This is a genomic window from Marinobacter persicus (assembly GCF_900114155.1).
GTDB lineage: Bacteria > Pseudomonadota > Gammaproteobacteria > Pseudomonadales > Oleiphilaceae > Marinobacter > Marinobacter persicus.
Genome location: NZ_FOSC01000007.1, coordinates 173,015 through 218,082, shown reverse-complemented (window position 1 = coordinate 218,082; position 45,068 = coordinate 173,015). Strand labels below are relative to the sequence as shown.

The window sequence follows — 45,068 nt, the reverse complement described above, 5'->3', positions numbered from 1 at the left end:
CCAGAGCCAGAGCCAGAGCCAGAGCCAGAGCCAGAGCCAGAGCCAGAGCCAGAGCCAGAGCCAGAGCCAGAGCCAGAGCCAGAGCCAGAGCCAGAAACGGTAGAGGTTCCGGAGCCGACAACGCAAGTGGAAAAGGGGCCCGAACAGGAAGCCGCCGGCGAAGAAGCCGACAATGAAGACAGCCAGGACGCCGTCGAGCTGAAAAATGCCGGCAATTCAGCCGACGTGGACAGCTACCTGAGCAAACTCAGCCGCCACCTGGCCCGCTATTACGAATACCCCCGCCGGGCCCGCCGCCTGGGCCAGCAGGGCACACCCGTGATTGTGTTCGAATTCAATCGGGCCGGTGAATTAATCGACCACTCCCTGCGGGACAGCTCCGGCCACGAGCTATTGGACGACGCCGCCCGGGAAATGCTCACCCAGGCCGCTCCCTTGCCTGAAGTCCCTGATGACATGCGGGGCAACACCTTCACCTACGCCTTGCCGGTGCGGTTCAGTTTGCGTTGAGACCGAAGCCGGCCAGGGCTACCATGGGCCACTTAGTCAGAGGCCAACATGCAGCACCAAAACCACCACCAACTCGGCCAACTCATGTGCCAGGCCACCCGCGACATCCTGTGGCGGCCAGTTTGTGACAGCGTTCGGGCAACCAACCCCGGCGCTGGTCTGGACTGCCGTGTGGGGTCTGGCAACGCCACCTACCACCGGTTTGATCCCCACAGTCAACAACACCGGATCACCTACGGCGTTCGGATGATCCGCGCCAAACAGGAACAGGAAACGGCTCAGTGGTGGTTATCAACCCGGGAAATCCAGAGTCGCGGCTACTTTGCCGGCGAGGTCAGCGCCTTGAACCTGCTGGCGCATACCTGTTGCCATGAGTTCGCCCATTTATTGCAGCACAACGCAGGGCATCGCCATTACCGCTCGGTACACAACCGGCACTTCTACCGCATTCTTGATGACCTGCACCAAAGCGGCCAGGCAGAGACAACGAGAGATTATCTGGCGGAGCGGGCAGAAGCCGGGCAACTTTGGCTCGGGCAAACGCCGTTCACCCTGCCAGACCCACATTCGCAGGCCCGTCAATGGCAGGTCGGCGACGAAATCACTTTCCAGGACAGGTCAACACATCGCCACGGCCGCATTCTCCGGGTGAACCGGAAAACCTGTACCGTGCAGGGGCTTGGTGCTTCAGCAGGCCATCGGTATCGCGTGCCGCTGGCCCTGCTCAGACATTGGCAAATCCCAGAATGATTCAGCTCGGCCAGACAGATGCTTCCTCCTGGCCACTATTCTTGTGCTCATACATGGCCGCATCCGCCAATGAGAAAAGCTGGTCAAGATCCTTGGCGTCATCGGGATACAGGGCCTCGCCGAGGCTCAACCCTACTTGAATATGCCTGCCGTCCGGCAAACGAATGGACTCTTCGGCCAACTCTGAAAGCCGGCGTTTTAGCGGGCCCAGATCTTCACGGGCCCAAACATCCTCCAGCAACAGAACAAACTCATCACCACCGATACGGGCCACAGTGTCCGTCTCACGGGATAACGCCTCCAGGCGTTTGGCCACGGCAATCAGCACCGCATCACCGGCAGCGTGCCCAAAGCTGTCATTAATCTGTTTGAATTTATTCAGATCCACAACCATCAACGCGAAACTGGCCCCGGAGCGTCTGGTCCGTGCCCTGGCTCTGGCTCTGGCTAAACGCTCGTGCAGAAGCTTGCGGTTGGCCAGCCCCGTCAGGCTGTCGTGATTGGCCTGCTCCTCCAGCAGTAGGGAACTCTCCCGCAGCTTAAGGTTGGCGGCCTCGAGTTCCCGGGTTCGCTCGGCCACTCGGCTTTCCAGTTGTCGTTCATTTTCACGCACAACTTCCAGCATTTCCTGCCGGTTCTCCAGGGCCTGCGCCTGGGCATGCTCCCGCGAACGCTGCAACTCGTTAATCCGATCCGCCAGCGCCAGGGACAGCAACAACATTTCCGTGACGGAGCCGATCAACATGGCATTGGTCGTCAGGGCATTCGAGGGCAGAACGCCCATGTTGTGCAACGCGATCACCAGCACACCAACAAGGAACGCAGCCCAGGCCAACACGAAGAACTGGGCACCAGGTTCACGGTGCACAAGGCTCACAGCCCCCATGAACAATGCCGAAAGGGCAAATAACAGGGACGTTACATTCACTGAGATCGCCGCAACGTGGTAAAAACCGGCGAGGGCGACAGCAAAGGTTATCCCGTAAACGACGCTGAATGTCGGCATTAACCAGCGCAATTTCAGTCTGGCCGGAACGCCGCCCAGAAAACGATGCACGAAAAGCGCTCCAAATACACCGGCCGCCGACACGCCGCCGGTCGGTGACAGATGCGTTAGCCAGGGTGTTTCCGGCCAGAGAAACTGGCCAGTAAATCCGGACAGGCCAGCCTGACCCACTGCAAGGCAAGCCATGAATCCCACGTAGGTCAGGTAAAGGCGGTCACGCAAAGAGAAAAACAGAAACAGGTTGTACACCAACAGCGCCAGCAACACCCCGTAATAAAGGCTCAGAACGGTATAGCTCTGCTGATCATTCGCCCACAGACTGTCGCCCTGCCAGAAGGTAACAGGAATGGTCAGGGTGCCTTCCGAACGCACGCCGACAAACAACTGGTACTGTTCATCGCTCTCCAGAGCCAGGGGAAATACATGGTTACGGTGTTCGACCGGTTTGGAGACAAAAGGCAGGAGATCACCGGATTCGCCTTCGAAGATCTGCTCGCCGTCACGAAAAAGATGGACTTCCACATGATCCAGCGAGGCATGACCGATTTCCAGAAACCATCGGTCCGGCAATTTGTCTGCCGTAGTGAAATCCAGTGCCAACCAGATCTGGTCGGTGGTCAGCCCGAAGTTGGTGGGCGTTCCGGCACCGGCACCCGGTGTTTCAAAGCGCCCCTGCAGGAACAGATCACGGGCTTGCGCCACCGATAAACCATCGCCGGCATTGCGATAAATGGCTACGCGCGAGGAAGCATCGAAGCGATCGTGTTCGCCGGCCAGCACCGGCGGGGCTGAACCAACCTGCGCCAAAGCCGGGGTCCAACAGATCAGCAGCACCCACAGCAGTCCCAAAGACAGCAAACGGCGGCTCAACACATTATCTCCGGCTGTTCCAGACAAACGGCTATGCCCCCCGGGTTACAAATCACGAAAACGACGGGTTTGGTTACCAACAGAAATCTGCTCATTCAAGGTCCAGAAATCATACAGCACGCCAATCAGGAACAACCCGCCGGTGCACAGATAGATAATCCCGGTTATCCACTTACCCATGTACATGCGGTGCACGCCAAACACGCCCAGAAACGTCAGCAGCACCCAGGCGATGTTGTAGCTGGTATCGCCACCGCTGAACCGCCAGTCGGCCTCACGGTCCATGGCGGGGATCAGGAAGAAATCAACGATCCAGCCAATAAGAAACAGCCCCAGGGTGAAAAACCAGATGGTACCGGTGATTGGTTTGCCGTAGTAAAAGCGGTGTGAGCCGATGAATCCGAAGATCCAGAGCAGATAGCCGATAAGTTTGCTGTGGGTGTCGGTTCTCTCAATCATGACGGACTCCGTGGGCTGGCGGTGCGTCACTCAAGCCGGAGCGGATCACCTCGCCCTTGTGCCAGAGCCGCCATTCACCCGGTTGATAGATATCCCACTGCTCATCGGTGGTCAGTGGCTCGGTGACGATCACGCTGACAATATCATCCGGCGTGGTCTGTGATTCAAAGTCCACGGTTACATCGGTGTCTTTCAGCCGGGCGGGGCCGAAAGGGGCGCGGCGGGTAATGCTGGCCATCTTGGTGGAGCAGTAAGTAAACAGCCACTCACCATTACTGAGCAACAGGTTGAATACGCCCTCGCTGGCGTAGGCCCGGGACAGTCGCACCAGGTAATTCACCACGGTTTCCAGTGGATCGTCACGGCGGCAGTGGCTGCGCAGGTGGTTCAGCATGTCGCAGAACAGCGCTTCACTATCGGTGCTGCCCACCGGCTCGTAGAAACCTTCGGTCGCCCGGAAGTTTGACAGCTGGCCGTTGTGGGCAAACACCCAATAGCGGCCCCACAGCTCACGAATGAACGGATGGGTATTGGCCAGGCAGATATCACCCACATTGGCCTGGCGAATATGGCAAATGGCCACCTCGCTTTTAATAGGGTGGGTCTGCACCACTTCGGCAATACGGGAACTGGCGCTGGCATCGGCGTCGTGGAAGCTGCGCACCCCCTTGCCCTCATAGAAGGCCACGCCCCAACCGTCCTTGTGGGGGCCGGTTTCTCCACCACGGCGGGTCAGTCCGGTAAAGCTGAAACACAGGTCGGTGGGGGTGTTGGCGCTCATCGCCAGCAATTCACACATACAACTGATGTCCTGTTCGAAGGCCAGGCTTAGCCCAGCAGGTTATCCAGCGGCTGGTCGTACCCCGGGGCAAACACCTCCAGAAAGTAGCGCACTTCCGGCAAGGCTTCCTGTTCCAGCCGATTGCGAATCTGCTGCTCGGCGGGTTCAAACTCCGGGTTGCCGGCGCGCAGTTCAGCCCGGCATTTGAGCCAGGCCGACAGCCGATCGGCTGCCTTGATCAACTGTTTTTCCGATTCGTCCAGCTGCGATTCCCGCACATAGGGCGAAAAATCTTCCCGCAACTCCTCCGGCAGCAGGGCCAGCAATTCCCCCTCGGCCTTGTGTTCGATATCGCCAAAGGCCTCGCGCATCACCTTCGAATGGTACTTGACCGGGGTCGGCATATCACCGGTGATCACCTCGGTGGCATCGTGGTACAGGGCTGCGGCGGCAATTCTGTCGGCATTAACGGTGCCCCCGTGGCGCCGGTTACGAATCAACGCCAGGGCATGGGCGATGGTGGCCACCTCCCAGGAGTGGGTAGCAACGTTCTCCTCGATGGCATTGCGCATCAGCCCCCAGCGTTTGATCCAGCGCAGACGACTGATGTAAGCAAAAAAATGACTGGCAGCTCCGGTCATGGTGTTGATGTCTTTCCGTTGTGAACAGACATCCGGTTAACGGACATCCAGGGTAAAGGGCACGATGATCTCTCCGGCCTCCGTTAATGCCCCGTCACGGGACGGATCCAGCAGGAACAGCTGGCTGGTGGGCACCTCATGGGTCTGTTCCAGAATGCGCCGCACCTCCAGTGCCCGCTGATTCGCCAACTGCCCCAGGGTTTCAGAGGGCAGTGAACGCTCACCCGCCAGGTAAGCCTGGCGGGCCTGCTCCCAGGCTGGGCCTGTGGTTTCCTCGCCATTGGCCGCCATCTGCTCTTTCAGCAGGGCCAGGCCATCGGCTTCCGGTGCCACGGCACCACGAATTTCCAGCAGCAGCTCCGGGCGGTCTTTCAAGGCATTGGCCAGGGCCGCCAGCTTGTCCGTCTCGCTACCGGCCAGTAAGGTGCCGCCGGGCTCGAAGGCCACCTGCCCAAGCTCTTCACTACTGAAACCTGCCAGATCGGCAATGGACCCCAGCATGGTGAACGGCGAGGCCGCTGCTTTGGCCAGCAGGTTTACAAAGGCACGCATCACCACCTGCCCAACGCTGAACTCGGGATTGGCCATGTCGCCCTCAATGGGCAGGTCCACTTCAATCACCCCCTGGCGATCAGTCAGCAACGCCAGGCCCAGTTTTACCGGGGCATTGACCGCCTGCTCACTGGCCACCGACCGGCCCAGCTGCATTTGATCGAGGATAACCTTGTTGGAGGCCTTCAGGCGGCTGCCGGTAATGTCGTAGTCCATGTCCAGCTGCAGTTTGCCGCTGTCCACGGCGTATCCCAGATACCGGCCGAAATAGGGCGACAGCACCGGCAATGACAGGTTATCCATGCTCAGACTCAGTTCGCTGGTGTCTTCGCCGCCGAGCGCGCCCAGGGTACCAGTGAAATCAACCGGCGCCACACCGGCCAGCCGGCCCTTGAGATTTACCCGGCCTTCCTGTGGTGGCACGTTACTGATGCCGGAAACCGAGCCATTGAGGGCATCAAAAGTCGTACTGAAGGCCGGGTCCAGAGTCCGGTCGGCGTAGGCCACGACACCGCTTTCCACCTGCAGTTCACCAATGCGGAAAATCAACGGCGGGCGCTCGTCGTTGTCGGTTCCCGCCTGCGCGGGGGCTTGTTCTTCGCTATCCGGGCTTTCTCCTTGCACCCCGGCCTTGGCAATCCGCTGGACATTGTGCAGACTATCGGCATCCCGCACGATACTGGCCACCGGCTCGCTCACCGTTACCGTGCCCACTTCCAGCCGTGCCGGATGCACGTTGTATTCAATAGGTGCCAGTCGCAGGTTCTTCCAGGCCACCAACGGGTCATTCTGTTCCGCCAGGCGTACATCCAGACCGGCCACCTGGGCGGTGCCACTGAAGGTACCGGTCATCGGATCGGTCTGGGCGTCCAGGTCCAGGTTGCCATCAAAGCCCAGCCGACCGTCACGCAGCGCCAGGTTGGCCGCTGTTTGAAGATAGGGCTCGGCCACCACCAGGGCAACATCGGAACCGGACAGGGCGGACTCAAAGGTAAAGGGCACGGGCGTCAACTGGCCATTGGCGGAAAGCCGTCCACCGCTGGCAAGAGTGGTAGTCAGCTGATAGGAAACCGGTTCTTCCAACCGATGGGACAGGCCGCTGATCGATGCGTTGATCTCGTTCAGCCGGACTTGTGCCGGCGTCTCCGGCACTTCATCGCGCCAGTCAATCCGGCTGTCTGTCAGCTCCACACCCTGGACCGACCAGCGCAAAGACGTGCCGACATCCTGCTCGCCGTTTCGGCTGGCGCCCTCTTCCTCCCGGCCGGTGTTTTCGCCGGCCCCGGGCAAAGAGGCAACCCAATCGATCACACCGTCTGAATCACGGGTAGCCCCCACCGCGAGCTGGTCAAACGCCACCAGGCCCACGCTCGCTTCCTTGCCGGTCAGGTCGAAATCAATGCCTTGCACGGCAATTTCGGCGGCGCTCAGTGCGGGCTCCCGGGCCTGCCCGCTCAACGCCATCGCCAGATCACGCACGGTTAACTGACCATCCGAGGTGGTCAGTTCCAGGCCGTTTGAGGCCGACAGCCGATAATCGGACGTCAGGGTCACCGAGCCTTCTCTTAACTGCCAGGGCATGAAGGGCTTGAGAAAATGGGCCAGGGTGTCATGGCGAATGTCCGACAGCCTTACGGAACCCCGGGAATACAGGGGTGCAACGCTCAACTCACCCTCCCACTCAATGATCTGGTCGCTGGCCTCAGCCGCCAGCGAATAGCGGCTGGTGCTGGAGTCAGCGTCTCGCGGCCAGGTGGCCAGGTCATCCAGGGACAGGTCCAGGGGCTGGAGGCGGAATTCCGCCATTTCATCCTGGGTAAAGTCCCGGAACCGCAGCTCTCCACCATTGACGGCCAGTTGTTCGAAGTACAACTTCAAGGGCTCACCCGGGTCCGAGCTCTCCGGGGTTTCGGGGCCGGAGTCCGCCGGCGGGTTGGCGGCCCGGAAATCCCGGGCATAGTTCACGGAGTAATCGTCCAGCAGATCCAGACGAATGTCCGGCTGATCCAGCGTGATTTCCTGAAAGCCGATCACGCCGGTCAGTAACTGGAAAAAGCTGACGTTTACCCGGAAGTGTTCAAAACCGACGACCGGCTCACCCTCACTGTCCACCGCCTGCAAGCCGTCCGCCTCCAGCGTCAGGGCATAGGGATTGGTGCGAATATCGGTAATTTCCGCCTGCCACCCCATGGTTTTTTCAAGCTGTTCGGGCAGGGCACGCTCCAGCCACCATGGCAGCAGTAGAAAGCCCGCCAGCGTGTAGAGCAACACCAGCAGCACCACGCCAACCAACAGATAGCGGGGCCAGCGGCGTTGGTGTACGACCGGCTGCGGCGGTGTTTGCGGATTCTGTGCCTTCTGTTCGCCCACGGGCTTCTCCCTGACAGAAATTTCAGCAATTATGGATAGTTCAAGCATAGCGCCCGGAGTGCCTGCCTGTCAGCCAGAGATAAACCGACAGACCTGACAGCAAGCGGCGAACCCGATATGCTCCGGCCACGTACAAGGAGCATCTGATTGGCCCTGAATTCACAGACGGAGAACAGCGGTTATGGACATCGGCGACATGCGTCGGGATTTTGAAAGCGAAGGCCTGGACCGGGAACACCTGCACAATGACCCGGTCCGCCAGTTTGAAACCTGGTTCGAGGACGCCCGTAAAGCCGGCATTCTTGAGCCCAACGCCATGTCACTGGCCACCGCCGGTCGTGATGGCTTGCCAGATCTGCGCACCGTGCTGCTGAAATACTTTGATGACCGTGGCTTCGTCTTCTACACCAACTACGGCAGCCGCAAGGCCCGGGAAATGGATGAAAATCCCCAGGCGGCGCTCCTGTTCCCCTGGATCGGGCTGAACCGACAGGTGCGGATTCAGGGGTCGGTCGAGAAAGTCAGCAAGGCCGAATCCCTGCGCTATTTTGCCTCCCGCCCCCGGGGCAGCCAGATCGGCGCCTGGGTGTCCGAGCAAAGCAAGGTGATTACCTCCCGGGGTTTGCTGGAGCAGAAAGTCGCCCAGATGAAGCAGAAATTCGCCGCCGGCGAGGTGCCCTTGCCGGATTTCTGGGGTGGCTACCGGGTGGTGCCCGAGCGTATCGAGTTCTGGCAGGGCCGCCCCAGCCGACTGCATGATCGCTTCGAATATGTGAGGGAAGGCGATGGCTGGACCATCCAGCGGTTGCAGCCTTGAGCGAATGGACATAACGGAACGGCGGGTCTGCGTCTGGCTGTGCCGTCAGCCGGATAGTAACGCCCCGATCGCCGCGCCCGGGTGGCTGACCCAAACCGAGCACCAGCGACTGGCCTCGCTGGCCGGCCCCAGAGTACGGGAGTTTCTGGCCAGTCGCTGGCTGATCCGCCAGGCCTTGTCGGCGGTATGTGGCGGACAACACAGGCCAGAGCAGTGCCGCCCGGTGCCCGGTCGTCCCGTAGCCTCGCAGATGCCTGCCGGCTGGCATCTATCGATTAGCCATAGCCAGGGGCTGGCTGCATGCGCGCTGTCCCGGCAACCGCTGGGCGTGGATCTGGAGCCACTCCAGCGCAGGCCCGGCTGGCAGAAAGTGACCCGGCGCTGGTTTTCAGAAACCGAACAGGCCTGGCTGCTTGAACGGGATGACCCCCAGACCTTTCTGCAAGCCTGGACCTTCAAGGAAGCCTGGCTAAAAGCCACGGGGCGGGGCATTGCCGGCAATCTGCAAACCCTGGAAGTGGCGCCCGGCTTTGAGCTGTCCGGCGATCGCCCGGATGCCTGCTGGCAGGCTGACTCACTGGCCGTCGAGGATTTCCTGGTCACCGTGGTGTACCAGACGCCGGATGCCACTCCGCACAGACCGGCATTTCATTGGCTGGCTCCGCCCCCGGAGGATTTCAATCTGTGCACGGCTGAGGACCGAACCATCGATGCCAGCCTTGCCCTCCACCGCAGCATCCAACCTGGCCATCCATCCAGACCCCTACCGGAGGCGACATGACCACCGAGCCCCAGCGCTGCCCCTGGTGCGGCACCGATCCGCTTTACGTTCACTACCACGACACCGTCTGGGGCCGGCCGGAATACGACGACCTGGCCCTGTTTGAAAAGCTGTGCCTGGACGGCCAGCAGGCGGGGTTGAGTTGGCTGACCATCCTGCGCAAACAGGAAAACTACCGGGCCGCCTATGCCGGTTTTGATCCAGAGCGCATCGTGCGGTTCACCAAAAACGATATCGAACAGCTGCTGCAAAATCCGGGGATCGTGCGTAACCGACTGAAAGTGCAGTCAGTTATCAAGAACGCCCGGGGCTATCTGGCGCTAAGGGAGCAGGGTGAAAACTTCTCTTCATTTCTCTGGCAGTTTGTCGACGGCCAGCCCATCCAGAATCACTGGCAGCGGTTCGAACAGGTGCCCACCACCACACCCGAGTCCGAGGCCATGTCCAAAGCCCTGAAAAAGGCCGGCTTCACCTTTGTCGGCCCCACCATTGTGTATGCCTTCATGCAGGCCACCGGCATGGTCAACGATCACCTGGTTTATTGTCCGGCGCACGAAGAGTGCAAAGCACTTGCCGGTTGATCCTGTCTGCTCCGTTGCTCGTAAGCTAGAGCAACATGTGCAATCAGGAGAAGCATCGTGCGCATCACACTGGAAGAGCTCAGAAGTACCGAAAATCTCTGTATAGACCTGCTGGAAATCATCTCCATTGAAGGCCAGCAATACATGGCTCGCCTGCACGGCGAGTGGGGCATGAAAATGCTGTCGGACAACAAGGGCCAGACCCGCCTGTTCCGCAGCACCTGGCAGATTCAGGACACCCTGGGCTCGATGGACATACAGGAAACCCAGGTCGTTCACCCGTCCGCCTACCACGAAATGGTGGGCATGCCGGCCACGAAGATTGAGCCCATGCGCATCCAGATCCAGAGGCAGCGGCCGTGATTGCAGTCGCTCGACTGGCCATCGTGGTTGGCCTGGCCGGGCTGATCCCGTTTCTGGCGGGTATCGCCGGGCTGTTCGTTCTGCCCTCGCGCAGTGTGGCTATCCTGGCCTGGTTCTACATCTACAGTGCCGGCATTCTCGCCTTCATGGCAGGTATCTACTGGACCATCGCCCTGCAGCTGGAAAACCGTACTTACCCGCAATCGCCCATTGTCTGCATGCTGCTGAGCCAGGCGTTTTTTGTCACGGCCGGTATCGGTTTGTTGCTGGAAACGCCCCACAAGATTGTGATCTACACCATCGCCTATCTGATGCTGTATCTGGTAGATGCCCGCTGGATGCGACATTACTGGCCGGGATGGTATCTGAAATTACGGCTGGTACTGACCCTGACCGTACTGGCCTGCCAGATTGCTGCGGGTGGCTGGTTCTACCTGGTGCACAGCGGCTGACCGGAAAGCGGGCAGTTTGAAAGGAAGGCAGTGAAAGGCCGGGCAGAATACCCGGCCTTTCCGTCTGAGACCACAGGATCAGGTGGTTTCGGAAGCCGCGACAATCGCGTATTCGTGATTGTGGGGCTCGATCAGGGCACCGTGCAGGCCGGCAATGGCCTGGTCGTAGTTGTCCTCATCGATCACGAACTGGATATCCACCTGGCGCATGCACTGATGGATGGCCAGTACACTGATTTCCTGATCGGCCAGGGCCTTCACCGAACGGGCCAGGATACCCGGCACTTTCATGTCGCTGCCGCAGGCGGAAACCAGAGCCACCTTGCGGGTGCTGACTTCGGCATTCGGGAACTCTTCCTCCAGCGCCTTCACCACACGCTTCACATGCTTGAGCGTGGTATCCACGTAGTGAGTGATGGTGTTGGCGTTGGTGTCCTTGGACATGAAGCGCACCTTGAAGCGGGTCAGCACGTCCAGAATCTTGCGGTCGGAGCCCGGTTCGCCCTGCATGTCCTGATCGAACACCTCGATGGCAAACACGCCCTTGGCGCCGGCAATGATTTCCACCTGGGGCTTCTCACTGACATAGTCGCCGGTGATCAGCGTACCGGTATGCTCCGGCTCGAAGGTGTTCATCACCCGCAGCGGAATTTCGTTCTGGCGCAGGCCCTTGCCGGCCCGGGGGTGAATGGCTTCCATACCCAGGTTGGCCAGTTGGTCGGCGATGTCGTAGTTGGTGCGGCCCAGCGGCACCACCTTGTCTTCGCCGACGATTTTCGGGTCGGCCGAGCTCAGGTGGTATTCCTTGTGAATGATGGCTTCGCGGGCATTGGTGATCACCGCCACCCGGCTGAAGGTCATTTCACTGTAGCCACGGTCAAACGTGCGCATCAGGCCTTCTTTACACTGGGCGTAGCCAGTCACGATCGGCAGTTCACGGCTCAGATCCACACTGTCGAACGCCTGCTGCAGCTTCTCGTCCAGCGGCAACAGCTCGGAATCCCGCCAGCCGGTCAGGTCGACAAACCGGGCGTTGATGCCTTCCTGCTGCAGTTTGAGCGCGGTGTTGAAGGCACTGTGGGCCTCACCAATACCGGCCAGCATTTCACGCACGGTCAGCAGGTGCTCTTCGAGCTGGAACTGGCCGTAGGAGCACAGGCGCTGCAGATCAATCAGGCAACCGCGTACACCTTCGATGCGGTCGGTAATGAACTGGTCCGCCTGCTGCTTGAGCATCGGGTCTTCGAACAGGTCACCGTTGATGTCGGTCAGGAACTTCACCAGCTTGGTGAGATCGTCACCCCAGGCCCAGTCCGATTCGGCATCGGCGAACAGGGCGTAAACGCCCGGCTCACCGGTCTTTTTGTGTTCCAGCAGTTCGTCGGTCACTCCGCCATAGGCGGACACCACAAAAATACGCTGGTAGAGGTCGCTTTTATCGCGGTTACCAACAATGATGTTGTCGCGCACGGCCTCGTAGTTGCTCATGGAGGTACCGCCGATTTTTTCGACGGTATGTTGTGCCGTAGTCATGTTTTTGCCTTTGCTGTCCTGCAGAATGAATGTCCTGTGTCAGTATAGGCGTCTTTTATGACGCCTGGCTCACACCTTCCTGCATGATTTCATCGACACTTTCCGCCAGCAGGGCTGTCCCCTTCTTCAGGTCTTCCTCGCTGGTGGTCAGCGGCATCAGACACTTGATCACCTCGTCGTTCGGACCACTGGTCTCGATGATCAGGCCTTTTTCGAACGCGCGCTTGGTGATCGGGCCGGTCAGATCGGCATTGGCGGCAGAGATACCACGCATCATGCCACGACCTTTCAGACGGAACTCGCTCGGGTATTTGTTGCAGATCGCCTGCAGACCTTCAGCCAGCACTTCAGACTTGGCTTTCACCGCATTGGCGAAAGCATCGTCTTTCCAGTAGGTCTCAACGGCAGCCCGGGCGGTTACAAACGCCATGTTGTTGCCACGGAAGGTACCGTTGTGCTCACCGGAGGCCCAGACGTCCAGCTCCGGCTTGAACAGCACCAGCGCCATCGGCAGGCCGTAACCGGACAGGGACTTGGATACAGTCACAATGTCCGGCTTGATGCCGGCAAATTCAAAGCTGAAGAAATCGCCGGTGCGACCGTTACCGGCCTGGATGTCGTCCAGAATCAACAGGATGTCGTGCTTCTTGCACAGCTCGGACAGGCCCTTGAGCCATTCGGCGCGGGCGGCGTTCAGACCACCTTCGCCCTGGATGGCCTCAACAATCACAGCAGCCGGCAGCTCAACGCCGGAGGAGCTGTCAGACAGCACCTTGTCCATGATTTTCAGGGTGTCCACGTCTTCGCCCAGGTAGCCGTCGTAGAACAGGAAATCCACGCCGGTCAGCGGCAGGCCAACGCCACCACGGTGATGTTCGTTACCAGTCGCCGCAACGGCACCGGTAGTCACGCCGTGGAAGCCGTTGGAGAAGGAGATGATGTTGGTGCGGCCTTTCACTTTACGGGCCAGCTTCATCGCCGCTTCCACACAGTTGGTACCGGTCGGGCCGGTGAACTGCATCTTGTAGTCCAGGCCACGGGGCTCAAGGATGTGCTTCTTGTAGGACTCGATAAAGTCGTGCTTGGCGGTGGTGAACAGGTCCAGGCCCTGGCTTACGCCGTCGGATTCAATGTACTCGAGCAGGGCTTTTTTCAGGGTGTCGTTGTTGTGGCCATAATTCAGAGAGCCAGCGCCGGCCAGAAAATCGAGGTATTCCTTGCCGTCTTCGGTGTACAGGTGCGCGTTCTTGGCGCGGTTAAAAATCACCGGAAAGGCACGGGAATATACACGTACTTCGGATTCGGTCGACTTGAAAAGTTCCATGGTCTTGCCTCTTAGCATATCAGGTTCGAGGTAGATGCCCGGTGAGCTTGCGGAGTTGTTTCGAGGGGTCGCAACAAGCCCACCGTGCGTTGGTTATAGCCTTGATGGCAGGCCCACCTCGGGCGGCCTGCCGGCTAGTCCAGATCACGGTTGGTCACGCCGGGGCGTGTACCGGGGCTATCAGGCGGACTTCGTGAAAGGCCCGATGCGCAGCAGAAACTCGGAGTCGTGCTGCCCGCCGAAGTGGGTCTCTTTCTCGAAGTGCTCGTGGTAGGTGAGCTCGGCGCCCATGTCACGGGCGAAGGAGCGGAACAGTGCCCAGGAAGCCTCGTTGTCTTCGGTAATGGTGGTTTCCATGTGCGTGACGTTTTTACACGCCTCACGAGCCACGATTTCCTTCAACATGCGCTTGGCCAGGCCCTGGCCACGGCCTTTCTCGTGGACCGCCACCTGCCAGACAAATACGGTTTCGGGCTGCTGGGGGGGAATATAACCGGAAATGAAGCCGACCAGATCGCCGTCCATTTCCGCCGCCACGCCGGTCTCGGCAAAGTGGCTGCACTGCAGGAGGTTGCAGTAGATGGAGTTGGGGTCCAGCGGCGGGCATTCTGCCACCAACTGGTGAAGTCTGTAGCCATCATCTTTCACGGGAACGCGAAGTTTGATGGCGGTGGTATTCGAGCCTTCAGATGTCATATTTGATTAACTCGCTGCCAAAAGATGGTTAGAAATTATATAGACCACGAAATATATTTCAAGTTGGCGCCTCGCAGCGACCCTCTGCAAGACACCAACCACACCTCAAGCATAGACAAAATCCGATAAATATCCAGCCGTTAGCCGATACGAGAGCTTCTGACTCCGTTCAGAGTGAGGCCTAAAACCTTTAGGCCTCCAAACATCGCTCTTGAACAGGCTGACACCCATAAAATAGCCTAAACTCCTCCGGTTGCCAGCGACCGACCCGCCAATCGGCGCAGCGCCAACGGCAGGAAGAAACCGGCGCTACAGATCAGAAAGCCCCAGGCATTCACCCCCAGCAACAGATCAAAGCCGGCATCCAACCGGAACTCGCCATTGGTCAGCAACGCGCTGGTATCGTTGGCCGGCACCACCAGAAACAGCACCGCGCCGACAAAAAACACGAAAACGAAAGCCTGGATTACATCGGTGAAAATCGACGAGCGCAGCCCGCCCTTCAGGCTGTAAGCCAGGGTAAAGGCGGTAAACAGCATGGCGGCGGCGTAGTATTCCCATTCGCCGGGCAGGCCGAAATAGCCACCCACCACGGCGGTGTTGCTCCACACCTCGTTGTACAACCGGATCAGAATGGCCGCCGCAAACGCCAGACTGGCCAGCCGGCCGAAGCGGGAGGTGAGAAATTCCTGCAAACTGCGGGCGCCGGTCTGGGTGCGAATCAGGTAAATCACGTAACCGGCCACCGGAATCGACAGCCAGTAACTGGCATAAGCCAAACCGCCGGTTACCCCATAGGCAGCCCCCAGGTTGGCCGCGTTGGTCACCGACTTGGCGAAAATCCAGCTGATAAAAATACTGGCCGTCAGCGACCACTGCCCCACCGGATTGCCCTGGTCATCCGCGCCCTTATAGAAGGAATTGGCATTCCGGCTCTTGGGCGACAACACATACATCACCACGCCGTAGACCAGCAGAAATCCCCAAAACAAAAACCCTTCCGAAAAGCTCATAGGTATCCAATGTCCTTACTATCCAGGGTGCGAATCGCACGGCGTCTTCCGCGGTCTGTGGGGTGGTGCAAGATTTCCCGCCGGAAAAAGATGTCTGAGCGCAGCGAGTTATTTTTCCAAGGGAAATCTTGCACCACCCCACAGGCCGCCAAACGAAGTAACCAGTCCTGCGAGAACAGCGTAATCCTAGGGAGCAGAACAACTCGCCCCGAACCGGTAACAGGCAAAACACCGGTGATGGCGCAGCATGATGCGCTCGTCCATGCTTTCGGCCAGGGTGCCGCCCAGATCGTACTGCGGGTCGTCATCCACCAGGGTGCAGGCATACACCCGAACCTGATCGCCCTTCTTCACCAGCATGCGGGTGTAAGTGCACATGAAGTGGGACCGGGATTCCCTGGTGGGGTACTTCTCCATGCAGGTTTCGGTGATCTCTGGGCTGCCGTCTTCCGAGCCGGGGGTGCCCAGGTCCGGGAAGGCGGTGAAGGACAGATCCTCGGGAATGCTCCAGTCCCGGAAAATGGCCCGGAAGGCCGCTTCCACATCCTGCGGGTTTTCACCCGGATCGGTCTGCCGGGCGATGGACACCTGGAAGCCCTGGTTGATCAGCCAGCGAATGCCGTCCAGTGCCTGCTCGAAACTGCCCTCGCCCCGGTCCTTGTCATGCCGGGCGCGGTCCGGGAAATCCAGGCTCACACGGAAGTGGATCGGGTAGGGATTATCCAGCAATGGCAGCACCTGGTGCTCACGCTTGTGCAGCGGTTCGGTGGCATTGGTGAGCACGAAGCAGGGCCGGTGCTGGCTGGCGTAATCCAGGATGTTCACGAAATCCCGGATCACGAACGGCTCGCCACCAGTGAAGGAGAACTGCTCCACCCCCATGTCCAGGGCCTCGTGGATAAACGGTTTTACATCACTGAGCTTCATGCCGGGAATGCGGCCATCGCCCGGGTGGGAGCCTTCCAGGCAGAAGGGACAGGCGAGGTTGCAGGCGGTGCCGGTGTGAATCCACAGCTCCCTGAGCTTATCCGCGTCAATGTAGCCGCGCCGGTCGCCGTTGCGGGTGTGGGTCCAGCTGTCCCGGGCCCGGGGTTCGAGCACTTCAACAGCAGGGATTCGGCGCTTTGCAGTTCTTTCTTCAGTCAGGGGCATGCAAGCTCCTTGATGATTGCCATTATCTGAAACTCTGACACAGGCTTGACCTGTTTGTTACAGGTTCCCTGAATTCAGCCCCTTACCCGGAGTTCGGCATACCGTTCTTACCCCGGCGCCAGCCGTGGAATTTCTCCAGCAGTTTCAATACCGTGCCGGGGGCGTGGGCTTTTTTCCACTCGCCGGCGGCAAATTTGGCCGACTCGTTCCAGGTCGGGTAGGGGTGGATGGTCCCGAGAATCTTGTTCAGCCCCAGGCCGTGTTTCATGGCGAGGGTGAATTCCGCCAGGATTTCACCGGCGTGGGCACCGACCACCACGGCACCCAGAATCCTGTCCTTTCCGGGCGGCGTCAGCACTTTGATAAAGCCCTGCCCTTCGCTCTCGGTAATGGCTCGGTCCAGATCGTCCAGACCGTATCGGGTCACCTCGTAGGCGATGCCTTGTTCCTTCGCCTCCGTTTCACTGAGCCCCACCCGCGCCACTTCCGGCGAGGTGAAAGTCACCCAGGGCATCACCCGGTAATCCACCCGGAAGCGCCTGAACTGGCCAAACAGGCCATTCACCGCCGCGTACCAGGCCTGGTGGGCCGCCGCGTGGGTAAACTGGTAGGGCCCGGCCACATCGCCACAGGCAAACACGTTCGGGTAGCGAAGGCTCATGTCCGCCTCCACCGGCACCGTGCCGTTGGGCAGTGTTTCGACACCGATCTCATCCAGCCCCAGGTTTTCGGTATTGGCCGCGCGGCCCACGGCCACCAGGACTTCGTCAAAGGGAATACGTACCTGCGTGCCGTTATGATCACAGTAAGCCACCTTCTCGCCCTCTTCGACACGGAACTCCGTCGCCTCGTGATTCAACCGGACATCGATGCCATCGGCCTCGAACTGTTGGAGAATCAACGCAGACACGTCGGTATCCTCTTTGGCCAGCAAGCACTCGCCGCGTTCCACCTGGGTCACCTGGCTGCCCAGCCGGGCAAAGGCATGGGCCAGCTCCGAGCCGATCGGGCCGCCGCCCAGCACCAGCAGGCGCTGCGGCTGCTCCTCCAGTTGCCACAGGTTCTCCGAGGTCAGCGGCTGCATGTCCTCAAGCCCCGGGATAGGCGGCAGCGCCGGCTTGCCACCGGTGGCCACCACGATGCTGCGGGCCGTCAGGCGTTGAGTGCCGCCATCGTTCAGGCGCACCTGTATTTCCCAGGGCGAGACAAAACTCGCCTCGCCGGCAATGCATTCCACCCCCAATTGCTCGTAACGCTCGGGCGAATCGTGGGGTTCCACTTTTCTGATGACGCTTTGCACCCGCTCCATGATGGTTTTGAACGAACCTTTCACCGGCACCGACTCCAGGCCGTAGCGGTTGGCGTGGCGCAGGGTATCGGCGGCCTTGGCGCTGCGGATCAACGCCTTGGACGGCACGCAACCGGTGTTCAGGCAATCGCCGCCCATTTTGTCTTTTTCGATCAGCGCCACTTTTGCTTTCACGGCCGCCGCAATGTAAGCCGACACCAACCCGGCGGAACCACCACCGATCACCAGCAGGTTGTAGTCAAAGTGTGCCGGTTTCTGCCAACCGGCATACACCCGCCGGCGACGCAGAAAGCCCACCACGAATTTGGCAATCAGCGGGAACAACCCCAGCAGGGCAAAGGACAACAGCAGGTCGGCCGAGACAATGTCCGAGGTGGACTGGATCTGCCCCAGCTGGGTGCCGGCGTTCACAAACACAAAAGTGCCCGGCAGCATGGCCACCCAGCTCACCAGGGCGTAGGTGCGCAGCTTCATGCTGGTCAGCCCCAGGGCCAGGTTGATCAGGAAGAAGGGAAACACCGGCACCAGGCGCAGGGTGGCCAGGTAGAAGGCACCGTCTTTTTCGATGCCCCGGTCGATTCTGGCAATGGTGTCCCGGTATTTATCACGCAGGGTATCGCGCAACAGAAAGCGAGCCACCAGGAACGCCAGCGAGGCACCAATGGTGGAAGCAATGGAGACCGCCACCAGACCGTAAAAATTGCCGAAAAAGGCCCCGCCGGCAAGGGTCATAATGGTGGCACCGGGTAACGACAGGGCGGTGACCACCACGTACAAGGCCGCGTAACCGGTGACCGCCACCAACAGGTTCTGCTCAATCCACGCCGCCACCGAAGTCTGGTGCGCCTGCAGGTTTTCCAGTGTCAGCACCTTGTGGCCGTCCAGCGCGATGAATACCGCCACAACCAGAGCGATGGCGGCCAGCAGTATCAACTTGTTCCGATTCATGTAAGCAATCCTGGTCGGGGAATATTACAAAGCTCTTCGCTCTGTGATAGTAGTATGGTTTTCAATCACCTGAGGAACACCATGCTCCTGAACTGGCTGTCCCGGCACCTGGCCGCCTATCTTTCCAAGCAGGTCACCCAACCGTCGGTAAGAACCTCCACCTGGAAAGCCCTTCGGGATACCCTGCAGCCGGGCGATGTGCTGCTGGTGGAAGGCAATACCCGCATCAGCACCGCCATCAAATACCTGACCCAGTCCACCTGGTCTCACGCGGCGCTATATCTGGGGCCGGATGCGGGGCTCGGGCAAAGCGCCAAGGGTGAGCCTCACGTTCTGATTGAAGCCGACCTGGAGGAAGGCATACGCGCCTTGCCACTTTCGTTCTACCGCCATACCCATACCCGCATTTGTCGCCCGGTGGGAATTACCGAAAACGACCTGAAAACTCTCACGGACTATTCAATTAGTCGTCTCGGCCATCAATACGACCTGAAAAACGTCTGGGATCTGGCCCGTTATCTCTGGCCCACACCACCGGTGCCATCCCGCTACCGGCGCTCCCTGCTGGCAATGGGCAGCGGCGACCCCACCCGTGCCATCTGCTCCACTTTCATCGCCGAGGCTTTCCAGCTGTTGCGCTACCCCATCCTGCCCATCAGCCTGGACGGCCCGGAGTACGACCCGGACAGTGACCTGCGCCGGAGGGAAACCTTCCGCTCACGCCACCACTCCCTGTTCGCACCCCGGGATTTTGATGCCTCGCCCTACTTTGACGTAATTAAACCGACACTGGAGCAGGGGTTTGATTACCGTGAATTCCAGTGGATGGATTAGTTGGTCCCGTTGATCCTCTGGCTATCAGGCATTCCATCAACTATAGTTTTTGAGCGATCACTACATAATGAATGAGCGTAGCCCATGTGCCGGCCGCAAACAATCAGCCGGCAGGAAACGCACAAGACCGGGCAGGTGAAACAATGGATCAGCAACACAACGTCCTCGTTTTCGACGTCATTGAAACCATCTTTTCGCTGGATGCCCTGTCCAGCGCCTTTCACTCCCTCGGGTTACCCGAGTACACAAAAGACCTGTTCTTCGCTCAACTATTGCGCGATGCGTTTGCCGTCTCCGCCACCGGTACCTACGTTCCTTTTGCCAACATGGCCCGGGGAACGCTGGATGTGCTGCTGAATAACCTTGGCGTTTCCCCGGCCGATTCGGTAATAGAGCGGATTTTGCCGGTTTTTGGCCAGCTCAATGCTCACCCGGACGTCCCGAAGGCCCTGGCACTGGCCAAGAACAAAGGAATGACGGTGGTGTTCTTCACCAATGGTTCGAAAAGCAATACCGAAGGCTTGATCACCAAAAACGGGCTGGATAACTGGATCGATCACGTTGTCTCCATCGACTCCATGGGCCAATGGAAACCAGTACGCAACGTGTATCAGGGTGCGCTTCAGAAAGTGGGTGGCGAAACCGGACATTCGGCGATGATCGCCGCCCACGCATGGGACACAAACGGGGCGATGAACGCGGGCATGCTGGCCGGCTGGGTACGCCGGCAGGACAGCAGTTTTCATCCCGCCATGAGCGCACCCGCTTTTGTGTCCGATAATCTGGTTGAACTGGTGGACAGGGTATCGGACAGCCTGCTTGCCGGCCGTTAATCACTCCCGCTTGGAATAACGGGCGTCCTAACGCAGATCCGGATTCAGTGTATAGGTGCCGGTCACCCGGGCGCTGGCCAGCACGTGGCCGGCCATGGCTTCGCGCACGGCGGCACCGTCGAACTCGCCATCCAGCCCAAGGCTCTCCACATCCAGCGCATGCACCTCATAGTGATAGTGGTGAATAATTTCATCGTTCCAGGGCGGGCACGGGCCATCGTAGCCGCCATAGGTGCCTTCCATGTCCGGGTTGCCGGCCAGGAACTGGGTGTAGTTGTTTACCCCGCGAATACCAATGGGGCCGGGGCCCGGGTCCTTGCCCTTGGGAATCACGCCGTCGCTGTCTTCCCCTTCGGGAATGCGGCTGACATCCGCCGGCACGTCCACCAACAGCCAGTGGAAGAAGTCCACCCGTGGCAGGTCGGCAGGCACGGTTTTACCTTCCTGGTTCACATCGTCCGCCTTGCTGGGGACATCCGGATCAAACATCATCACCACGAAGCTTTTGGTGCCCTCGGGCGCGCCCTCCCAGACCATTTCCGGGTTGCGGTTAGGGCCAAAACTCATATGGTCTTCTTCGCTGTAGACCCCGAATGCGAACTTCTCCGGAACCGGTTTGCCTTCCTCAACACCTCGAACCTCTAGTTTCACGGTTTTTCTCCTTCAACGGTTTTTGTCAGTGTACGCTGTCAGATACCAACAGATTAGCAAAGGTTCGAACAGGTTTCCGAGATCAGCCCATGGTCTTTCACCGGTATCCCGGCAACGATTTGGACGGCTCCGGTGTTATGAGGCGGTGACTCAAGTTATAGTTGAATGATTCTTCAACACGAGCGCAAACGGTGGCAACCATGGCCAGACACCCTCAATACAACCGGGACGCCGCCCTGCACAAAGCGGTTGGCCTGTTCTGGGAAAAGGGCTACCACGGCAGCTCCATGAAACAGATCGAGCAGACCCTGGACATGCGCCCAGGCAGCATTTACGCCGCCTTTGGCAGCAAGGATGGACTGTTCTCGGAAGCCCTGGCCCGCTACGCCGAACAGGGTGGTGAAGAGCTGGCTGCGCATATGCAGCAATACGACTCCATCGTCGATGGCCTGCAGGCGTACCTGCGCCATGTCGCCATGAGCTGTCAGCAGGACACCTGCCCGTCCCGGGCCTGCATGATCGTGAAAACCCTGCTGGAAACCAGCCACACCAACACCGCCCTGGCGAACCAGGCGCGGAACGTACTGGCCGCCATCGAAACGACGCTGACCGGCCTGCTGGAACAGGCCAAAAACCGGGGTGAGCTGATTCAAAGCACGGATACGGGCCGCCTTGCACGCCTGCTGCAAAGCCAGATCATGGGGCTTAGGGCTATTGCCGAGCGGGGGCTGACGGAACAGCAACTGGCTGAACTGGCGGATGACATGGCAAACCTGCTGGAACCTTACTGCCTGAAGCACTAAGCTTGCTATTCTTATTTCTGTTTTCCGGTCGGAGCAGGCAGTTATGGACAAGCTTCATCATATCGTGGTGGTCGGCGGCGGCGCCGGCGGCCTTGAGCTGGTCACCAGCCTGGGCAACAAACTGGGCCGCAGGGGCAGGGCCCGCATTTCGCTGGTCGATGCCGGGCTGACCCACGTGTGGAAGCCCCTGCTGCACGAAGTGGCTTCCGGTTCGCTGGACGCCAGCGCCAATGAAATCAATTACCGCGCTCATGCCCGCAAACATCACTATGAGTTCCAGCTTGGGCGGATGAGCGGGCTCGACCGGGCCAACAAACAGATTGTGATCGCGCCCTTCCATGACGAGGATGGCCACGAGGTGGTGCCCGAACGCCGTGTGGAGTATGACACCCTGGTGATTGCGGTAGGCAGTACGGCCAATGACTTCGGTACTCCCGGGGCCCAGGACCATTGCCTGTTTCTGGACAGTCTCAAGCAGGCCCGGCGTTTCCACAACCTGATGCTTAATGCCTTCCTGCGGAAAAATCATGAAGCCTTGCAGGGCCAGCCCCACAAACTGAACATCAGCATCATCGGTGCCGGTGCCACCGGCGTGGAGCTGGCCGCCGAGCTGCGCCTGGCTTCCCGGGAACTGCCCATCTACGGCATGAACCACCTGCAGTCCTCGGACGTCGCCATCAATGTGATCGAGGCCGCCGAGCGGATTCTGCCAGCGTTGCCGGGCCGGCTGTCGGCCGGTGCCACCCGGGAACTGCACCGGCAGAACATTCAGGTACTCACCGGCCAGCCGGTCAGCGAAATCCGTGAAAACAGCCTGGTGATGAAAGACGGCACCGAGCTGGCATCCGATATGACCATCTGGGCCGCCGGCATCAAGGCACCCTCTTTCCTGGCGGAACTCGACGGCCTGGAAACCAACCGCAGCAACCAGCTGGTAGTCGAGCAGACCCTGCAAACCACGCAGGATGCGGATATTTTCGCCTTTGGTGATTGCGCCGCCTGCCCGCAACCCGGCTCTGATCATCCCGTGCCTCCCAGGGCACAGGCGGCCCACCAGCAGGCCGATGCCCTGTTCAAGACCCTGTGCAACCGCCTGAAAGGCGAGGCCGCCGTGCCTTTTGTCTACAACGACCACGGCTCACTGATCAATTTCAGCCGCTACACCACGGTGGGCAACCTGATGGGTAACCTGTCCGGGCGCAGCATGTACATCGAGGGCAAGGTGGCGCGGCTGTTCTATGTGTCACTGTACCGGATGCATCAGGTGGCCCTGCACGGCTTCCTGCGCACGGGCATCATCTGGCTGATGGACAAAATCAGCCGGGCCATGCAGCCACGGCTGAAGCTGCACTGATCAGCGGGCCGAAAAGCCCTCGATAAATTTCCGGTCGATGCGATCTTTCAGGCGCCAGACCCAGCGTCCGGAAAAGGTCAGGGGGCCGTAACTGCCAATGGCGGTCTGGTCGCCACAGGCCAGAAGATACAGGGAATAGCGGCGAGGTCTGAAGGGCCTGGGCGGCAGGCCGGCCAGGGCGGCACGCAGATTGTCCGCCAGCACCGGGCCAGCCCGTACCGCGTGCACGCCCGAACGGTTCAGGGCGCCATCAATGCGGCTGCAGGCATCGCCCACGGCAAACACCTGCGGATGGGATTCGCTGCGGTGGCAGGCATTAACCCGCACAAAGCCCTCCCCGTCCACCGACAGCCCGCTTTGAGCCAGAAAGGGTGCGGCTTGGGCGCCGGTGGCCGCAATCACCGCATTGCTCTTGAGCGGCGTGCCATCGGCCAGTGTCAGTTCACCGTCGCGGGTTATGGCCTTCTGCTTGATCACCGTCACGCCCCGGCGCTCCAGCTTTTTCGTTGCCAGCCGGCGCAGGCGTGCATTAAAGCCGGGCACCGGACCACTGTCGCCAGCAATCAGTGACACCCGCCCGCCGCCTTCCTGGCTGTGATTGACCACATTGGCCGCGGCCATGGCCAGCTCCACACCGGCGGCACCGCCGCCCACCACCACAAGATGACCGGCACCGGAAGCTGATGAGTTGTCCACAAACCGGCGCCAGCGGCCTTGGAACTCATCAATGGGTTTGACACTCAGCAGCTGCCCCGCATAACCGTTCAAAGGACCCAGGTTCGTACTCGAACCAATGTCGATGGACAACCAGTCATAATCCACCATCCGGCCACTGGCCAGGGTGATTCGGCTCTGGCCGGCATCCAGTTCCACGGCGCTGTCCAGAATCAGCTCACCGCCGGCAGCGGCCACTTGCGGTGCCACCTCAATCCGGCATTGCTCCATGTGGTAGTCGCCGGCCATCCAGCCGGGCAACATGCCGGAGTAATACTGCCAGCGCGAGGGGGTGATCAGCAGCAGCTCGGTATCTGGCGGCGGTGATTGGGCAAAGGCGCGAAGTACCAGCAAATGGGCGTGTCCCGCGCCCAGCAATACCAGTCGTTTCAATGGCAACTCCCTGATTGTGATCCGGTGGGGTGTTTTGGCAATAATGATAGAGTAATGATTCAAATACCACCTTGGGCAGAGCGCCATGGCCACACCCCCCGACAGGCTTGCCATTATTGTCCCGGTCCTTGACGAGGCGGGAACGCTGGCATCGTTAAAGAACCATCTTCACCACTGGCAGAGCCGGGGCGTGGAGGTGGTGGTAGTCGATGGTGGCAGCAGCGATGATGGCCCGGAGCAACTCAGGCACGCAGGCTTCCAGGTGGTTCCGGCACCCCGGGGCCGGGCACGGCAAATGAATGCGGGCGCGCAGGCCACGAATGCCTCCCGCCTGCTGTTCCTGCACGCCGATACCCGTTTGCCGGCAGGCGCGGATGACCAGGTCAGGGCCGCATTGCGCCCGTCAACCGGCGACTGGGGGCGGTTTGATGTCCGCATTGAAGGGCACTCCCGGATGCTGCCGGTGGTGGCCTGGTTCATGAATCACCGCTCACGGCTGACCGGCATTGCCACCGGCGACCAGGGCCTGTTCATGACTCGCACGGCCTTCGAGCAGGTGGGCGGTTTTCCCGACCAGCCATTGATGGAAGATGTGGAAATCTGCAAACGGTTGAAACAAATCAGCGCCCCGGTGTGTCTGAAGCACAGAGTCACCACCTCCGGGCGCCGCTGGGACAATCGCGGCAGCTGGCGCACCATCTGGCTGATGTGGCAACTGCGCTGGGCCTACTGGCGTGGAACACCCGCCGACCAACTGGCAGAGCGTTACTCATGAGTCCGGAAACCCGCATTATTATCATCGCCAAGGAGCCCCGCCCCGGATTTGCCAAGACCCGCCTGATTCCGGCGCTTGGGGCAAACGGTGCGGCCAGGCTGGCCGACCGGCTGCTGCGGCACACTCTCGCCCAGGCCCGGGAAGCCGGCGTCGGCCAGGTGGAACTGTGTGTCGCACCCGACGTTAATGCCCCTTTCTGGCAATCACTGATCCGTGCGGGGCAGGTGGAACTGAGCCAGCAGGCGGACGGCGACCTGGGACAAAAAATGGCAAGTGCCTCCGGGCAGGGCCTCGCCCGAGGCACGCCGGTGATCCTGATCGGCACCGATTGCCCCGGCCTGGACGTCGCGAAACTGCGTACCATGGCAGCATCCCTGAAGGGACATGACGCCTGCCTGTGTCCGGTGCTGGATGGCGGCTATTCCCTGCTGGGCCTGACCCGCCCGGCCCCGGAGCTGTTCCGTAACATGCCCTGGAGCACCAGCCAGGTGGCCGCGCTCACCCGACAACGCCTGCGGGAACTGGGCTGGAGCTGGCACGAAAGTGCCCAACTGTCGGATATTGATGAGCCGGATGATCTTCACCACCTTCACCAGCATTTTCCGGAGCTTTTACAGGAGTCTTCCCCGGCTTCTGCCGGGAAAACGACAGGAGACACACCATGAACCATCGGCCACTGACCACCTTCGTTGTCGCCCTTGCGATTACCGGCTCCGCCTTCGCCAGCAGCCAGCCGGTGGTGCTGGGTGATTTCAGCCAGTACCAGCAGGTACCGGAAGAACCCTGGCAGATCGTGCGTTTTGATGAGGACATCCCGGCCACCGACTACCGCCTGCGCCAGCATCAGGGTGTTCATGCCGTCGAAGCGCGGGCGCAGGGGAGCATGGCGCTTCTGGCCCGCCCTCTGGCAGCCGATCTCCAGAAAACCCCGGTACTGTGCTGGCGCTGGTGGGTGGATGAGCCCATCAAGCAGGCCGACATGAGTGAAAAGTCCGGGGATGATTACGCCGCGCGCATGTACGTCACCTTTGATTTGCCCGGCAGCGCCATGAGCCTGGGTACCCGCCTGAAGCTCAGTGCTGCCCGCACCCTGCACGGCAGCGATCTGCCCGATGCCGCCATCAACTATGTGTGGGACAACAAACACCCGGTTGGTACCACCCGCGCCAACGCCTACACCGACCGGGCCCAAATGATGGTCCTGCGCACCGGTAGTGACGATACCGACCGATGGATCACCGAAAGACGCAACCTGCGGCAGGACTTGCAACAACTGTTCGAAACAGGCTCGGCCCAAACGCTACAGTTGGCCATTGCCTCAGACAGTGATAACACCGGCGCCACCACCGGCGCACTGTTTGCCGACATCCATCTGGTGGCGGAAGGTGACGAGTGCCGGTTCCCGCCGGCATAATGGAGGCAACCTGCAGTTATTGATGCAGCCATTGTCATAACCACCCAGACCTGCCCCGTGGCGGGCTGCCTGTTGAGAACCGGAGTCCAATGGATCCTACGCTCACTCTTGTCGGCGCCCTGATGCTGGTCATCAGCATCGTCATCAGCCCACTGTCCAGCCGGGTGGGGCTGCCAGTGCTGCTGATTTTCCTGGTGGTCGGCATGTTGATGGGAGAAGACGGCCCGGGCGGTATTGTTTTCGACGATTTCGAGCTCGCCTTTGTCGTTGCCAACCTGGCGCTGGCCGTCATTTTGCTGGACGGCGGCATGCGCACCCGGGCAGAAACCTTCCGCGTCGGTCTGCGCCCGGCGCTGGTGCTGGCCACGGTGGGCGTGGCATTGACCGCTATGGGGGCGGCCGTGGTGGCCTGGTGGGTGTTTGACCTGCACTGGCTGATGGCCCTGCTGATCGGTGCCATCATCTCGTCAACGGACGCCGCTGCGGTGTTCTCACTGCTGCAGGGCCGGGGCCTGCACTTGAATGAACGGGTCAGCGCCACCCTGGAAATTGAATCGGGCAGTAACGACCCGATGGCCATTTTCCTGACGCTGATGCTGGTCACGTTAATCGGCCAACAGGGGGCCGATGACGCCGGCTCCGCACTGTTGATGCTGGTGCGGCAATTTGGCCTGGGCCTGGCCATCGGCCCGGTGGCCGGCTATCTGGTCGTGCAACTGGCCAACCGTATTCGACTGACACCGGCACTTTATCCCCTGCTGGTTGCCGCCGCCGGCATTGTCGTATTCTCAGCCACCAATGCCCTGGGCGGCTCGGGTTTTCTCGCCATCTATCTCACCGGCGTGGTGATCGGCAACCGCCGCGTACGCATGATGCCGATGATACTGCAGGTGCACGATGGCCTGGCCTGGCTTGCCCAACTGTGCCTGTTCCTGATGCTGGGTCTGCTGGTAAACCCCAGCGCTCTGCTGCCCCTGGCCGGGGCCGGTCTGATCCTCGCCCTGGCGCTTATTTTCGTGATTCGCCCCCTGACCATCTTTGTGACCCTCTGGCCCTTTGGTTTTAACCTCCGGGAGCTGGGTTTTATCAGTTGGGTCGGCTTACGGGGGGCCGTGCCGATTGTGCTGGCACTGTTCCCGGTGATTGCCGATCTGCCGGATGCACAGCTGGTGTTCCACGCGGCGTTTTTCATCGTGCTGGTATCACTGCTGGTGCAGGGCACCACCATGGCTCCCCTGGCCAGAAAGCTGGGGCTGGAGGTTCCCTCAAGCAACGAACCATTCCGCCGGTTACCGCTGGATGCACCCAGTGCGGGGGACCACGAGCTGATGCTGTTCCCGTTACGGGGCAAACACTGGGAGCAGCCCAAGAAACTGGGGCAACTCCGATTGCCGGTGGACACCGCCGTGGCTGGCGTGTTCCGCAAACGCCAGTGTCTGCAACCCACCAAAGATCTGGAAGTGTCGGCCGGCGATACCATCGCCATGTTTGCCACCCCGGCGGTTCTGGGCGAACTGGGCAAAGCTCTCAGTGGCCGGCAGGCTCCCGGGCACCTGGCCGAACGGGCGTTCTTCGGTGACTTTGTCCTGAACGGCGAGGCTCTGCTGGGCGATGTCGAACAGGCCTATGGCATCGAGTTCGACGGCCTGGCGCCGGAACTGTCACTGGCCGAATGCTTTGCCCGGCGCACCAAGGGTCATCCGGTGGTGGGCGACAGGGTCACACTGGGGCCGGTTACGCTGGTGGCCCGGGCCACCAAGGCAGACCGGGTGACCAAGGTCGGCCTGAAGATGGAACAGTGAGTGGCCGCCCGAACACGGGTGCGATACACTGCATGAACAAAATTTAACCAGATTCTTCATTGCGTGGACTCCATGGCCTTTCGTTCTTTTCTTCTTCTGCCATTACTGCTGGTGGCCAGTCTGGCCAGTGGCAATGAGCTGCTTGCCAAAATCGATCCTCGCATGTCGGTACTACCCCAAAGAGCAGACACCGATACCTTGCCTGAGGTTGCGCAGGTTCTGGTACGCAAGGCCGAACGCCGACTTTACCTGCTGGATGACAACCAGCGGGCGGTGCGCAGTTACCGGGTGTCTCTTGGCGATGACCCGGAGGGCCATAAACTGTCGGAAGGCGACGAACGCACGCCGGAAGGAGACTACGTGCTGGACTGGCGCCTGCCGGACAGCGATTTCTACAAATCCATCCACATTTCCTACCCGAATGAACGGGATCGGGAACTGGCCGACGCCTGGGGCCTGGACCCGGGCGGCAGCATCATGATTCACGGTTTGCCCAATAACGCCGGCGACATGGCCTTTGCCTACGTCGGGCTGGACTGGACCGACGGCTGCATTGCGGTATCCAATGAAGCCATGGATGAAATCTGGGCGCTGGTGGATAACGGCACCCCGATCCGCATCGAGCCCTGACAAAACCCGACCGCCATCACAGAAGCATTAAGTGGTTGTCGCGAGTTAAGAAAATTTAGTGATCTCCGGTTAACATTTTATCGCAGACTGTTTTACACTGTTCTCAGACTCTGGTAGCCGAAGTCTATCGCGCAGAGCTGACAGGAAGTCGTCCAAGCTGGCTTCCATACTTTCAGGAAATAAAACGACCAATTAGGGGATTTACCATGCGTAAACTGATGATCGCCGGTTTTGCACTGGCCACTGCCGTAACCGCTGGCTGTGCCACCAACCAGTCCGCTCTGGACGAAGCCAATGCAACAGCAACTTCTGCCGAGCAGACTGCTGAAAACGCTCTGGACACTGCCAACAGCGCTGCCAGCGATGCCAGCACTGCCCAGCAGACCGCCGAAGAAGCTCTGGCCGCTGCTCGCGCTGCCCAGAAGTCTGCTGACGAAGCCAACGAGCGTGCCAAGCGCATGCTTGAGCGTGCCGCTCAGAAGTAAGAGCCACGCAGACACAGAAAAGGCCGGGTAACCCCGGCCTTTTTTTATGTCTTCAGGAAACGTCGTGGCAGTCAGTCCTGCTGCTCCGGCTTTTTCGGGCTGACCGTTGGTGCCAGTGGATTCTTCACGAAGTTCTGGAGCAGATCCATGGGCAATGGGAACACAATGGTCGAGGCATTCTTGGTGCTCATATCCGACAGGGTCTGCAGATACCGCAACTGCATCGCGCCCGCCTCGGCCGACATCACTTCCGCCGCTTCCACCAGTTTTTTCGACGCCTGTAATTCACCTTCGGCGTGAATAACCTTCGCCCGGCGCTCCCGTTCAGCCTCTGCCTGTCGGGCAATGGCGCGGATCATGGACTCATCCAGGTCCACATGCTTGATCTCCACATTGGCAACCTTGATCCCCCAGCCCTCGGTCTGGGAGTCGATGATCTCCTGAATGTCCTCATTCAGCTTATCCCGCTCGGATAGCATTTCATCCAGGTCGTGTTTGCCCAGAACCGAGCGCAGGGTGGTCTGGGCCAATTGCCCGGTGGCATTCGCAAAGTCTTCCACCTGAATGATCGCTTTCTCCGGATCCACCACCCGGAAATACAATACCGCGCTGACATGCACAGTCACGTTGTCTTTTGAGATCACATCCTGGTCCGGCACATCCAGGGTAATCACCCGCAAATCCACACGCTCAATCTGCTGGATGCCGGGGATGACAATAATCAGGCCCGGACCTTTCACCGCCTGGAACCGGCCGAGGAAGAACACCACGCCACGCTCGTATTCGGGCAAAATCTTGATTGCCGAACCGAGGATCAGTAGCAGCACCACCGTGGGTGCAAGATAGGGAATAAAATCGCCCAGGTTCATACGGTCTCCTTGGTTTACCGTTGGTTCATACGTTAGTTGTCCGACTTGTCCGCAGACTCAACTTCCAGGGTCAGTCCGTTAACTGCCCTGATCTTCACCGGCGTTTCATTGGTCAGAGGCTGCTCACTGAGGGCATTCCAGCGCTCGCCCGTCACCCAGACATGCCCCCGGTAGTGTCCGTGATCAGCGTGGAAATCGTTCATGGCCGTGCCGGTTTCACCCACCATGAATTCGCTGCCGCTCACCGGTGTTCGTCGCCGCAGACTGATAAAGCGGGTAACCGTCCACAGGATGAAACCACCCGCCACCGCCGCCGTACCACCGATGGTTGGCAATGAAATCTCCCGGTGGCTGCCATCCATCAGAATCACCGAGCCGGTCACGAAGGCGATAATGCCCCCAATCCCCAATATGCCAAAACTGGGCGCGAAGGCTTCGGCGACAATCAGCGCCAGCCCCAGCAGAATCAGGGCAAGCCCAGCGTAGTTCACCGATAGCACCTGGAAAGCAAACAGGGCCAGGATCAGGCTGATGGCGCCAATCACTCCCGGCACAATGGCCCCGGGATTGGCCAGCTCGAAGAGAATGCCGTAAAAGCCGATGATCATCAGGAAATAGGCCACGTTGGGGTCGGTAATGACCGACAGCAATTTGGTGCGCCAGTCCGGTTCGGCGCGCACCACGGTGAGATCAGCCGTTCTGAGCGTTTTTTCACCACCATCCATGATCACGGTGCGGCCATCGATGCTCTCCAGCAGTGCCTGCAGATTGGGGGCAACCTCGTCGATGACCCCTAGCTCCAGGGCTTCACTGCTGCCCAGATTGACCGCATCGCGCACGGCTTTCTCGGCCCAGTCGGCATTGCGGCCATGGCGCTGCGCCAGGCTGCGAATATAGCTGACCGCATCCTCCAGCACTTTGCGCTCCATGGCTGTTGTCCCTTCACGGCTGTCACTTTCACCGGCCTCGTCCTGGTTCGGGTTGGCGCCGTTATCATCTGTCGACTCATTGTTATCCGGTTCCGGGGTGCCCGGGGTTCCGCCCATTTGCACCGGTGTGGCCGAGCCCAGATGAGTCGCCGGCGCCATGGCGGCAATGTGGCTTGCGTAGAGGATATAGGTGCCGGCACTGGCCGCGCGCGCACCCTGGGGACTGACATAGGTGGCCACGGGCACATTCGAAGCCAGAATGGCTTTGTTGATGTCGCGGGTGGAGTCCATCAGGCCGCCAGGCGTGTCCATTTCCAGGACAATCAGACCGGCGCCAGTGGCTTCGGCGCGGGCAATACCACGCTCGATGTAATCCCTGGTGGCAGGGCCGATGGCTCCCTCAACAGACAGCACCAGGGCGGTGCCGCTCTTGTCCGCCTGCTGGGCGTGAACCTGCCAGCCAATAACAGCCAACAGCCACAGCATGCAGACAGATATCATGGTTCGGCGCATAACACACTCCCTTTGCCGGCCGCCCCGATGACTTCAGGGTTCAGAAATACAGGGTCTGCCCTGAATCACTCTCGTCCGGTTTGTCTTCCTTTTTCCGGTCCGGTTGCGCGGCCTGATCGTTGGTTGCCACGGTCAGTGTCTCACCGATCATCATGGGAATACCATCAGCCTGATCGACAGCCACTTCAATCTCTTGTCGTTTGATCTGTATTTCCGGATGTCGTTCCCGGAACTCCACCAGTTTTTCCTGAACCTGCTGCCAGAGCTGCTCTCTGTGCTCGGGCGGGTATTCCTCACCCGGCCGATGCACTTCCAGCCAGATTTCACCTTCGGAAATACCGATTTTCACCGGCTCACGCACCACCTGCACCGGCGTGCCCTTCCGGACCTGGTAGACAAACCGGGAAATGTCCTCGTTATACATCCGGAAACAGCCATGGCTGACCGGCATGCCCACCCCAAAGCGCTTGTTGGTGCCGTGGATCAGATAGCCTTTCTCGCTCAGCACCAGGGCATGAGTGCCCAGCGGATTACCCGGTCCGGGTGGGATCATGCGCGGCAGATAATCACCGGAGGCCTCATATTCAGCGCGGATGGATGCCGGTGGATACCAGGCCGGGGATTCCAGTGGCATGGTCACTTCCGCGTCGGTCAGGGGGGAGGGGTTTTCCTCGGTTCCGACACCCACCGGATATACCTGCACCCCGTCTTCAGAGTAGTAGTAGAGACGGTATTCGGCCAGATTGATCACGATGCCTTCGCGGCGGGCGTCTGGCAGCACATACATGCGGGGCAGAGTGATGGTGGTGCCTTCGCCGGGCAGCCAGGGATCCACGCCCGGGTTTGCCTTGACCAGCTCGAGGTAGCCAAGGGCCAGATCATTGCCAATGCCGGCAAAGGTGTCTTCATACTCGGTGGTAAACAGCTCCAACTCTCCGGCCAGATCCCCTTGCGGCTTGAACGTGGGCACCCTGGGGGAGCGATCCTCTTCAGTCTGCTCCAGCTCGTTGCCGCCCGCCTGGGCATCACCCGGCTTGTCCTGGGCAAGGACCGGGGTGGCCAACAGGCAGCAAAGGATCAGGAAACCGTTTTTGAACTGCATACACTCTTTTCCGATTCGGTTCATCAGGGTCGGCAAGCCCGGCACTTCATCAGCCTTTGGCCCGCTCGTTACGCCGCCAGGGTGCTCCACACCGTGGCAATCGCCAACAGTACAAACAGGATACTGGCACTGATCCGGGCTGTTGCCAGGGGCAGGCGCTCCATCAGCCAGCGCCCGGCCAGAATAACCGGCACATTCGCAAGTAACATGCCCACCGTGGTACCAATGATAACCCAGAATGTCTCGCTATACTTCGCCGCCAGCACCACGGTCGCTACCTGGGTTTTATCGCCGATTTCAGCCAGGAAAAACATCACCGTGGTCGCCATGAACGCCCCCATGCCCAGAAAGCGGGATTCGGCACTGTCATCCTTGTCCGGAACCAGCAGCCACAGGGCGATGGCAACAAAACTGGCAGCAAGGATCCAGGGCAACCAGGCTTCCGGGAACCACCGGGCAACCCAGGCGCCCAGCCAGGCGGACAACGCATGGTTGAGAATGGTGGCAATCAGAATGCCAAGGATGATGGGGGTACGCCGGGCGTATCGAGCGACCAGAAATAATGACAGCAACTGGGTTTTATCGCCGATTTCGGCGATGGTGACCGCGAGGGTAGAGGCGAGAAAGGCATCCATTCAGAAATCCCTTAGGGCGGAGGTTAACAGACACGAGACCGCTCACCTTCCGCCCTTTGGAGGTGATCGGCCCCGGGTCTTGCCAGTTCCGCGCACCGGGCGCTGGAACATGATAGCCATGGAGATTGAGCCCCAAATATGTTGACTACCATTCGCCTGAATCATCAGGGCGACGGCTACTCCCCCGAAGGGACGCCAATCATAGGCAATTTGCCGGACAAGCTCAAGAGTGGAGCTCCGGCTGTCCCGCCCAAGTTATTTCTGTTTTTCGGCGTTTTCCATAATCTTGTGGAACACTTTCAGTGTGCATTCCACCTCTTTATCGGAAATACCTTCCAGCATTTCCTCACGCAGGGTCGCGGCACGCTGGGCCAGCTCGTCCATAAACGCACGGCCGGCCTTGGTCAGGTACAGGCGGCGGGCACGGCGATCATTCGGGCAGGGCCGGCGTTCAATCAGTTCCTGCTGTTCCAGGCTGTCCAGCAGCCGGACCAGGGTGGGGTTCTCGATGGCCATCAGGCTGGCCAGCTCCCGCTGGGTCAGGCCTTCGCCACCTTCCTGCAGATAAAACATCGTGCTCCAGCGGGCCTGGGTTACCCCCAGATCTTTCAGCCGCTCATCCAGCATTTTGCGCCAGCGACGGGTTACCCGGGCCACGGCAAAGGGAAACTGTTCTCTCATGTCTTCCACTCCTGATAACGTCGGCAGGGCAATGACACCTGCACCGCGGTAATCCTGCAACAAACATACTTTTATTGATATTCACCAATAGTATGCTAACCGGTGATCAAAAAACAGATACGCAACCGGAACCTTTCCCGATCCCATGAAAAATACTTGCGAAGTTTCTGCCTAACCCGTCTGGTACTGCTCTTCACGGGCAGCCTCGACCTCCGGCGACTCGTGAAAATCTTCGTTGCGAGGGTCCATCTCGGTCAAAACCACGGAGGCCTCCGGCATGGTGGGCACGAAATGCTCCTGCTCGGCCACCGGCACGTCCTCGGTATGGCTGATGCGGTAACTGGTGATGGCCGCCAGCACCAACAGGAAACCGGCATTGCCGTAGAACAGCCCTGCCGGCCCCAGCAGGCTGATCAGCTCGGCCATGACAATCGGGCCAATGACACTGCCAATACCATAGCTGAGCAAGAGGGTGGCGCTGGCCGAAACAATGCGGTTGCTGTCCATGCGATCGTTAGTGATGGCCACGGCCACCGGGTAGAGGGTCGCCGACAAACCGGTAAAAACACCCACCAGTATCGTCAGCAGCGCCAGCTGGTCAGCGCCAAACACCGCCACCCCAAGAGCCGCGGCCGCTGCAGTCACGGAAACCACGAACATCACCCGCCGGCGGTCAAAGTGGTCACACACCCGGCCCACCGGCCAGGCAAACAGCATGGCCGCGACGATGGCGCTGGCCATAAAGGTGGAAACCTTCGCCACATCCAGGCCCACCAGAGTGGCATAGACCGGTCCCAAGGCGTAAAAACCACCGATCATGACGCCACTGATCAGCGCCCCGGCCACCCCGGTAAACGATTCCCGCGCCAGCTTGAACACGGACATGCGCTCGGTTTCTTCAATCACGGGCGCTTCCATACGAGTCAATGCCAGCGGAATCAGTGCCAGGGTGAGCAGCACTGCGGCCAGGGAAAACGGCATGAAGTTGGCCGGATCCCCCACATTGACAATCAGCTGGCCACCGGCAGCGGACAGATAAAAGACAATCTGGTAAACCGCAAACAGTGAACCCCGGTTGGCGCTGGTGGCACGGCTGGAGAACCAGCTTTCAATCACCACCAGCACGCCGGCGATACTGAATCCGGACAACACCCGTAACACCGCCCAGAACACGGCGGACACTGCCATCGGGTAAAGCAGGGCCACGACCGCCGCCATGGCCGCAAACGCGGCAAACGCCCGAATATGACCCACCCGGCCAATGATCTTCTGGACATACAGTGTGCCCAGCACAAAGCCAATGGAATAACACACCAGCACCCAGCCAATCACGTCCGGCGACACTTCCTCAATGCTCAGGCGGATGCCCAGCAGCGTCATCAGAAAGGCATTACCACTGACCAGCAGTACGATGCTCAAAAGCAGGGCAGACAGGGACGCGACCATTCGGGTCATCGACAGCTCCAGTAATCTAAATGCCAGGTGGATAAGGGATACAGGAAAGAAGGGTGGTCACTCCATAACCATTGGCCGGCATTAAAGCAGCCAAACAGGTAGCCAGCTACTACGGATTTGCCGAAATGCCAAATGGTTCATGGCAGCGAATTTTACGCTATTTTACATTAACAGAGGGTCACACAAGTGATTCACGGGAGCGGTTACCATACTGCCACGCCATCCACCGGACACGAGCTGCCTGGCCATGAAAAAAACCGACTGGCCCATTCGTTGGGATCTGTTAATTCGCTATCAGCTGATTGAGACCATTGCCCTATGGGAAGGCCGGCTGACCACTAACCACATCTGCCACAGTTTCGGGATCGGGCGCCAGCAAGCTTCAAAGGACATCAACACCTACCTGCGCGAGCTGGCACCGGGCAATCTTGAGTATGACCGCCACCTCAAGGGCTATGTGCCCACCGAGCACTTTCAGCCGAAGGTTACACGGGGCACGGTCGACGAGTACCAGGAAGTGCTGGCACGCCATCATCAGTTGAGCGATACCCTGGCGGATCTGCACCTTGAGGTACCGGGTAACACGGTAGTGCCTGGCGTCTGCCGCCAGATACTCCCTCAGACCATGCGTTCGGTGGTCACCGCCATTCGTCAGCGTCGTCAGCTACTGGCTTCCTATGTCTCCCTGAGCCGGCCTGAAGCGGCGGAAACCGTCATCGAACCTCATACCCTGGTGTCTTGCGGCAACGAATGGCATGTGCGTGCCTGGTGTAACGCCAACCGTGAATACCGGGACTTTGCCCTCAGCCGGTTCCACACGGCTCCCCGGGTTCAGGTGCAAAAATCAAAACGCACCGCCGAACAGGACGAGGACTGGCAACGGACCGTCACCCTGGTGATTACCCCGGACCACCGCCTGGGCGAGGCCCAACAACAAGTCATCGCCCGGGATTTCGGTATGGACACGGGGCGCCTGGAAATCCGCACGCGGGCGGCCCTGGCCCCCTACGTGCTCAGACAGATGGGCATCAATCTGGAAAACAGCCATCCGGACCCACTGGTCCAGCAACTGGAGTTGGCCAATCCCGACCAGCTCGGTTTTGGCAGCCCCCGGGAAAGAGCGCTTAAAGCGGTGGCCGGGCTGAGCTAAACTGCCCGGGTGACTGACTGTTCCCGCTTCTGTAAACGCGTCCTCTTACCTGTACTGCTGTCGGCCTTGTGGCCGATGACGGCACAGGCGAATGACTGTGGTCAGCCGGCCACCGGTATCCATGAGGTGCAGGGCACCGTCGCCCGGTCACCGCTGGCGGGCGAAACGGTCACCGTTGAAGGCATTCTCACCAGGGATAGCCGCCATCAGGGCGGTTTTGACGGTTTCTATCTGCAGCAGGCCGACGGCGAAACCGACAGCAATCCCGACACGTCCGAAGCCCTGTTCGTCTACACCAGCCACAAGGCAGGCAGGCCCGGCCAACGTTTGCGAGTCACCGGCACCATCAAGGAATACCATGACCTGACCGAGATGGTGGCGTTAAAAACCATCCAGATCTGTGGCAAAGGCGAGATGCCAACTCCCATCGATGTCGCCCTGCCCTGGTCACAGCCGCCTGAATCGCTGGAAAACATGCGGGTTCGCTTTACCGCACCGCTAACCATCATTGACCACTATCAGTTGGCGACCTATGGCGAACTGACCCTGGCGGCCAATGACCAGATCACCGGTACCGAGCGGTTCCCGCCCGGAGAACAGGCAGTCGCTCACAGCCAGAACAACAAACATCACCGGGTCGTGCTCGATGATGGCCGAAAAGTCCGCAATCCCGAGCCCGTTCCCTGGCCAACCGGCGGGTTTGGTCCGGACAATACTCTGCGGGCGGGTGACCAGGTTGAACAGTTGGCCGGCATTCTGGACTACCGTTTTGGTCAATGGCGCCTGCAGGCAGTCAATGGCCCGCAATTCACCCGACGCACGCCCCGGCCTTCAGCCCCCGCGCCACCGGGTGAAGGCGTCATTCGGGTAATGGCCCTGAACCTGCAGAACTACTTCAATGGCGATGGCAAAAGCGGCGGCTTTCCCACAGACCGGGGCGCGAAAACCCTTGCCGGTTTCCGTGCGCAACAGCAGCGCATTGCCTCGCTGGTAAAAAAAAGCCAGCCGGACATACTGGCGGTGTCGGAACTGGAGAACGACGGCTACGGACCATACAGCGCCATCGCGGACCTGGCCGCCAGTCTGGGGCCCGCCTGGCGTTTCGTGAAAACGCCAGGGCAGGATGGCGGTGATGCCATTCGCACCGCCCTGCTGTACCGGAACGACCGGGTTGCGCCCCGGCAAGAGCCGGAACGCCTGACCACCGGGCTATTTGCCCACAGCAGCCGGCCGCCGGTCAGCCAACGCTTCTCCGCCCCGGGGCAGGGGCAAACCCTGCGGGTGGTGTCCGCGCACCTGAAATCGAAATCCTGCCGCAACGCCAGCGGCGCCAATCAGGATCGGCACGACGGCCAGGGCTGCTTCAATCAACGCCGTGTGCAGGAAGTCCGGGCCATTCTCCAATGGCTCAAGGCACTGCCCGATTCCGACCATCTGGCCGGCACCCTGGTCACCGGTGATCTGAACAGCTATGCCCGGGAGGCACCGGTCCGGCACTTTGAAAAAGCCGGTTACCGGAGCCTGGTGCACCGCATCCACCCCTGTAATGAAACCCGCTGCCGACATCACACCTACCGCTTCAGGGGCGAAAAGGGATCGCTGGATTACCTGCTTGCTTCAGAGAATCTGCAAAAGCTGGCCCTCACCGCCGGCAGCTGGAACGTCAATGCGGATGAAGCCCGTGCCCTGACCGATTATCCGGGACCAGGGAGAGCCGGGCCATGGCGGGCCTCGGACCACAACCCGGTGTTCACCGATCTGCAACTGGTCGACTAATCGATGCCGATAATCTTGTGCATCTGCAGGGTCAGCCGCCAGCGCGGGTGAGCCAGGCAATAGGCGGTGGCCTTGGCGGTATTGCTCTGGCGCACCGGATCGGTGGATTCGCCGTCTGGGGCGGAGGGGGACGCCATGGGCGAGAGGAAATAATGACGGGCACGGATATGCTCGAAACGTTCTGGCGGCGCCAGCGATTGCGGGTATACCAGCTTTAGCTCATCACACTCGGCAATGACCACCTCGGCATCCGCCTTTGGGCTGACACACAGCCAGTCGATCCCCGCCGGCGCGGGCAGGGTGCCGTTGGTTTCCACACCAATTTCGAAACCGGCCTCATGCAGTGCCTCAATCAACGGAGCGTCCAGCTGCAACAGGGGCTCACCACCGGTGCACACCACGTAGGGCTTTCCTTCCGCATGGGGCCAGAGTCCCCGAATGTGTTCCGCCAGCGCCCGGGCTGTCTCAAATTGCCCGCCGTTTTGACCATCGGTACCGACAAAATCCGTGTCACAAAAGGTACAGACGGCACTGGCGCGATCTTTCTCCCGGCCGGTCCAGAGGTTGCATTTGCTGAAGCGGCAGAAGACCGCAGCACGGCCCGCCTGCGCGCCTTCGCCCTGGAGTGTGTAAAACGCCTCTTTCACCCGGTACATCAGGCTTCTGCCTCGTAGTCGAGAGGGTCCCGGATGCCATGGGCGGCAAAGGCTTCCAGCCGCTCCACGCAGGAACCGCACCGGCCACAGGCCTGTTCACGGCCGTTATAGCAGGTCCAGGTCTGACGGTAGTCCAGGCCGAGCTTCAGACCCTCGGCCAGGATTTCACCCTTGTCGAGCTGCATGAACGGGGCCTCAATGGCCACGGGCTCATAGTTGGCCACCCGACACACCGCATCCATTTTCTCGACAAATTCCGGGCGGCAATCCGGATAGATGGCATGGTCACCGCCATGGGCGCCATACCAGACACTTTGCGCACCCACGGTTACGGCATAGCCGGTGGCCAGGGACAGCAAGATCATGTTGCGGTTGGGGACCACGGTCGATTTCATGTTGTCTTCGGCATAGTGCCCCTCGGGGATATCGATATCCGAGGTGAGGGAAGAACCCGACATCACCTCGCTCATGGCACGGATATCGATTACTTTGTGGGGAATGCCTTCGGCCTGGCACACCGCACGGGCCGCCTCCAGTTCGCGCACATGGCGCTGGCCGTAATTGAACGACAGCGCATGGACCTGATAACCACGGGCCCGGGCCAGGTGCAGCAGGGTGAAGGAATCCATGCCTCCGGAGTAGATCACAACCACAGTGTCAGTCATCGGTGTATCACCAGAATCGGAAAGAGTGTCATTAGCCTGTTACCTAATATGGGCACATTGTAACAGTACCATCCGGCATTGGGTTCGCGTCCGGCCGGTATCAGGGGTAAACTCGAGTCAAAACAACGAATGTACACGGATTGGCAAACCATGGACCCCAACCTCAGACCGGCGTTTATCGACTTCGAGGCCTCCAGCCTCAACCTGATCGAAAGTTACCCGATCGAGGTTGGCGTGTGTCTGCCGGACGGCGAACTGCACAGCTGGCTGGTTCGTCCGCACCCGCAGTGGAGCGACTGGTCAGAAAATGCCGAGGGCATTCATGGCATCTCCCGGCAGCGTCTGCAGGCAGAAGGTTTGCAGGCCGCCGACATCGCCCGTGAGCTAAACACCCTGCTGCCGGCGCAGATTTTCTGTGACGCCTGGACCTTCGACAGCTTCTGGCTGCACCGGCTGTTCCGCGCCGCCGGGGAAACGCCACAATTCCAGCTGGAATCCATCTCCGCCCTGCTGACCCCTGCCCAGGTACAACGATGGTCTCCCACCCGCAAACAGGTGATCCACGAACTGGGCTTGCCGGTACACCGGGCCGCCAACGATGCGCTGATTCTGCACCATACCTGGCACAGACTGATTGCTTCAGACGAAGCCACCATCGCATCAAGGTAAGCGGGGAAAGCTTGCCGTATGCCAAAAAAAACGCAGCCAAAAGGCTGCGTAGAAAAGGAGAGATCCATTCGGCACCGGTCGGCGCCGCGGATTGCACAACGTAAAAACACGTGACGGCGCGAATTATCCCCGGCCCGCCCCACACGGTCTGTACGGGTTTGCCGAAGGCGCCGGGCTATTGCAAAGCCCGCTATTGCCTATACACTGTCTCTGGAAACACACACCGAGAACCGTTATGACCCGAAAGATGCCAACACATTGCATTCACGCCACCGCCTGCCATCAGGGGCAGTCCGTGCGCGCCATGGTGAAAGACATCTAACGGCTTTCGGTCAGTCCCCGGGAGCCGTTGCAGCTTCCGGGGCAGCTTCTCCGCTAAACCCCGGTTGCCTGAGGCTCCGGGGTTTTCTGTTTTTGCAGCCGCAAAACCACAAGGAGAGGATCATGAGAAAACATCCGACATCACGCGCAGCTAACCAGCCGGTGAGCAACCGCCAGGGCCCGATCAAGCACCCTCAAAAGCTGCCGCTGCTGGATGCCATTTGCAAAAAGCTGAACCAACGCGTCAACATGGATGACGAGCAGCGGGTGCTTGGGCTGTATGAGCGAGGCTGGATCTTCAACGGCGTGCTGGCCAACATGAGCGACGCCGAAGCCCGCTACGTTCGTGCCCTGGCCAACCGTTACGGTTCCTGGATTGCCCGTCAGGTGGCCTGAACCACGCAATCACGCCCGCGCTTTTTGGCTTCGTACATGGCCCGGTCCGCCGCAGCACACAACTCTGCGGTCGTCTGGCCATGGTCCGGGTAGACCGCCACCCCAACACTGATGGTTATCCGCACCTCGTGGCCGGGGGCCACCATGATCGGCAGCCCATGAACCCGGCTACGCAGGCGTTCGGCGGTTTCTCCCGCTTCCTGCAGACCCATTTCCGGTAACACCACCACCAGCTCTTCACCACCAAACCGGGCTACCGAATCAACACTGCGCACACTGCTCTGAAGCAAGCGGCTGACACTGCACAGTACGTTGTCACCGGCCGCATGGCCCCAGGTGTCGTTCACTTCCTTGAAATGGTCGAAATCAACCCAGAGCAGGGCCATGGAGTGTCGATAACGAGCGCAACGGGCCAGTTCCTCTTCCAGTACCCGACCGAATTCCCGGCGATTGAGCAGCCCGGTCAGCGGGTCGGTGGTGGCCATTGCCTCCAGCTCTCTTTCCAGCGCCTTGCGGTCGGAAATATCCAGCATGATCCCTTCAAGTACGGTTCGCCCATTGGCCACTTCGACACTGCAACCACGCTCCCACACACAGATTTTCCGGCCATCCTTGCGGGTAATAACGTATTCCACGGAAAACGACTCTCCCCGGCTCACCGCCCGGGCCACCTCTTCCGCCACCCGGCCGGCATCGTCCGGATCAATCAGGTCAGAAAAGGACAAGGTGTGGTTGTTGATCAGCTCTTCGGGAGTATAGCCGGTGAGCCTCTGGCAGCCTCCCGAGACAAACAGCATAGTCCAGTCCTTATCGTACAGACACCGGTAAGCCATGCCCGGCAGGTTATCCATGAGCACCGTCAACTGGTGCTCGCGCTGGCGCAAGGCCTGGCGCTGGTGGTGCTGTAGGTTGAGCAGAAGCCGGTCTTTGGTGAGTTGACGATATAGCACCATGAACAGCACCAGCCCGGTCACCAGCACGAACAGGTAGCCTTTCCAGGTCTGAGCACGGGAGAACATTTCCGGGTCCGGAAACCAGAGTTCGGCAACCCGGTCCGAAAACGTAATCCACAGCAGCCCGACAATCAGATAGATCGATACGGCCCAGGAGGTCCGGACAATCGGACTGCGGCCTTTTCCCATCTGTACCGGTATCGGGTCATCCAGCCAGTTTGGCGTCATCAAGTCATCCATTGTTCGGTGAGGCGAGTCCACACCTTCAAGGTAGCCACTGGCGCGGTTTCAGTCGAGCCCCTTATGGTATCGAGCGTGTTACTGTAGGTACGACAGTGCTTTAATCACGGATTCATCCTGATCACCAATCAATAGGGAACACTCATGGAGCACGCCGGCATCCTCATCCTGATGGGCGCGACCCTGCTGCTGGCGCTGGGCGCGCATGCCCTGGGAAGGGTTGTACACGTGCCCAGGGTCACCTTGCTGTTGTTACTCGGCGCCCTGGCGGGACCGGAACTCTTCGATTTACTGCCGGAAGACGCCAGCGAGAACTTCAGCCTGATCACTCAGTTGACCCTGGCCATGGTGGGTTTTCTGCTGGGTGAACGGATGTCGGCCAAAGGCCTGAAGGAAGGCAAGGAAGCGCTCATTGTCAGCCTGGTGGTCACCCTTATGACCGCCACGGTGGTGGTTCTGGCGATATGGGCAGTAACCGGCAACCTGCCCGCCGCCCTGCTGCTTGGAGGCATTTCGACCGCAACCGCACCGGCTGCCACCCTGGATGTTATGCGAGAGGCCGGCGCCCGGGGACCGCTGACCCGGCTGGTGTTCCAGGTGGTGGCCATTGACGACGCCTGGGGCGCCATGTTGTTCAGTGTGCTGCTGGTGGCGGCCGGGCTGCTGATTGGCAACGGGGATTTTGATGGTCCGTCAGCCATGCTGCACGGAGTCATGGAAGTGGCCGGCTCTCTGGTCCTGGGCATTGTACTGGGGCTGCCCATGGCCTGGCTGACCGGTCGCATCCGGCCAGGCGAACCCATGCTGCTGGAATCCGCGGGCTTTGTTCTTGTGGCGGCCGGGCTGGCCAGCTGGCTGGGTCTTTCCTACCTGCTCACCTGCATGACACTGGGCATCGTGGTGGCCAACCGGGCACGGCATCACGTTCGCCCGTTCCGTTCCATCGAGGGCATTTCCGAGCCGTTTCTGGCCATGTTCTTTTTCATGGCCGGCTACCAGATGCACTGGGCGGCCCTACCGGCGCTGGGGGCGCTCGGCCTCGCCTACATCGGGGCACGCATTCTCGGCCGCATGGCCGGTGGCTGGCTGGGTGGCCTGCTGGCCGGCTCCAGTCCGCAGACCCGCAACCGCATTGGCGCCTGCCTGATGCCGCAGGCAGGGGTCGCACTGGGCCTGGCGCTGGTGGCCACGGAGCGGCTGCCAAGTCTGGACTACATCCTGCCGCTGGTGATCGGTGCCACGGTGGTCTTCGAGCTGATCGGGCCCACCCTGACACTGGCACAACTGCAAAAAGCCGGGGAGACCGGCAAGGGCTATCAGCCGGAGGAAGACGATGAGCCCTGACAACAAAAAACCCGGAGGCCCTGTCAGGCTCTCCGGGTTTTCCGGTTGGCGCCCGAAGGCGCCGATCCCTGGTTTAACGTAGCGGCTTACTTGGCCGCTTCGGCAAACTCGGTCAGGATCTTGTTCAGGGTTTCGCTCGGCTGCATCACCGCGCACACCTTGTCGGCCGGTGCGTGGTAGTAGCCACCGATGTCCGCCGGCTTGCCCTGGATCACGGTCAGCTCTTCCAGGATCTTGTCCTTGGCCGCTTCCAGTTTCTCGGCAAACTTGGCTGCGAAGGCTTTCAGGTCCTGATCGTCGTTCTGCTCGGCCAGTGCGGCCGCCCAGTGACGGGCCAGGTGGAAATGAGAGCCACGGTTATCCAGCTCACCGGCCTTGCGGGACGGAGACTCGTTGTTCTCCAGCAGCTGACCCACCGCGGTGTCCAGGGTCTGGCCCAGCAGGCGGGCGCGGGCGTTGTCGTGCTTCTCGCCCAGCTCTTCCAGAGATACAGCCACGGCCAGGAACTCACCCAGTGAATCCCAGCGCAGGTGGTTTTCTTTCACCAGTTGCTGCACGTGCTTGGGCGCGGACCCACCGGCACCGGTCTCATACAGGCCACCGCCGTTGAGCAGCGGCACGATGGACAGCATCTTGGCACTGGTGCCCAGTTCCAGGATCGGGAACAGGTCAGTCAGGTAGTCACGCAGGACGTTACCGGTCACCGAGATGGTGTCTTCGCCGCGGATCATGCGCTCCATGGTGTAGTTGATGGCGTCAACCGGCGCCATGATCTGGATGTCCAGACCGTCGGTGTCGTGCTCTTTCAGGTAGGTTTCCACCTTCTTGATCAGCTCGGCATCGTGGGCACGGTTGCTGTCCAGCCAGAAGATGGCCGGCATGCCACTGGCGCGTGAACGGTTAACGGCCAGCTTCACCCAGTCGCGGATCGGAACGTCCTTGGTCTGGCAGGCGCGCCAGATATCGCCTTCCTCAACTTGGTGCTCCATCAGAACCTTGTCGTCGGCGATAACGCGAACGGTACCGGCTTCCTTCATGATGAAGGTCTTGTCGTGGGAGCCGTATTCTTCAGCTTTCTGCGCCATCAGGCCAACGTTGGGTACGGTACCCATGGTGGT

44 protein-coding genes and 1 pseudogene (1 of these 45 cut by a window edge) are annotated in these 45,068 nt (G+C 60.1%); 22 read left to right on the top strand and 23 right to left on the bottom strand.

What is annotated here, in order from left to right; translation table 11 throughout:
• The coding region (locus BMZ63_RS09570; protein WP_091704911.1) for an energy transducer TonB at window positions 1–510 on the top strand (510 nt) is incomplete at its 5' end.
• 48 nt (window positions 511–558) lie between these two features.
• Complete coding sequence (locus BMZ63_RS09565; RefSeq protein ID WP_227663459.1) at window positions 559–1,260, top strand: hypothetical protein; 702 nt, start codon at window positions 559–561, stop codon at window positions 1,258–1,260.
• 1 nt (window position 1,261) lies between these two features.
• Here BMZ63_RS09565 and BMZ63_RS09560 read toward each other — a convergent pair whose 3' ends face one another.
• The 5 genes from BMZ63_RS09560 to BMZ63_RS09540 are packed head-to-tail and all read right to left on the bottom strand — an operon-like array spanning window position 1,262 to window position 7,939.
• Window positions 1,262–3,136 (bottom strand): 7TM diverse intracellular signaling domain-containing protein, encoded by a 1,875-nt coding sequence (locus BMZ63_RS09560; protein ID WP_177187057.1) that lies wholly within the window; start codon window positions 3,134–3,136, stop codon window positions 1,262–1,264.
• Window positions 3,137–3,181: 45 nt separating this feature from the next.
• Complete coding sequence (locus tag BMZ63_RS09555; protein ID WP_091704864.1) at window positions 3,182–3,595, bottom strand: NINE protein; 414 nt, start codon at window positions 3,593–3,595, stop codon at window positions 3,182–3,184.
• Complete coding sequence (locus BMZ63_RS09550; RefSeq protein ID WP_091704861.1) at window positions 3,588–4,394, bottom strand: class II glutamine amidotransferase; 807 nt, start codon at window positions 4,392–4,394, stop codon at window positions 3,588–3,590. Before BMZ63_RS09550 ends, BMZ63_RS09555 begins: the two co-directional genes overlap by 8 nt.
• Before the next feature lie 29 nt (window positions 4,395–4,423).
• Window positions 4,424–5,017, bottom strand: a complete 594-nt coding sequence (gene yfbR, locus BMZ63_RS09545; RefSeq protein ID WP_091704859.1) for a 5'-deoxynucleotidase — start codon at window positions 5,015–5,017, stop codon at window positions 4,424–4,426.
• Between the two features lie 36 nt (window positions 5,018–5,053).
• Window positions 5,054–7,939 carry a DUF748 domain-containing protein gene (locus BMZ63_RS09540; protein ID WP_091704906.1) on the bottom strand — a complete coding sequence of 962 codons (2,886 nt, stop codon included), beginning with the start codon at window positions 7,937–7,939 and terminating at the stop codon, window positions 5,054–5,056.
• A gap of 181 nt (window positions 7,940–8,120) precedes the next feature.
• Here BMZ63_RS09540 and pdxH point away from each other — a divergent pair, with 181 nt between their 5' ends.
• Genes pdxH through BMZ63_RS09515 form a run of 5 tightly spaced genes read left to right on the top strand, consistent with a single transcriptional unit; the run spans window position 8,121 to window position 10,933 of the window.
• Complete coding sequence (gene pdxH / locus BMZ63_RS09535) at window positions 8,121–8,756, top strand: pyridoxamine 5'-phosphate oxidase (RefSeq protein ID WP_091704856.1); 636 nt, start codon at window positions 8,121–8,123, stop codon at window positions 8,754–8,756.
• 4 nt (window positions 8,757–8,760) lie between these two features.
• Window positions 8,761–9,537, top strand: a complete 777-nt coding sequence (locus BMZ63_RS09530) for a 4'-phosphopantetheinyl transferase family protein (RefSeq protein ID WP_227663460.1) — start codon at window positions 8,761–8,763, stop codon at window positions 9,535–9,537.
• On the top strand, window positions 9,534–10,118 hold the full coding sequence (locus tag BMZ63_RS09525; protein WP_091704852.1) for a DNA-3-methyladenine glycosylase I: 585 nt from the start codon (window positions 9,534–9,536) through the stop codon (window positions 10,116–10,118). Before BMZ63_RS09530 ends, BMZ63_RS09525 begins: the two co-directional genes overlap by 4 nt.
• 57 nt (window positions 10,119–10,175) lie before the next feature.
• Window positions 10,176–10,481: a DUF6482 family protein gene (locus tag BMZ63_RS09520; protein WP_091704849.1), complete on the top strand. Its 306-nt coding sequence runs from the start codon at window positions 10,176–10,178 to the stop codon at window positions 10,479–10,481.
• Entirely contained in the window at window positions 10,478–10,933 is a 456-nt protein-coding gene (locus BMZ63_RS09515) for a DUF3429 domain-containing protein (protein WP_091704847.1), read from the top strand. Before BMZ63_RS09520 ends, BMZ63_RS09515 begins: the two co-directional genes overlap by 4 nt.
• Before the next feature lie 78 nt (window positions 10,934–11,011).
• Here BMZ63_RS09515 and BMZ63_RS09510 read toward each other — a convergent pair whose 3' ends face one another.
• From BMZ63_RS09510 to BMZ63_RS09485, 6 genes and pseudogenes are all read right to left on the bottom strand, one after another.
• Complete coding sequence (locus BMZ63_RS09510) at window positions 11,012–12,466, bottom strand: aspartate kinase (protein WP_091704844.1); 1,455 nt, start codon at window positions 12,464–12,466, stop codon at window positions 11,012–11,014.
• A 55-nt stretch (window positions 12,467–12,521) separates the two neighbouring features.
• On the bottom strand, window positions 12,522–13,790 hold the full coding sequence (ectB, locus tag BMZ63_RS09505; protein ID WP_091704841.1) for a diaminobutyrate--2-oxoglutarate transaminase: 1,269 nt from the start codon (window positions 13,788–13,790) through the stop codon (window positions 12,522–12,524).
• A gap of 180 nt (window positions 13,791–13,970) precedes the next feature.
• On the bottom strand, window positions 13,971–14,486 hold the full coding sequence (gene ectA, locus BMZ63_RS09500) for a diaminobutyrate acetyltransferase (protein WP_091704838.1): 516 nt from the start codon (window positions 14,484–14,486) through the stop codon (window positions 13,971–13,973).
• A 341-nt stretch (window positions 14,487–14,827) separates the two neighbouring features.
• Window positions 14,828–15,499: pseudogene (locus tag BMZ63_RS09495) on the bottom strand (sodium:solute symporter family transporter); the annotation flags it as partial.
• Between the two features lie 186 nt (window positions 15,500–15,685).
• On the bottom strand, window positions 15,686–16,651 hold the full coding sequence (locus tag BMZ63_RS09490; protein ID WP_091704836.1) for a radical SAM protein: 966 nt from the start codon (window positions 16,649–16,651) through the stop codon (window positions 15,686–15,688).
• Between the two features lie 82 nt (window positions 16,652–16,733).
• Window positions 16,734–18,908: an FAD-dependent oxidoreductase gene (locus BMZ63_RS09485; protein ID WP_091704833.1), complete on the bottom strand. Its 2,175-nt coding sequence runs from the start codon at window positions 18,906–18,908 to the stop codon at window positions 16,734–16,736.
• A gap of 81 nt (window positions 18,909–18,989) precedes the next feature.
• Between BMZ63_RS09485 and BMZ63_RS09480 the strand changes: the two genes are divergently transcribed.
• Window positions 18,990–19,742, top strand: coding sequence for a YiiX/YebB-like N1pC/P60 family cysteine hydrolase (locus BMZ63_RS09480; RefSeq protein ID WP_091704831.1), 753 nt, complete (start codon window positions 18,990–18,992; stop codon window positions 19,740–19,742).
• A gap of 143 nt (window positions 19,743–19,885) precedes the next feature.
• Window positions 19,886–20,575, top strand: a complete 690-nt coding sequence (locus tag BMZ63_RS09475) for a haloacid dehalogenase type II (protein ID WP_091704828.1) — start codon at window positions 19,886–19,888, stop codon at window positions 20,573–20,575.
• A 27-nt stretch (window positions 20,576–20,602) separates the two neighbouring features.
• Here BMZ63_RS09475 and BMZ63_RS09470 read toward each other — a convergent pair whose 3' ends face one another.
• Window positions 20,603–21,226 (bottom strand): YbhB/YbcL family Raf kinase inhibitor-like protein, encoded by a 624-nt coding sequence (locus BMZ63_RS09470; protein WP_091704825.1) that lies wholly within the window; start codon window positions 21,224–21,226, stop codon window positions 20,603–20,605.
• A gap of 200 nt (window positions 21,227–21,426) precedes the next feature.
• Here BMZ63_RS09470 and BMZ63_RS09465 point away from each other — a divergent pair, with 200 nt between their 5' ends.
• The gene (locus tag BMZ63_RS09465; protein WP_091704822.1) at window positions 21,427–22,029 is read left to right on the top strand and encodes a TetR/AcrR family transcriptional regulator; all 603 of its coding nucleotides are present in this window, start codon (window positions 21,427–21,429) and stop codon (window positions 22,027–22,029) included.
• Between the two features lie 43 nt (window positions 22,030–22,072).
• On the top strand, window positions 22,073–23,383 hold the full coding sequence (locus tag BMZ63_RS09460; protein ID WP_091704819.1) for an NAD(P)/FAD-dependent oxidoreductase: 1,311 nt from the start codon (window positions 22,073–22,075) through the stop codon (window positions 23,381–23,383).
• On the opposite strand, the gene BMZ63_RS09455 is transcribed toward BMZ63_RS09460, so the two are convergent.
• Window positions 23,384–24,490 (bottom strand): FAD-dependent oxidoreductase, encoded by a 1,107-nt coding sequence (locus BMZ63_RS09455; protein WP_091704817.1) that lies wholly within the window; start codon window positions 24,488–24,490, stop codon window positions 23,384–23,386.
• Between the two features lie 85 nt (window positions 24,491–24,575).
• On the opposite strand from BMZ63_RS09455, the gene BMZ63_RS09450 reads away from it, so the two are divergent.
• The 6 genes from BMZ63_RS09450 to BMZ63_RS09425 all read left to right on the top strand — a co-directional run bounded on the left by BMZ63_RS09450 (window position 24,576) and on the right by BMZ63_RS09425 (window position 29,596).
• Window positions 24,576–25,265: a TIGR04283 family arsenosugar biosynthesis glycosyltransferase gene (locus tag BMZ63_RS09450; RefSeq protein ID WP_091704814.1), complete on the top strand. Its 690-nt coding sequence runs from the start codon at window positions 24,576–24,578 to the stop codon at window positions 25,263–25,265.
• On the top strand, window positions 25,262–25,930 hold the full coding sequence (locus BMZ63_RS09445; protein WP_091704812.1) for a TIGR04282 family arsenosugar biosynthesis glycosyltransferase: 669 nt from the start codon (window positions 25,262–25,264) through the stop codon (window positions 25,928–25,930). Before BMZ63_RS09450 ends, BMZ63_RS09445 begins: the two co-directional genes overlap by 4 nt.
• On the top strand, window positions 25,927–26,679 hold the full coding sequence (locus tag BMZ63_RS09440) for a DUF3047 domain-containing protein (protein ID WP_091704809.1): 753 nt from the start codon (window positions 25,927–25,929) through the stop codon (window positions 26,677–26,679). Before BMZ63_RS09445 ends, BMZ63_RS09440 begins: the two co-directional genes overlap by 4 nt.
• A gap of 89 nt (window positions 26,680–26,768) precedes the next feature.
• On the top strand, window positions 26,769–28,481 hold the full coding sequence (locus BMZ63_RS09435) for a potassium/proton antiporter (protein ID WP_091704806.1): 1,713 nt from the start codon (window positions 26,769–26,771) through the stop codon (window positions 28,479–28,481).
• Between the two features lie 72 nt (window positions 28,482–28,553).
• Window positions 28,554–29,111, top strand: a complete 558-nt coding sequence (locus BMZ63_RS09430; RefSeq protein WP_091704803.1) for a L,D-transpeptidase family protein — start codon at window positions 28,554–28,556, stop codon at window positions 29,109–29,111.
• Between the two features lie 206 nt (window positions 29,112–29,317).
• Complete coding sequence (locus BMZ63_RS09425) at window positions 29,318–29,596, top strand: Lpp/OprI family alanine-zipper lipoprotein (protein ID WP_091704800.1); 279 nt, start codon at window positions 29,318–29,320, stop codon at window positions 29,594–29,596.
• A gap of 71 nt (window positions 29,597–29,667) precedes the next feature.
• Here the strand turns inward: BMZ63_RS09425 and BMZ63_RS09420 are convergent, their stop codons facing one another.
• The 6 genes from BMZ63_RS09420 to BMZ63_RS09395 all read right to left on the bottom strand — a co-directional run bounded on the left by BMZ63_RS09420 (window position 29,668) and on the right by BMZ63_RS09395 (window position 35,780).
• Window positions 29,668–30,465 (bottom strand): slipin family protein, encoded by a 798-nt coding sequence (locus BMZ63_RS09420; RefSeq protein ID WP_091704798.1) that lies wholly within the window; start codon window positions 30,463–30,465, stop codon window positions 29,668–29,670.
• Window positions 30,466–30,497: 32 nt separating this feature from the next.
• The gene (locus tag BMZ63_RS09415; RefSeq protein ID WP_091704795.1) at window positions 30,498–31,907 is read right to left on the bottom strand and encodes an NfeD family protein; all 1,410 of its coding nucleotides are present in this window, start codon (window positions 31,905–31,907) and stop codon (window positions 30,498–30,500) included.
• A 40-nt stretch (window positions 31,908–31,947) separates the two neighbouring features.
• Entirely contained in the window at window positions 31,948–33,009 is a 1,062-nt protein-coding gene (locus BMZ63_RS09410) for a L,D-transpeptidase family protein (protein WP_091704904.1), read from the bottom strand.
• Window positions 33,010–33,077: 68 nt separating this feature from the next.
• Window positions 33,078–33,644: a TMEM165/GDT1 family protein gene (locus BMZ63_RS09405; RefSeq protein WP_091704793.1), complete on the bottom strand. Its 567-nt coding sequence runs from the start codon at window positions 33,642–33,644 to the stop codon at window positions 33,078–33,080.
• 255 nt (window positions 33,645–33,899) lie between these two features.
• On the bottom strand, window positions 33,900–34,325 hold the full coding sequence (locus BMZ63_RS09400) for a MarR family transcriptional regulator (RefSeq protein WP_091704790.1): 426 nt from the start codon (window positions 34,323–34,325) through the stop codon (window positions 33,900–33,902).
• A 171-nt stretch (window positions 34,326–34,496) separates the two neighbouring features.
• Window positions 34,497–35,780, bottom strand: coding sequence for an MFS transporter (locus BMZ63_RS09395; RefSeq protein ID WP_091704787.1), 1,284 nt, complete (start codon window positions 35,778–35,780; stop codon window positions 34,497–34,499).
• 247 nt (window positions 35,781–36,027) lie between these two features.
• Here BMZ63_RS09395 and BMZ63_RS09390 point away from each other — a divergent pair, with 247 nt between their 5' ends.
• Together BMZ63_RS09390 and BMZ63_RS09385 are read left to right on the top strand one after the other, a co-directional pair.
• Window positions 36,028–36,930: a helix-turn-helix transcriptional regulator gene (locus BMZ63_RS09390; RefSeq protein WP_091704784.1), complete on the top strand. Its 903-nt coding sequence runs from the start codon at window positions 36,028–36,030 to the stop codon at window positions 36,928–36,930.
• Between the two features lie 75 nt (window positions 36,931–37,005).
• Window positions 37,006–38,706 carry an ExeM/NucH family extracellular endonuclease gene (locus BMZ63_RS09385; RefSeq protein WP_143072207.1) on the top strand — a complete coding sequence of 567 codons (1,701 nt, stop codon included), beginning with the start codon at window positions 37,006–37,008 and terminating at the stop codon, window positions 38,704–38,706.
• On the opposite strand, the gene queE is transcribed toward BMZ63_RS09385, so the two are convergent.
• A complete protein-coding gene (gene queE, locus BMZ63_RS09380; protein WP_091704780.1) occupies window positions 38,703–39,362 on the bottom strand; it encodes a 7-carboxy-7-deazaguanine synthase in 660 nt (219 codons plus the stop codon). The two genes, BMZ63_RS09385 and queE, sit on opposite strands and share 4 nt — an antisense overlap.
• Entirely contained in the window at window positions 39,362–40,027 is a 666-nt protein-coding gene (gene queC / locus BMZ63_RS09375; RefSeq protein ID WP_091704777.1) for a 7-cyano-7-deazaguanine synthase QueC, read from the bottom strand. Before queC ends, queE begins: the two co-directional genes overlap by 1 nt.
• Before the next feature lie 150 nt (window positions 40,028–40,177).
• Here queC and BMZ63_RS09370 point away from each other — a divergent pair, with 150 nt between their 5' ends.
• Both BMZ63_RS09370 and BMZ63_RS09365 read left to right on the top strand, forming a co-directional pair.
• Window positions 40,178–40,696 carry a 3'-5' exonuclease gene (locus tag BMZ63_RS09370; protein ID WP_091704900.1) on the top strand — a complete coding sequence of 173 codons (519 nt, stop codon included), beginning with the start codon at window positions 40,178–40,180 and terminating at the stop codon, window positions 40,694–40,696.
• Between the two features lie 444 nt (window positions 40,697–41,140).
• Complete coding sequence (locus BMZ63_RS09365; protein ID WP_091704775.1) at window positions 41,141–41,413, top strand: hypothetical protein; 273 nt, start codon at window positions 41,141–41,143, stop codon at window positions 41,411–41,413.
• On the opposite strand, the gene BMZ63_RS09360 is transcribed toward BMZ63_RS09365, so the two are convergent.
• Window positions 41,401–42,594 (bottom strand): sensor domain-containing diguanylate cyclase, encoded by a 1,194-nt coding sequence (locus BMZ63_RS09360; protein WP_091704897.1) that lies wholly within the window; start codon window positions 42,592–42,594, stop codon window positions 41,401–41,403. The two genes, BMZ63_RS09365 and BMZ63_RS09360, sit on opposite strands and share 13 nt — an antisense overlap.
• Before the next feature lie 156 nt (window positions 42,595–42,750).
• Here BMZ63_RS09360 and BMZ63_RS09355 point away from each other — a divergent pair, with 156 nt between their 5' ends.
• Window positions 42,751–43,950, top strand: a complete 1,200-nt coding sequence (locus tag BMZ63_RS09355) for a cation:proton antiporter (RefSeq protein ID WP_091704773.1) — start codon at window positions 42,751–42,753, stop codon at window positions 43,948–43,950.
• Between the two features lie 86 nt (window positions 43,951–44,036).
• On the opposite strand, the gene BMZ63_RS09350 is transcribed toward BMZ63_RS09355, so the two are convergent.
• On the bottom strand, window positions 44,037–45,068 hold the final stretch of the coding sequence (locus BMZ63_RS09350; protein WP_091704770.1) for an NADP-dependent isocitrate dehydrogenase. It continues 1,209 nt past the right edge of the window; the window shows 1,032 of its 2,241 coding nt (coding positions 1,210–2,241); its start codon lies off the right edge, out of view — the gene reads right to left on this strand; its stop codon occupies window positions 44,037–44,039.

What these genes read in the sequence shown, in the direction of transcription:
- BMZ63_RS09565 (WP_227663459.1), top strand. Translation starts at nt 559, where the DNA reads ATGCAGCACCAAAACCACCACCAACTCGGCCAACTCATGTGCCAGGCC.
- BMZ63_RS09555 (WP_091704864.1), bottom strand. Translation starts at nt 3,595, where the DNA reads ATGATTGAGAGAACCGACACCCACAGCAAACTTATCGGCTATCTGCTC.
- BMZ63_RS09550 (WP_091704861.1), bottom strand. Translation starts at nt 4,394, where the DNA reads ATGTGTGAATTGCTGGCGATGAGCGCCAACACCCCCACCGACCTGTGT.
- yfbR (WP_091704859.1), bottom strand. Translation starts at nt 5,017, where the DNA reads ATGACCGGAGCTGCCAGTCATTTTTTTGCTTACATCAGTCGTCTGCGC.
- pdxH (WP_091704856.1), top strand. Translation starts at nt 8,121, where the DNA reads ATGGACATCGGCGACATGCGTCGGGATTTTGAAAGCGAAGGCCTGGAC.
- BMZ63_RS09530 (WP_227663460.1), top strand. Translation starts at nt 8,761, where the DNA reads ATGGACATAACGGAACGGCGGGTCTGCGTCTGGCTGTGCCGTCAGCCG.
- BMZ63_RS09525 (WP_091704852.1), top strand. Translation starts at nt 9,534, where the DNA reads ATGACCACCGAGCCCCAGCGCTGCCCCTGGTGCGGCACCGATCCGCTT.
- BMZ63_RS09510 (WP_091704844.1), bottom strand. Translation starts at nt 12,466, where the DNA reads ATGACTACGGCACAACATACCGTCGAAAAAATCGGCGGTACCTCCATG.
- ectB (WP_091704841.1), bottom strand. Translation starts at nt 13,790, where the DNA reads ATGGAACTTTTCAAGTCGACCGAATCCGAAGTACGTGTATATTCCCGT.
- ectA (WP_091704838.1), bottom strand. Translation starts at nt 14,486, where the DNA reads ATGACATCTGAAGGCTCGAATACCACCGCCATCAAACTTCGCGTTCCC.
- BMZ63_RS09490 (WP_091704836.1), bottom strand. Translation starts at nt 16,651, where the DNA reads ATGCCCCTGACTGAAGAAAGAACTGCAAAGCGCCGAATCCCTGCTGTT.
- BMZ63_RS09485 (WP_091704833.1), bottom strand. Translation starts at nt 18,908, where the DNA reads ATGAATCGGAACAAGTTGATACTGCTGGCCGCCATCGCTCTGGTTGTG.
- BMZ63_RS09480 (WP_091704831.1), top strand. Translation starts at nt 18,990, where the DNA reads ATGCTCCTGAACTGGCTGTCCCGGCACCTGGCCGCCTATCTTTCCAAG.
- BMZ63_RS09475 (WP_091704828.1), top strand. Translation starts at nt 19,886, where the DNA reads ATGGATCAGCAACACAACGTCCTCGTTTTCGACGTCATTGAAACCATC.
- BMZ63_RS09465 (WP_091704822.1), top strand. Translation starts at nt 21,427, where the DNA reads ATGGCCAGACACCCTCAATACAACCGGGACGCCGCCCTGCACAAAGCG.
- BMZ63_RS09460 (WP_091704819.1), top strand. Translation starts at nt 22,073, where the DNA reads ATGGACAAGCTTCATCATATCGTGGTGGTCGGCGGCGGCGCCGGCGGC.
- BMZ63_RS09450 (WP_091704814.1), top strand. Translation starts at nt 24,576, where the DNA reads ATGGCCACACCCCCCGACAGGCTTGCCATTATTGTCCCGGTCCTTGAC.
- BMZ63_RS09445 (WP_091704812.1), top strand. Translation starts at nt 25,262, where the DNA reads ATGAGTCCGGAAACCCGCATTATTATCATCGCCAAGGAGCCCCGCCCC.
- BMZ63_RS09440 (WP_091704809.1), top strand. Translation starts at nt 25,927, where the DNA reads ATGAACCATCGGCCACTGACCACCTTCGTTGTCGCCCTTGCGATTACC.
- BMZ63_RS09435 (WP_091704806.1), top strand. Translation starts at nt 26,769, where the DNA reads ATGGATCCTACGCTCACTCTTGTCGGCGCCCTGATGCTGGTCATCAGC.
- BMZ63_RS09430 (WP_091704803.1), top strand. Translation starts at nt 28,554, where the DNA reads ATGGCCTTTCGTTCTTTTCTTCTTCTGCCATTACTGCTGGTGGCCAGT.
- BMZ63_RS09425 (WP_091704800.1), top strand. Translation starts at nt 29,318, where the DNA reads ATGCGTAAACTGATGATCGCCGGTTTTGCACTGGCCACTGCCGTAACC.
- BMZ63_RS09420 (WP_091704798.1), bottom strand. Translation starts at nt 30,465, where the DNA reads ATGAACCTGGGCGATTTTATTCCCTATCTTGCACCCACGGTGGTGCTG.
- BMZ63_RS09415 (WP_091704795.1), bottom strand. Translation starts at nt 31,907, where the DNA reads ATGCGCCGAACCATGATATCTGTCTGCATGCTGTGGCTGTTGGCTGTT.
- BMZ63_RS09410 (WP_091704904.1), bottom strand. Translation starts at nt 33,009, where the DNA reads ATGCAGTTCAAAAACGGTTTCCTGATCCTTTGCTGCCTGTTGGCCACC.
- BMZ63_RS09405 (WP_091704793.1), bottom strand. Translation starts at nt 33,644, where the DNA reads ATGGATGCCTTTCTCGCCTCTACCCTCGCGGTCACCATCGCCGAAATC.
- BMZ63_RS09400 (WP_091704790.1), bottom strand. Translation starts at nt 34,325, where the DNA reads ATGAGAGAACAGTTTCCCTTTGCCGTGGCCCGGGTAACCCGTCGCTGG.
- BMZ63_RS09395 (WP_091704787.1), bottom strand. Translation starts at nt 35,780, where the DNA reads ATGACCCGAATGGTCGCGTCCCTGTCTGCCCTGCTTTTGAGCATCGTA.
- BMZ63_RS09390 (WP_091704784.1), top strand. Translation starts at nt 36,028, where the DNA reads ATGAAAAAAACCGACTGGCCCATTCGTTGGGATCTGTTAATTCGCTAT.
- BMZ63_RS09385 (WP_143072207.1), top strand. Translation starts at nt 37,006, where the DNA reads ATGACGGCACAGGCGAATGACTGTGGTCAGCCGGCCACCGGTATCCAT.
- queE (WP_091704780.1), bottom strand. Translation starts at nt 39,362, where the DNA reads ATGTACCGGGTGAAAGAGGCGTTTTACACACTCCAGGGCGAAGGCGCG.
- queC (WP_091704777.1), bottom strand. Translation starts at nt 40,027, where the DNA reads ATGACTGACACTGTGGTTGTGATCTACTCCGGAGGCATGGATTCCTTC.
- BMZ63_RS09370 (WP_091704900.1), top strand. Translation starts at nt 40,178, where the DNA reads ATGGACCCCAACCTCAGACCGGCGTTTATCGACTTCGAGGCCTCCAGC.
- BMZ63_RS09365 (WP_091704775.1), top strand. Translation starts at nt 41,141, where the DNA reads ATGAGAAAACATCCGACATCACGCGCAGCTAACCAGCCGGTGAGCAAC.
- BMZ63_RS09360 (WP_091704897.1), bottom strand. Translation starts at nt 42,594, where the DNA reads ATGACGCCAAACTGGCTGGATGACCCGATACCGGTACAGATGGGAAAA.
- BMZ63_RS09355 (WP_091704773.1), top strand. Translation starts at nt 42,751, where the DNA reads ATGGAGCACGCCGGCATCCTCATCCTGATGGGCGCGACCCTGCTGCTG.